The following is a 57,671-nucleotide window of genomic DNA, read 5'->3' on the forward strand; positions in this document are numbered from 1 at the left end:
CCCCCGAACATGCCCCCAACACCGCGAATCCAGCCAGCAGGACCCCCCCAAGCAGGTAGCGCGTGTGCTGCGCTAGCTGCCGCTCGTGTCCCACGTCCACCCGCCGATGGTCGCCGATCCGCCGGTCGGCGCCAAGCGGCGCTCGGGACCCCACGCAAACCCGGCGGCGTAGCGGCTCCCAGACGCCATGTCGCACACGCCCGCGCAGGTGTGCGCAGGAGTCGTTGCATCATCATCGCTTGATCGGACCAGGTGCGTTGTCCACACTGCCGTCATGCAGCCGCACGCCTCGCAGCACGACCCTCACGGTCAGCGCAACCCCTACGCCCAACCAGGTCCGCAGCACGCCCCCGGTGCGTACTCCGTCGACCCGCGGGCCCAGCTCGCCTCGGGCGTCGATCAGTTCATGACCCGGGTCAACGCGTGGATGGCGGCCGGCGTCGGGCTCACGGGGTTGGCGGCCTACGTGACCTCGCAGTCGACCGCGCTGCTCGAGCTGCTGTTCTCGGGTGGCATGGGCTGGGTCACGATCTTCGCCCCGCTGGTGTTCGTGATGATCTTTGCTTCGCGGCTGCACAAGATGAAGCCGAGCACCGCCGTCGCCGTGTTCTTGGCGTTCGCGGTGGTCATGGGCGTCTCGCTCGCGCCGATCTTCATCATCTATACCGGCGCCTCGATCACCTCGGTGTTTGCGATCACCGCAGTGACCTACACCGCCCTGGCGCTGTACGGCTACACGACCAAGCGAGACCTGTCGTCGTGGGGCAAGTTCTTGTTCATGGGCGTGGTCGGGTTGTTCGTGTCTGGCATCGCCATGATGGTCATGTCGTACGGCTTCAACATGACGATCAGCCCAGTGTTCTTCATGGTCCGGGCGATGATCGGCGTGTTGATCTTCGCGGCCCTGACCGCGTACGACACCCAGAAGATCAAGCAGATCTATCTCGTCAACGGCGGCGCCGGCAACCTGGCGATCGTCGGGGCGCTGACGCTGTATCTCGACTTCATCAACCTGTTCCTGTTCCTGCTCCGCCTGTTCGGCGGCCGGGACTAGAGCGGTGCCTCCCGCTCTGCGCGGAGGCACTACTCGCAAGCGGCGGTCAGGGTCGAGTTGGTGACCTGAGGCTCGCCGTTGGCGAGCACGAAGATGCCCGGGAACCCCTGGGTCTCGAACCCCGCGCTCGGGTTGTCGCACAGCGTGGAGTCCTGGATCCGCAGGCTCCCGCTCAGATCGTTGCTGACGAAGAACACGGCACCGCCACCCTCATTGGCGGTGTTGTGCTCGATCTTGGTCCCGCACAAGGTCAGCGTGAAGGTGTTGCCGTCGTTGTAGATCGCGCCACCGCTGCCGCCGCCGGGTGTGCCTGATTGAGCTGGGTTGGCGCCGTTGCCGATCGCTTCGTTGTACGAGAACAGGCTGTTGATCACGGTGTACGAGACCCCGATGCTGCTGAGCCCGCCGCCGTTCGAGCAGCGGTTGCCGAGCCCGGGCTCGCCGCCAAAGGTGCTGTTGACCACGTAGACCGGCAGGTCTTGGTGCTGATCGAACACCCGGACCGCCGCGCCGCCGACATCGGGGCCCGTGTCGTCGCACGCGTTGTTGAAGAAGCGCGTGTTGATCAGCTTGAAGCGACCGCCGCGGACGAAGATCGCCCCGCCGCCGTCGGGGTCATGTTGTCCGCTCGCGTTGCCGTCGATGAAGGTCAGGTTTTGGACGGTGAGCCGGGGATGATCCTGGTCGTTGCACATCGGCGTGGTCCACACCAGGCTCTCGTCGCAGGTGTTCATGTACAGGATCCGCCGCGCTCCGGCGCCGCTGAGCGTGACCAGGCCACCGCCGTCAATCACGATCTCGGGCCCGGTGTCGTTGTAGATCTTCGCGGTCTCGTCCAGCGTCACCACCACCGGATCCGGCCCACAGTCGAAGGTGATGACGCCCCCGCCCGCCACCGCCTGCACGAACGCGGCGCTCGTGCAGCTCGCCGGGGTTCCGTCACCGACGACCGTCGTCGGGTTCGAGACATCGGCCGGCCGGGCCTCGTCCGGGATCGCGCAGCTTCCGTCGGGGTTGCCAGCGGGCGGTCCCGTCTCGGGATCCGTCAGCGGGTTGGCGATCGGGTCGGCCGGCCCCTCGCCGCAAGCGAGCAGCAACAGCGCAGACGATACACAGACAAGCCGTTGGATGAGCATGAGTCTGGCAATGGTAGTGAGCGCGCCGATTAGATACTAGGAAAGTCGAGTGGCTGATCTCGCCGACCTCGCCCAGCGTTTCTTGCGAGCCTATCCTGGCCGCCGCGACGAGGCGTTGGCCGTCCTCAACGGGGCGATCGGCGACCGGCTGGCAGCGAGCGACTCCTCGCTGGCCGTGCGCATGCAGCTGTTTCACGGCGCCGAGCCGTGGCTGCTGGAGGATCCACCGCTGACCGTGCCCAACGCCCGACCGCAGGCGTGTCTGTTCGTGCATGGGCTGATGGGCTCCGAGCGAGCGTGGCGGTTTGGGGTCGGGCCCGACCCGGCCGCCGGGGCGGTCGCGAGCGAGGGTGCGCGGGTCGACTACGCCAGCGCGATCGCAGCCGAGCTCGAGCAGACGCCAGTCTACGCGCGCTACAACACCGGCCGGCATATCTCGGAGAACGGGCGCGAGCTGGCCAACAAGCTCGAGCAGCTGTACGCCGTGTGGCCGTTCGAGCAGCTGTCGATCGTCGCGCACAGCATGGGTGGGCTCGTCACCCGCAGCGCGTGTCACTATGGGCTCGCGGCCGGACATCGGTGGCTCGAGCGGCTCGCTCGGGTGTTTCTGCTCGGGGTCCCCTCGCGCGGGGCACCGCTCGAGCTGCTCGCCCACGTGACCGCGTTCACCCTCGACAGCATCTGGAACCCGTGGACCAAGCTGATCGGCAAGGCGATCAACCTGCGCAGCGCCGGGATCAAGGATCTGCGCCACGGGTTCGTGCTCGACGAAGACTGGCGGCACTACGATCTCGACCGCCTCGCGTTCCCGGTGGCCAAGCGTCCGCGTGATCCCGTCCACGTGCGCTGGTTCGTCGCCGTTGGGGCCCTCGGCGAGTCTGGATCTGCGCTCGCGACCACGCTCGGCGACGGCCTGGTTCGGCCCCGGAGCGCGCGAGGTGCCAGCGTCGATCCGCGCGAGCGCGAGCTGCTTCCGCCGGCCGAGATCCAGCACTTCGCCGCGACCAGTCACCTGGCGCTCATGAACGATCCAGCCGTGCTCGCGCAGATGCTCGAGTGGTGGCGCACGAGCGCCTGAGTGCTCACTCAACCAATATTCGCGGTAGTACCCGCAAATGTTCTGGTGGCCCGAAATTGGGACACGAACATTTTTTTGAACGTTGCTGCAAATTCATCTGGCGCGGTCCGAGAACCAGCGTGTGGCGACAGGGAAGCTTCACCAGGGAATCCTCGAACTGTTCCGGCACGACCCGTGGCTGGCGTTCGATCTACTCGGCATCGAACGTCCCGTGGTTGGCACACCGGTCGCTCACCGCGCGGAGGTCGAGCGCGACAAACCCGGTCGGCGAGGCGTCGTCGAATTACACTATCCAGACCTCGTCTTGGTTCATGAGGACAGCCCGGGCGTGGGGGTGGTCATCTGCGTCGAGGCCCAGGGCAAGCTCGCCTACGAAAAACGCTGGATGTTCCCCTACTACCAGGCTGCGGTGGCAAAGGACCATGAGCTGCCAACCTGGATGGTGGTGGTGTCGTTCTGCGATCGGATGTCTGCGGCCATGAAGACGTGGAAGGATGGCCCGCCGCCCATGGTCGACGCGCTGCGGCTCGACGTGGACAGCGTGTCACGATCGGTCGCGCTGGAGCGGGCACGAACATGGCCTACCGCAGGTGTGCTAGCTGCCGCCCTGCACGGACGCCGGGGCGATCTGGAGGCGGCGAGGGCTGGAATTCAGGGTACACTTGGGCTGCCGCCGAAGCGGCGCCACTCGTACATTGGGACCATTCTGGCCGCGGTGTCAGAGGAACATCGGGACATCCTGATTGGAGAGATGAAGATGGAAGACGCAAAAGGACTGTGGGAGATCGAGCGAAAGAGTATTTTTTATGCGTTCATGGAAGACCGCTTCCGTGAACACTATCGCAAACGGCACCTCCAAGAAGGTCGCCAAGAAGGTCGCCAAGAAGGTCGCCAAGAAGGTCGCCAAGAGGGTCGCCAAGAAGGTCGCCAAGAAGGTCGCCAAGAAGGTCGCCGAGAAGGTCGCCAAGAAGGTCGCCGCGTGACCCTTCTCGAGCTGATCTTTGCGCTGCTCGAAGTCCGCGGTGTTGCTGTCGATCCCGACAGCGAGGCGCGGGTCCGTCGCTGCCAAGATCTCGAGACGCTCGAGCGCTTGGCTCGGCGCGCGCGCGAGGTCGAAACCGCCGCGGAGCTCGTCGCTGAGATCTGACGGAACGAACGCGCGCCAGCTCCACCGCCGCGCATGTTGGATGCGCGGCGGCGCACCGGGCGGATGCCCCGGGGATCCATGCGAGGTAGACGACCGCAAGATCCGCGCCGCTCGCGTGAGTCGTGAGATTCCCCCACGGCCGCGAGCCCGCGAGCGGCCACCGAGTGGCGACGCACACCGTCGCACGCGATCACCCGGCGCGCGGCATGTCTGAGAGGTAGAGGGGAGCCGCTATACTCCGGCCTAGATGCAGCTGACCGGACGAATCTTGTGGCTCACCGACGACACCGCGCACCTCGAGCAGCAGCTCTCGGGCACGAATCCGCAGTTTGACCCGGCCGATCCACCCGCCCTGCACTTTGGCGTCAACACCGACGCGATGATCAACGGCGCCGCGTGCACGCTCGGCTACACGGGCGAGATCCTCGGTCCGTACTTCCTGCAGAACTTCAAGGACAGCGTCGAGGTCGACGCGGTCAAGCAGGGCGGATTTCAGGTCGTCGTTGGCGGCGACGCCTATGGCAGCGGTAGCAGCCGCGAGGTCGCGGTCGTCGCCCACCAGGGCGCCGGCATCGAGCTGGTGATCGCCCGCAGCTTCCAGCGGATCTTCCAGGAAAACATGGTCTACGCCGGGCTGCCGTTCACCACGGACTTCGGCGTGGTCGAGCGCCTGCGCGCCGGTGAGGACATCGATCTGCCCAGCCTCGGACAGGCGCTGCCACCCTTCTTCCGGGCGGTGAGCGAGGCCGGCGGCCTGATGCGCTACGGCACCCACGTCCTGGCCGGTCAGGTCGGACCCACCTACGAGGTCGAGCGCGCCCCTCGGCCCATGAACTGCATCGAGAAGATCGTCGCCGCCAAGGCCTGGCGCGGCAAGGACCAGCCGTTCGGGATCGCGGCGGTCGAGCCCGGTGACCAGATCCTGTGTGAGGCCGACTTCCGCGGCATGCACGAGTACACCGGTGGCATGGTCATGAACCTCTACGCGCAAGAGTGGGCCGACGCGCCGATCCACCAGCCCGAGCTCGCGGCTGCGTTCGAGGATCACTTCGTGCTCATCGACCGCGACACGGTCCCGATCTCGGTCAAGCGCAAGCGCCTGGCCCCGGCCAAGAGCCTCGCCGCGGAGATGATCGAGGCGTGCGAGCGCAACGGCATCCGGCTGCACGGGCCCGGCCGCCTCAAGCAGGGCGTGTGTCACCGGATCGTCGTCGAAGACTACGCGCGCCCCGGCGACATCATCGTCCTGACCGACAGCCACACCCCGACCGCCGGGGTCATGAACGCGTTCGCGTTTGGCGTCGGCTCCACGGCGATGGCGTTCGCGCTGCGCACGGGCATGATCCCGGTGACCGTGCCCAAGACCGTGCGGGTCTGGGTCGAGGGCGACGCCAAGGGCATCCTCTCGCCCAAGGATCTGGTCCTGCACTTGATCGGCGACCCGTTCTTCCGCGAAGAGCACTGGCGCGAGTCGCCAACGGACACCTGCGTGATCCAGCTGGGTGGCCCCGGCCTCGATCAGTGGAACGTCGACGAGCTGTCGGTGATCACCAACATGACCGTCGAGGGTGGCCTGATGACCGGCATCGTCGAGCCCTGCGCGCCGATCCGCGAGTTCCTGCAGGCCACCCGCGGGCAAGACTACGCCGCGCGCCTGGTCGAGCCCGACGAGGGCGCGACCTACGTCAAGACGATCCGCGTCAACCTCGACGAGGTCCCGCTGACGGTCGCGACCCCGGGCGACTCGCGCAACCGCAAGCCGCTGACCGAGGTCGGCGACGTCGCAATTCACAACGTCGTGATCGCCTCGTGCACCGGCGGCTCGCTCTCGGATCTACGCGCCGCCGCCGACGTTCTGCGTGGCCGCAAGCTCGCCGACAACGTCCGCGTGACGGTCACCCCCTCGAGCGCCGACGTGGCCGACGCCGCCCGCAGCGAGGGGCTGCTCTCGCTGTTCAGCGAGCTTGGGGCGGTCGTCACCGATCCCGGCTGCGGCTCGTGCATCGGCAACGGGCCCGGCATCCCCTACGAGGGCGAGACCACCGCCAGCACCACCAACCGCAACTTCGATCGCCGCATGGGCGCCCCGGGTCCCGTGTACCTGGTCTCGCCCGCGATCGCGGCCGCGTCTGCCGTCACCGGCAAGCTCACGGATCCGCGATCGCTATGAGCTCACCAGTCCCTCAGCCGATCGACGTCGACGCGCTCGCTCGCGAGCTCGCCGAGCTGTCGCCGCGACGGATCCTGCGCCGCGCGTTCGAGCTGTTCGATCTCGACGATGTAGCGATCAGCTTCAGCGGCGCCGAAGACGTGCTCCTGATCGAGTTCGCCTGCGACGCCCTCGGCGGTCCAAAGCCGCGGGTGTTCAGCCTCGACACCGGCCGCCTGCACCCCGAGACCTATCAGTTCATGGCCAAGGTCGAGCAGCACTACGGCCTGCGCATCGAGTACTGCTTCCCCGAGGCCGAGCCGGTCCAGGCGCTGGTCCGCCGCAAGGGGCTGTTCTCGTTCTACGAGGATGGCCACCACGAGTGCTGTGGGATCCGCAAGGTCGCGCCGCTGCGTCGCCAGCTCGCGGGCTTGCGCGCGTGGGTCACTGGCCAGCGCCGCGATCAGAGCCCGCGCACTCGCGGCGCGGTGCCGGCGTTCGAGCTCGATCAGGGCTTCGAAGGCCGCGACGGCGGGCCGCTGTACAAGCTCAACCCCATGGTCAGCATGGGCTCCGACGAGGTCTGGGACACGATCCGCGCGTTCGAGGTCCCCTACAACGCGCTGCACGAGCGGGGCCTGGTGAGCATCGGCTGCGAGCCCTGTACCCGCGCGGTGTTGCCCGGTGAGCACGAGCGCGCGGGGCGTTGGTGGTGGGAGGCGGCGACCAAGAAAGAGTGTGGTCTGCACATGCCCGACGTCGCCGACCTCCCCGACACCAGCGATGCCTGACGCGCTCGAGCTGGTCCACCGAGACCCCAGGCTCGTCGCGGTCAACAAGCCCAGCGGCATGCTCGTGCACCGCGGCTGGGCCAACGACGACGTCGTCGCCGTCGATCTCTTGCACGCGCAGCTCGGCCAGCGCGTGTGGCCGCTGCATCGACTCGATCGCGGCACCTCGGGCGTGTTGTTGTTCGCGCTGGATGTCGACACCGCCCGCCAGCTCAGCGGCGCGTTCGAGCGCGGCGAGATCCACAAGCGCTACCTCGCGCTGGTCCGCGGTCACGCCCCCGAGCACGCGCTGATCGACCACGGCCTGCGCGACGTCGATGACAAACAGAGCGAGCGAAAGCCAGCGCAGACCCGGATCCGCCGCCTCGCCGAGTTCGAGCGCTACTCACTCGTGGAGGCCGAGCCGCTGACCGGGCGGACGCACCAGATCCGCCGGCACCTCAAGCACATCGCTCACCCGATCATCGGCGACGTGCGGTATGGGAAGGGCGACCACAACCGCATGTTCCGTGAGCGGTTTGGCCTGCACCGCCTGGCGCTGCATGCAGCCGAGCTGCGGGTCGCGGATCCTTCGAGCACGCGTGAGCTGATGATCCGGGCGCCTGTGCCCGCAGACTTGTGTGAGCCGCTCGAGCGCATGGGCATCGCTGCTGCTGCGGTGGGTGTCTAGCCACCACCGGCGCACTGGCCTATGGTCACGCCCGACATGATCGTGATGAAATTCGGCGGCAGCTCCGTCGCCAACCGCGGCCAGATTGAGAAGGTCCTGAGCATCGTCGACAGCGCCCGCGAGCGCGCTCCGGTCGTCGTCAGCTCGGCCCACAAGGGCATCACCGACGCGCTGGTCAACGCGGCCAAGGCCGCGGCCGCGGGTGAGCTCGTGACCACGCCGATCGATCTCCAGCGCCAGCTGCTCGCCCAGCTCGAGTGCCCCGTGGATCTGCTCGACGACTGCTTTGGTGAGCTCAGCGATCTGCTGCGCGGCATCTCGCTGGTCAAGGAGCTGAGCCCGCGCAGCCTCGACTACGTGTCGAGCTTCGGCGAGCGCATGTCGGTCCGGGCGATCGCCGACTTCTTCACCCGCAACGGCCTCGCCGCGCGGGCTCACGACGTCTGGGATCTCGGGTTCATCACCGACGACGCGTTTGGTCGCGCCCGCCCGCTCGCCGGCTGGGAGGCCAACTGCCAGGCCGCGTTTGCCAGGCTCCCTGCCAACGAAGTCGCGGTCGTGACTGGGTTCGTCGGCAAGAACCGCGAGGGCGAGATCACCACGGTCGGCCGCAACGGCAGCGATCTGACCGCGAGCCTGCTCGGCGGCGCGCTCGCGGCCGAAGAGGTCCAGATCTGGACCGACACCGACGGGGTCATGACCGCGGATCCCAGCGTCGTCGATGGCGCCCGGAACATCCCGCAGATGCGCTTCGACGAGGCCGCCGAGCTGGCCTACTTCGGCAGCCGGGTGCTGCACCCGTCGACGCTGCTGCCGGCCATGAGCAGCGACATTCCGGTCCGGGTGCTCAACACCAACCGCCCCGCGCACCCCGGCACCGTGATCCAGAAGGTCGCCGCGCCCAGCCCCAACGCCGCGACCAGCATCGCCTACAAGGAGCGGCAGTCGGTGTTGGTGCTGCGAACCACTCGCATGTTTGGCCAGGCCGGGTTCTTGGCCCGGGTGTTCGAGATCCTGGGTCGGCGCGAGGTCGACGTCGACATGATCTCGACCTCCGAGGTCAGCATCTCGTTGACCTCGGCCGACCGCCCCGCGCTCGAGGCCGCCGCGGATCAGCTGGCCACAATCGGCAAGGTCGAGCTGCGCCACGGCAAGACCATCCTCGCGGTCGTCGGTCAGCACCTGCCCGCGCGCCCCGGGATCGGCGCCCAGGTGCTCGGCGCGGTCGCGGGGGCCGGCGTGAACGTCGAGATGATCAGCTACGGGATGGACAGCATCAACTTCACCATGCTGATCGACGACGCCGACATCGGCCGGGCCGTGAAGGTCCTCCACGAGATGCTGTTCGCGGCGGTCTAGAGCGCGTGGTATGGGGCCGCGGACATGGTCCGCACGATCCTCACGCATCCAGGTGGCGCCCACAAAGATGACCTCCTGGCCGTCTGCGTGCTCATCGCCAAGCACGGCGCTCCGGTCGTCCGCCGCGATCCCACCCCCGCAGAGCTCGACGACCCCAGCGTCGCGATCATCGACGTCGGCGGCGTTCACGATCCCGCGCGGATGAACTTCGACCACCACCACTTCCCGCGCGAGCACGCCCCGACCTGCGCGCTGAGCCTGGTCCTGGATCACCTGGGCATCTACCAGGACGCGCTGCACTTTTGTGACTGGCTCGAGCCGGCCGAGTGGTTCGACTCGCGCGGGCCCAACAAGACCGCGAAGTGGCTGGGCGTCCCCCGCAAGGCGATCTCACAGCTCAACTCGCCGATCGACATCACGCTGCTGCGGCGCTTCGCCAGGACGACGCAGCTCGCCGCTGGAGATCCGCTCTACGAGTTCATGCGCTACGTCGGCCAGGACTTGCTCGAGTACCTGCGCGTCGCCCGAGAGCGGATCGAGTTCGCGGAAGCGCACGCGCAGCGCTGGTCGATCCCGCGCGGCGACGAGCTCGTCGAGGCGATGTTCTTGCCGCGCACGGACCCGGCGTCCGATGAGCCCAGCATCGCCGTCGGTAACTACATTCGCGCGGCCGGGCTCGAGCAGACCATCGCCGCGATCGTCTATCCCGATCGGCGTGGCCCGGGCTACGGGATCGGCCGCTACGAAGATCATCCCAAGCTCGACTTCTCGCGGATCGAGGGCCAGCCAGACGTGCACTTCGCCCACAAGAGCGGGTTCATGTGCAAGACCTCGGCGACGGATCCAGCGCGGCTGCGCGAGCTGATCCTCGCCAGCTGGCTCGAGTAGGCCGCCCGAGCGCGCGCGGTTGTGCGCTCGATCAACAAATCATCTTGCGACTCACAACCGAGGTGGGCCACGATTGGTCAGATATGCGGTTGGCCAAACATGACGCAAGCAAGTGGATTGGCGTGATGTGTGGCTTGGCCATCGCCGCGTGTGACCCGGTCGCGGTCGACCCCGAGCCCCGCGCTGCCGAGCACGACGGCGCGACCACGCCAGCTGCGGCCGCGCCCCGGCTTCAGCAAGCTCCGGTGATTGGCGGCGAGCTGGTCGTCCGCGAGATCCAGTGGCCGAGCGCGAGTGAGGTCGACGCCGAGCTTCGCGATCGGCTCCCGCGCGACGCCCTCGATCGAGTCGACGCCGCGCCGCTGCCGGTCTTGATCCCGCCCGACCCGCTCGACGACATCGTGGTCGTCACCGGTGAGCACTGGTACAGCTTTCGTGGCGACCGCGACGGCATCACGATCGTCGTGCAGGGCAGCGGTCTCGCGCGGGTGTTTCCGGGCATGCGTGGGGCGACCGGCGAGCAGCTCGTGCGCGGTCGCCCAGCCTTCGTCTCGGTCAACGAGGGCATCCGCCACGCCGCGTGGATCGAGCATGGCGTCGCCTACTCGGTCGAGATCGAGTGCGCGGACCAACAGGCCCCGCAGTGCGCCGACTCGGCCGCGATCACGCAGTTGGCTGAGCAGCTCGAGCTCGTCGGCGGCGTCGCGCTCACGGAGGCAGCACGATGAGCACCCTTCGCATCCCCCCGCTCGTGGCCCCGATCGCCGCGCTCACCATCGGTCTGCTCGCGGTCAACGCCGACGCCGCCGAGCCCTTCACCTACGATCCGCCCGGGCAGCTGATCCCCGGCTCCGGCACGGGCTTGGCCACGGATCAAGTCTACGCCCCCGACATGGTGTTTCCGCTGCAGGACCGGGGATTCGCCAACTCGCAGGTCTACCGCTACGGCGGCTATCTGGGCCCGGCCGGGAGCCAGTGCCACGCGAGCAACTACGACTACCCGTGGCAAGACAACTACTGCGAGACCCGCCAGTGGGCGATGCCGCTGTGTCCGTCCGGGCAGGGCCACCAGGGCCAGGACATTCGGCCGGAGACCTGCACCGACCAGGCCTACTGGACCGTGGCCACCGACAACGCCACCGTCACCAACATCGGCTCGTACTCGGTCTACATCACCGACGCCAGCGGGCGCCGCTACGACTACCTGCACGGCCGCGGCCAGGTGGTGGGCAACGGCCAGGCCGTCGCCCAGGGCGCGCAGATCAACCGGGTGTCCAACAACATGGGCAACACGCCCACGTCGATCCACCTGCACTTCAACATCCGCCAGGACGTCGGTGGCTACGGGGTGGTCTACGTCTCGCCCTACAATTCCCTGATCAAGGCTTACGAGGAGAAGTTCGGGCTCACCAACATCGCGCCCACGGGCTACCTCGACGCCGCCACCTGTCAGCAGATCAGCGGCTGGGCGCAGGACCCCGACGACCCCGAGAGCCCCGTGTCCGTGCACGTGTACTTCAACGGGCCCGCGGGCGATCCGAACGCGGTCGGCGTGGCGCTCTCGGCCAACGAGTACCGCGAGGATCTGTGCGGGGCGATCGGCTCGTGCGACCACGCGTACAGCCTGGGAATTCCCATGAGCCTGCGCGACGCCCAGCCGCACCCGGTCCACGCCTACGGGATCGACAGCGAGGGCGGCGAGAACGCTCAGCTGACCGGCAGCCCCAAGACCATCACCTGCGGGGGCCCGCCGCTGCCCGACGGCGTGCGCCGCCACGTGTCGAGCCCCGAGATCCTGGCCGCCTGGGCGTTCTCCCCGTTCTGGCACCAGCTCACCCTCGATGACGCCACGCTCGGGTCGATCCCGACCTGGGATCCGATCGAGCCGACGCCGCTCATGATCCGCGCCGACGACCAGAGCCCCGAGGTCTGGATCCTCGACGGGATCGGCAAGCGCCACGTCCCCAGCCCCGAGGTCGCCGAAAACTGGAGCCTGGATCTGGGCACCGTGGAGACCCTGCCCGCGGCCGAGGTCGCCGCGATCCCAACCGGGACGCCGCTGTGGGACCGGCCGTTCTTGCTCAAAGGCACCGGGCCCGAGGTGTACCTGCTCGATGATCGGCAGTGCTATCCGGGCGACGACGACCCCGAGTGCGCCGACGGGGGTGACACGGGCGCGGGCGAGACCTCGGGCGGCGGCGAGGGCTCGGGTGGCGACGGCGAGGGCTCGGACGGCGACGGCCCCGGCGACGAGAGCGGGGGCGACTCCGGCTCGGATGACGACGGCCTGCCACCCGGGTACGGGTTTGATCGGGCGGACGACGGCTGCGGCTGCACGACCGACGGCTCGAACAGGTCGAACGGGGCGTGGGGGCTTTCGTTGCTCGGGCTCATCGCGCTCCGCCGACGGCGGCGCGAATGAGTCGACGAGCCGCCCGCCTCAGCCCCCGAGCACGCGCTGCGTGAACGCGTTGAGGAACTTCCCCCCGGGATCCTGGGCCGCCCGGACCGCCTGAAACTGCACAAACCGATCACCGTGGATCTCCAGCATGTCCTGGGCGCTCACGTTGGTCTTCTTGCCCAGGTGCGGCTGCCCCTCGTGCTCGCGCATGATCTCTTCAGCCTTGGCGAACACCCGCTCGTGGTCCTGCGACAGCGGCGTCGCTAGCTCGATATAGGCGCTGCGCCGCCCAGCCCCTGGCCCGATCAGCGACTGGGAGCGATCAGGCGTGAACCGGACCTCGACGACCGAGAAGAACTCTTCCACGCTGAGCAGCGCCAAGATCTGCGCGAGGCAGCTCTGGTAGCGCTCAAAGGGCACGCCAAACTCGATCTCGTCGTGGCGGTAGAACAGCTTGCGACCAAACCCCCGACTGCCGGGCATGACCAGGGTCGAGTCCGGGGCGACCAGGTCCGAGAGCCACGCGTCCTCGTCGATATCGGCGATCCGCTTGGCGAGGCCAGGCACGAACGCGCTGACCGCAAAGTCCGACAGCTCATTGCGGGTCTTGAGCTTCTCCCACTTTGGGGTCAGCGGCGCGCTCGTGCGATTCCACTGGTGCACGCGGACGGCCTCGGCCTCGTCGGCCCCGCCAATGTAATAAAAGCTGATGTGATCATTGGCGCGCAGCAGCCCGTCGATGCTGGACTCGGCGTGGGCGCGATCGACCATCTGCGTGACCTTCTCGAGGTGGAAGGCGTCGACGAGCTGCAGCTCGACCTCGCTCACGACCCCGCAGGTGCCGATCGCTCCGATCGCCGCGTGAAACAGCGGGTCGCCGGGGCGCACCGTCTGGGCCACGCCGTCGGCCGCGATCACGCGTAGCGACAAGATCTGCTCCGACAAGAACCCCGCGTCGCGACCGGTGCCGTGCAGATCCGTGGCGACCAGGCCACCGAGGCTCTGGCTGTCGGTCGAGCCCAGCACGGGCAAGCCCAAGCTCGCCTCCCACAGCGCCTTGTTGAGGTCCCGCAGACGGATCCCAGCCTGGACCCGCGCGATCTTGCGATTGGGATCGATGTCGAGGATCCGCCCGTAAGCGTCGAGCGAGATCATGTGGCCCGGACACAGCGGGCCGTCGTTGAAGCTGTGCCCGCCGCCCACGACCCGCAGCTCGGGCGCCTTTGCGATCGCGCCGCACAGCTCGTCCTCGTTGCTGGGGCACAGGTACGCGGCCGGCCGGGCCCGGTAGTTCGCCGTCCAGTTGGTCCACTCGCCGTGCTCGTAGTGGCCCTCGTGCTCGGCGTCGCCGGTTGCGAGGTACAGCCCGCCGTGCACGAGGTCGAACAGCTTGGTCGAGACCCGCGCGCCGACCCGCGACAGGAACCCCTGAACCCCGCGGGTCGAGCGGGTGTAGTCGACGAGCGCGTTGGCCAGCTCCTCGAGCTTGGCCACGCGCAAGATCGCGACGACGCTCTCATCTCGCCAGCGCGGCTCGACGCGCTCGAGCTTGTCGATCTGATCACACAGGGCGGCGAGCTGCTCATCGCGGACAAAGCCCTGCTCTCGGCGAGCGCTGTCCGCCACGACCAGCGCGCGGCTCATGTCACGCGCGAGCACGACCAGCTTGGGGCGCTCGCGGTGGTCGGCCAGCCCGGGGACGGCCGCGAGTAACCCCTCGAAGATCGCGGTGGCCTGCTCGGGCTGATCGCACAAGCTGATCATCGCCCATGGACGTCGGGCCGTGGATGCCAGCCAAAATCGCAGGTCGCTGACGTCGAGCTCGGCGACCCCACCGGTGGTCGCCGCCACCGCCGGTGCGTCGAGGTGCCAGCCCTCGAGGCGCTCGTCGATCGCCAGCTGTTCGTCAGGGCTCAGGGCCGCGTAGGCCGGATGGTGTCGCAGTTGCTCTCGCTTCATGCCCGTCCTGCGATGCTATCGCAGCTCACAAAGCTGCGGGGCCGGAGCCGAACGATCGCCGCGATGCCCTGCTACGATCGGGTCGGTGCGAATTCTGTTCCCCCTGCCCTCCCGCGACTTCGACCCGACCGAGTCGTCAGTCCCCTGGCGCGCGCTGGTCGACGCCGGCCACGAGGTCGTGTTCGCCACCCCCGACGGCCAGCCCGCGGCCGCCGATCCCAGGATCGTGACCGGTCGCGGGTTCGCGCTGTGGCGACCGTTCCTGCGCGCGGTCCCCCACGCTCGCACCGTCTACACGCAGATGGCCACCGGCGACGCGTTCCAACACCCGCTGACCTACGACCAGCTCGATCCCGACGCGTTCGACGGCGTGGTCCTGACCGGCGGCCACGCGCCCAACATGAAGCCGTACCTCGAGTCCTCGCAGGTCCAGGCGCTGGTCGCCCAGCACATGATCGAAGACAAGCCCGTCGGCGCGCTGTGTCATGGCGTATTGGTGGTCGCGCGCGCGCGCGATCCCGAGACTGGGCGCTCGGTCCTGCACGGCCGCAAGACGACGGCGCTGACCAGCATCCAAGAGCGCATGGCCTGGGCGATGACCGGGCTGTGGCTGGGCTCCTACTACCGCACCTACACGCAGACCGTCCAAGCGGAGGTCACGCAGGCGCTGGCCTCGGCAGACGACTTCGAGACCGGGCCGTTCTTGGTCCGCCGCGAGGGCCCCGAGCGACGCGACTACGGGTTCACGCTCCGCGATCGCAACTATCTGTCAGCCCGCTACTACACGGACGCCTACAAGTTCGCGGATGACTTTGTCGCGCTAGTTGCCGAGCATGCCGGGGACTGACGTCGTGAAGCTCGACTAGCCGATCGGCACGAAATTCTCGCAGGCCTCGCTGATCACCGACACCGACTCGAGGAAGAACGGGCTGTAGTCAGGCTCGCAGATCGACGCGCGGCTGCTGTTCTCGAACAGCTGCAAGAACTCGCTCATGCGTGGCGAGGGGACCGACTCGACCCCGCACAGCGGCATGCCGAGGTCCCCATCTGGCAGCAACCCCAGGACCACGACCGCCTCGGGTTGCCCGCCCTTGGCCGCGACCACGGCGTCGTACCACTCGCCGGGCTCGCCGAGCGAGTGCTCGTCGGGCTCGTCGGTGATGATCGTGACCACCAAGATCGCGTCGTCACGCACGAAGCCGTCGTTGCACTCGCCGGGATCGACGAGCTCGGGGCTGACCGCGCGGACCAGCGCGCCCATTGGCCGCTCGGTGTCGCTGCCGTCGACGCCGACCTTGGCCACGCACGAGAACGCCGAGAGCAGATCCGGCTCGCCGGCCTGCACGTAGCGGCTGTCGCCAGCCAGCGCGCAGTCCTGGTTGCTGGCGGCCTCGCCCATCGGCGCGATCACGCCGCCGCCCAAGGTGATGTCGCACAGGGTTGGCGGCGGCGTCTGGCAGTCGAACTCCGGCGCACCCGGGCAGCTGTTCAAGGTCATGCAGGCGTTGGCGCAGTCGGTCCCACCCCACTGGCCGTCGCTGTCGACGACCATCACGTGCCAGTCGTCGGCCGCGACGTTGTCCATCATGGCCGCGACCAGACCCGGGAAGCTCGCGATCAAGTTGGCCTGGTTGTCGGCCATCGAGCCCGACGAGTCGATCACGAACAGGAAGTCGATCTTCTCGCAGCCGCTCTGCGCCGCCGTGGGCACGTCCATGTCGCCCTGCAGATCGAGCTTGGCGCCGGTCGTGGACTCGTCGGTGTCGACGCCCACGCCCGTGTCCTCTTCGGTGCCGATCCCGTTCTCCGCCCCCGAGGTCTCGCTCGGGGTGCCCCCGCAGCCGCCCACGAGCACGGCGCCCAGGACATAGCCATAGACACGGCCAGTCAACCGACTCACGAGACACCTCCGCGGCGGCGCAGCAGACCCAAGCCGAGACCCGCGCCGAGCAGCCAGCCCAGCGGCGCAGGGTGTGTTGGCGGCGCGTCGGTGCGACAGCTGCACCCATCGCCGCCGGCCTCGGCCGCCCCGCTCCCGTCGCCCGTGCCCGCGTCGCCCGTGCCATCGTCGGCGGTCCCGCCCTGGTCACCGCCGTCACCGCCCGTCTCACCGGCCGAGCTGCCGCCATCGCCATCGCCCGCGGGATCACCATCACCATCTCCGGCGTCCCCGTCCGCGTCCCCATCTCCGTCACCGTCACCGTCACCTGGCGGCTCGTCACCGTAGAGCGTCTGGGCGACGTTGGAGGGCAGCGTGAAGTCGTTGAGCCCCACCCGATAGTCGAGCGCGGCGCTGCTGTCGTACAGCCCGTAGTCTGACAGCTCGATCTTGAAGCTGCGGTCACCGATCTCGTCGGCGCCAAGGTTGCCGAGCTCCCAGACGACCTCATCGCCGACCAAGGTGCCGCCGTCGGTCGCGGACACGAAGGTCGTGTTCGGCGGCAGCTGAGCGCGGAGCATCGCGTCGAGGGCCGTGGCCGCGCTCGCGTTGACGTAGGTGACGTCGACCTCGACGTCGGGGACCGGCGTGAACGCTGGCGCCGCGGTCGCGATGTTGAGGCTGGGAAGCCCGTCGACCGTCGCGCACGGGGCCTCGAACAGGGAATTGAGGAACAGCCGCGTCCCCTGCGTGTCGGCGTTGGCCGAGATCGGGAGAGCGGTGCTGTACTCGTGGCCGCCGAGGTAGCTGATCTTGCCGAGTGATCCGCACTCGGGCTCGCTCGGGGGGCAGGTCCCGTCGAGGTAGCCGGTCATCCACACGTCTTCGACCCCAACCGGTGTGCCCTCACCCGTGATCATCGTGATCCCGCCGGCCAGGTACTCGTCGCCGGGCGGCAGCGTATAAGAAGGTTCGCTGCCGCCAACGGTCTCGAACGGCCCGTCGAGCTGCGCGTAGGGTGAGCTGAAATTGAAGTGCTCGACGGCGTCGGGCCGGTCGCCAATGTCGAACCCGTGGGGGGTCAAGAAGAACCCGTGCGGGTCGAGGTTCTCGAACGCGTTGACGGCCTGACACTCGGCGAAGAAGTGGACCGGGTTGTTGAGGTACTCGCGGACCTCGGCGACGACCTCGGGGTCATCCTCGGCCGCGCCGACGCCCCAGTGCATCGACATCAGCTGACAGTAGACCGGGTCGCCGTCCTCATCGAACAGCGAGCCGTCGCGGTGGTTGGCTTCGGTTGGGCCGCTGAGCTCCTCGACATCGAGCATGTCGGGGCTGCTGTCGGGCCACGAGAGATCGCCAGTCGAGTCGGGGATCCCGGCGGCCGCCATGTAGCCCCGCGCGATCTTTTGGTTGCCGTCGGCGATCATCGCGATGGTGGGGGCCACCACCAGGTAGTGGCCGACGTCGGCCTCGAACGCGGCCGTCGTCTCGTGCACGGCCACGTTGGGATTGGCCTGCTGCCAGGCCATGATGATCGGCAGCGCCGCCGCGGCGTCGCTCGAGTCGATGATCCACGGACCGCCGCGGTAGTCGTGGATCGGGACCGGCTCTCCGCTGGCGACGTCCGTGGCCGAGGCGCTGAAGTCCGCCCCGTCTTGCAGCTTGTCTGGGTTGATCGCCCAGCGGACCGGGACGTCGTTGCTGAGCAGCTCGTAGACCAGGCCATAGGCACGCAGCATGCCCATGTCCTGGTAGTCCGTGTCCATGGGGATGATCAGCGTCCCCGCGTCGAACTGATCCTTGTCGGCGTCGCCACCAGCGCGGGCCTCCGGGGACATGACCAACAGACCCGCGAGCCCCGCCGCCCACGCCCACCCCTTGGTTTCTGCCGCTATCATCATCCTCGATTAGAGCATTCTGGCTCACGCAATTCCAAGCCATGACTACACAAATATTAACTATCAATACCAACATGCATTTGCTGTCGTCTCGATCACGGAAGTTGCGCCCGAGTGACGCCCCGACATCACAGGCGCATCCGATGCCGGCCCAGGTGCGCTGAGGTCGTGAACCCATCCACACACGGCGAGGCTCTGGCCCACTACCGGGGTGTCCTCATGAAGTGCGTGTTCCTCGTCAACGATGTCGCCGACATCGATCCCAGCATGACAACGGCGATGTTGCTCGAGAGCGCCCAAAACCGCGGCTTTGGGGTCTTCGTCGGGGACGTCGCCAAGCTCGGGGTTGGCGTTGACGACGCCGTGCGAGTTCGAGCGATTCGTCATCCTGACCAGAGCGAGCATGACCTGGTGCTGCACGCCGGGGACCTTGTCGTGATTCGAACGAACCCCGGTCGCGACACCCGCGTGGGCGTTCACCAAGCTGGCTTGGACTTGATGGCCCTCGCGCAGCACCAGGGTGTCGTGGTCCTCAATGAGCCTGCAGGGCTGCGGCGGGCGACCAGCAAGCTGTACTCGACGCGGATCCCCCCGGCGTTTCGGCCCCGCGCGCTGGTCAGCCGCGACCCCGCGGTGCTCCGAGCGTTTGTGGACAGAGGCGCCGCGGCCAGCGTGCTCAAGCCCCTGTCTGGCACCCGCGGGACCGACGTGTTCAAGGTCCATCCCGGCGACCCCAACCTCGGACAGATCATCGAGGTGCTCACGCGCGGCGGCATGGCGATCGCGCAGGAGTTCCTGCCCGAGGCCGCCGACGGCGACGTCCGCGTGATGGTCCTCGACGGCGAGCCGCTGCGCGTTGGCGACGCTGTCGCCGTCGTTCGCCGCAAGCCAACCGGCACCGACTTTCGCAGCAATGTCCACGTTGGCGGGGAGCCGGTCGCCGCCGAATTTACGCCGCGGCTGCGCGAGATCGTACAGGCCGTGGGTCCGCTGCTGATGAGCGACGGCTTGCGATTGTGTGGGCTCGACGTGATCGGCGACAAGATCATCGAGATCAACGTGTTCGCGCCGGGTGGACTGAGCGATGCCAATCGCTTCTATGGCGTTGACTTTACTGGAGCGATCATGGATTCCTTCGTGGCCAAGCGAAGCTGAGCATGTCGATGTCCACGTCAGCGCCGGCCACCGTCGTCGAGCGCTTCGAGCCCGAGGAACTGCCCGCGGGTCAGATCAGCCGGCTCCTGCTCCAGCTGGCCCACGACGGCCTCTCACGCCCGATCGAGCTGCCGGTGTTGGTCGCTCGCGGCGCCAAGCCTGGTCCAATTCTGGGCCTGACCGCCGCGCTGCACGGCAACGAGCTCAACGGGATTCCGGTGATCCAGCGCTTGTTCGAGCGCCTCGATCCCAAGACCCTGCGCGGCACGGTGGTCGGCGTGATCGTGGTCAACGTGCCGGGCTACCTCAATCACGAGCGGGGCTATGGGCAGTGGGACCTCAACCACATGTTCCCGGGCAACCCCAAGGGCAACGCGGCCGCGGTCTACGTCAGCCGCCTCGTCGATCGACTGATCCGTCGGCTCAACCTGCTCGTGGATCTGCACACGGCCAGCGTCGGTCGGGTCAATTCGCTGTATGTGCGGGCCGACATGACCAACCCGGAGGCAGCCCGCATCGCCTATCTGCAGCGACCGCAGATCATCGTGCACAATCCGCCGTCAGACATGACCCTGCGCGGCGCCGCGGCCGAGCTCGGGATCCCGGCTGTCACCATCGAGATCGGCAACCCCCAGCGATTTCACAGCGACTACATCAAGCGCACCCTCACCGGGCTGCGGGCCGTGCTCGCCGACCAACGCATGACCCGCCACCGCACGGTCAGCCTGGGCCCGGCGCCAGTTTTGTGCGAGCGCTCGCACTGGATCTACACCGATCACGGCGGCCTGCTCGAGGTGTTCCCCGAGGTCACCGAGCACGTCGAGGCGGGGCAGACGATCGCGCGGCTGACCACGCCGTTTGGGGATCTGATCGGCGAGTACGCCACGCGCGAGTCGGGCGTGGTGGTCGGGCACAGCGTCAACCCGGTCGCCGAGACCGGCGCTCGGATCCTCCACGTGGGGGTGCCCGCATCCGAAGGGGATCCGCGGTTTTATCCGCGCGATCCACTTCCAGCGTCCGAGTCTGGCTCGGACGAGGCTGAGTAGCGCTCCGGGCTCAGGCGATCGACACGAGCTCGAGCCGCTGGGTGGCGAGCGCCGAGCGGAGACCGTCTTGCAGCGCCCGGCAGGTCACGATCCCATCGAGATCGACCCCGAGCTCGACGATCGTCCGGGCGTTGTGCGGCGACATTCCCACGAGGATGACCTGGGCGCCGAGCAGCCGGACCGACCGGGCGAGGCGAACGATGAGCTGAGCCGCGTCAGTGTCGAACACCGGCACCCCCGAGATGTCGAGGATCGCCACCCGGGCCCGGGTCTTTGCGATCTCGTCGAGCAGCCGCTCGGTCAGGAGCCCGGCGCGGAACCGGTCGAAGGTCCCGACCAGCGGGACCACGAGGATCCCCGGGACGACCGGCGCGATCGGGGTCGAGGCCTCGCGGATCAGCTCGAGCAGCTGGGTCTTCTCGTCGAGCGCGACCCGGAGCTCGGCCAGCTGCGACTCGTAGCGCTCGATGTCTCGCTTCGCCGCCTGGCGCTGCAGCGCGTCGTCGCGCTGGACCATGAAGTGGGTCGTGCTGACCGCCAGGTGTTCGTAGCACCACTGCTCGATCGCCCCGCGCTGGTCTTCACGCCCGAGCTCGAGGGCCCGCTCGCGCAGCAGTCGGGTGAAGAAGCACAGGTCCGAGTAGCCCAGACTCTCGGGCAGGAAGGTGGTCACCATCGCGACCGCCGCCGCGCGCATCGCTTCGGCCTTGCCGGTCACGCTGTCGCGCTCGAGCGCATCGACGGCGGCCTCGACGTGCACCCGGCAGACGTCTTCGCCCAACAGGCTAAACGCGCTCATCCGGCGCTTGGCCAGGCGCGCCGTGAGGGACGAGAGCAGCTCGGTGCGGGCGGTTGGCTCGAACAGGGGCATGCAGCGCTACCAACTGACCCGATAGACGCACATGGGCCCGGTCTGTTGCTGAATGCATGAGCCGGGGCCGTGCTCGACCAGGGGCGAGATGCCGTAGCGCATGCAGGCCCCTTCGAGGATGCCGATCACCAGGGTGCAGCGCGCTCGGTAGGCCGTGCACTCGATCACCGCGTGGTGCTCGTCCTCCCACTCGCAGGTCATCGTGCCAATGTCGGGGCCACGGGCGTTGAGCGCCCACCAGTAGCCGACGCTCGACAGGATCTTCTGGGCGCTGTCGATCTCGGGCGGGTACACGGCGGTCTCGACCATGCTCCGCCCAACCTTGATGACCGCCGCGCGACCGAGCTCGCGCTCGATCTTGTCGAACAAGTCGAACGCCCACTCGAGCTCGTACCAGGCCTCGGGGTCGATGCGGTCGACTCCACTCTCAGCGAGGAGCTTGTCGACGACCGCCTGATGTTCGGAGAGCCCGACGACAAAGCTGCTCAGCGCGGCCCCGCTGTACTCACGCATCTCGCCGGGCTCGGTCATCATGTGACCATATCCCCATGCGACACCCAGGGTCGAGATGCGTGACATGCGTAAACTCGCGGACCACGACTCGGGGCATGTCCAATGGATCATATCGATCAGCGGACGACTGGCCCCGAGTCGGGCTCGACCGAGCGTCAGCGTTGAAGACCACGCAGCAGCGTTCCCGTGCGCTGCACCTTCACCGTCACCGGCTCGGCCGCTTCGACGATCGTCTCGAACAGCGTGTAGCCAGGCCGGGTGGGATCGAGCCCACGCTTGCGCAGCTCGTCGCGGGCCGCGGCGCTCAGCTCGTGGGTGTAGACGCGACGTTGGAGGCGAAGGTAGGGCTGCTGCGCCACCGCGACGCCGTCGATCGACAGCCCCGCCGCGCTGCGCTGCTCGAGCAGCGTCCACGTCCAGGGGTCGGCCGCCACGTCGGTGTCGTGGCGAACCCCGAGCTCGTAGGCGAGACACGCCCGGCCCGACAGCGGGGCCCGGAGCGCTCGTTCCCCATGCAGGCGCCCACGCAGCCGCGCTCGCGTGCGGCCCCGCGGGCGAGGCTCGTGCCGCCACGAGTTGGCAAACCGGGCCCGCCGACCCGACGCGTACTCGACATAGGCGGCGTGGAGCATGACCCAGGCCGTACCTGCCATGATCGGCAGCAAGATCCACCCACCGATGTCTTTGATCGTGAGGGCTCCGAGCAGACCCCACACGAGCAGGCCCGCCACCTTCACCAGTCCGCTGCGCCGGGCGCCCGAGGTCGAGCGCCGCGTCTCGTCTTGGGTGATCAGCGCCTCGACGACGGCGCCCGCTCGCAGGTTGGCCCAGGTGTTTGACGCTCCGCAGCCCTCACACGGGTGCTGGGGACGTCGGTCGGCCGGGCGATCCTCGGCGAGCGCTCGGTAGGCGTGTCGGTCAATCTCGACCGGATGAGGCGGAACCTGAAAGCCACATTCGGCGCACTGCCAGTGACAGTCGAAGTTGGCCGATTCCGTGAATGTGCGGCTCGTGGTCGGCGCCATTGCGCGCGGCCGTCCACCACCTGCCATTCCACGTCCGAGTCTTGCGATAGCTTGTCCAGCGGCGAGTGCGGCTCCAGGCATGCGGCGAGCTACTGCCGCTGCGAGGCGGTATTCCGCTAGCGAGATGCGCTCTGCGGTTCACAGCTCGACGCTGACCAGCCCCGCGTTGCGCTGCGGCGCGCGGCTCAGCCCGGCTTCGACCAGCGCCTCGGCCGACATCCATCGGGCCTGCTCGCCATATTGCACAATGAACTCGAGCACCCCGCCCAGCGCCAACAACAATCGATCTCCGCCGCGCCGATCAATCGCCACAATCGTCGGGTTGACCTCCAGCGCCGGGCCCAGCAGCAGGGCCTGACCGCAGGCCAGCGCGCGCGGCCCCTCGCCCGCGTGCGCGAGGAAGCCGACACAATCGCCGACGATCCCCACGACCGCGCGGCGATACCCGAGCGCGAGCACGGCCAAGCTGCTCGACATGCCGCCGTACGCGTGCTGCTGTGAGCGCAGGCTGTGCAGCTCCAGCGCCGCGGCCTCGAACAGCTCTTGGATCCCCGCCGCGTCAGTCCGCCAGCTCGGCGCGGTCGAGCGCGCCCGGATCACGGCCCGCAGCGTCGCGGCGGCGGCGACCTCGGCGGCCGGACCCTGCCCGTGACCCTCGGCCAGCGCGTAGAGCCGCAGCTCGTCGTCCGCGAACGCTTGGCAGCACGAGCCGGGCCCGATCCGAGCGCGAACGAGCGCGGCGCTGGGCCCCTCGCTTCGCCTCGAGTTTTCGCCGACGTAGTCCATCGAGTCTTGGCTTTGAGCCACGCAGACACGTGAAGGGTTCAGCGCGCTATCATCGGCCCGAATGCTGTTCCGACTGCTGGTCGCCGCCGACCGACGGCCCCTCGCCAAGCGCCTGAGCGCGCTCGTGGGGATGCAAGACGTGCTGGTCCGCAGCATCGAGCTCGACAAGGGGCTCGTCGAGGTCGTGCGCAAGAACCGCTACGACGCCGTGGTCGTGGGCACCCGCTCGTTCGCGGGCGTCGCCGGGTTGGTCGCCGCGCTCCGGGCCTCGAGCGCCCCTCCCGAGGTCGTGATCGTCACCGAGACTCACGATGTTCAGAGCAGCGCCGCGGTGCTCGCCGCGGGCGGCCTCGGGGTGCTCACGACCGACTTTGGTGACGACGAGCTGCGCACCGCGTTCGAGACCCTGATCGAGCGGGCCCGGACCTTGCGCGGGGCCGCCACGGCGCTGGAGCAGAGCAACGCGCGGCTCGGTCAGCCCGGGGAGCTGGCCGACGACCCGGCCGCGGACCTGGTCGCGGATCTCGTCGCGGCCAGCCCGGCCATGCGACGGGCGATCGAGGTAGCCAAGCGCGCCGCGGTGGCCGAGAGCACCGTGCTCCTGCTCGGCGAGACCGGCGTCGGCAAGGAGCGGATCGCCCAGCTCGTCCACGTTCAGAGCCCTCGGTCCAGCGCGCCCTTCATCGCCATCAACTGCGCGGCGATCCCCGCCGAGCTGGTCGAGAGCGAGCTGTTCGGGCACGAGCGCGGCGCGTTCACGGGCGCCCACCAGGCCCGGCGCGGCCACTTCGAGCGAGCCCATGGCGGCACCTTGTTTTTGGACGAGGTCGCCGAGCTCCCGGTCGCCGCCCAGGCCAAGCTGCTGCGCGTGCTCGAGGATCGCCAGCTGCGACCGCTCGGCTCGGACAAGCTGATCCCCGTCGATGTCCGCCTGATCGCCGCGACCAACCGCGACCTCGGGATCGAGATCGACGCGGGCCGGTTTCGCTCGGATCTCTACTACCGCTTGGGCGTGATCGAGCTCGAGCTCCCGCCGCTGCGCCAGCGCATCGAGGATCTCAATTGCCTGCTCGACCTTCAGCTCGCGCGCTTCAACCTCGCGCTGGGCCGCCGGCTCCGCGGGTTCACGCCGCCCGCCCGGCGTGCGCTCGAGCGCTACGCCTGGCCCGGCAACGTCCGCGAGCTGATCAACGTGATCGAGCGGGCGGTCCTGCTGTGCCTGGGCGACGAGATCAGCCTCGAAGACCTGCCCCGCTCGATCGCCCGCTCCCAGGATCCACGCCCAGACCCAGCGCCGCAGCAACCGCCGCCAGCGCCGCCACGCGAGCAGCTCGAGCTACCCGAGGCCTGGCTCCACCTCCCCTGGCGAGAGGTCCGGGACGCGCTCCTGCGTGACGGTGAGCGGGTCTACCTGAGCAACCTGCTCGCGCGGACCCACGGGCGGATCGGTCTGACGGCCCAGCACGCCGGGCTGGCCGAGCGCTCGCTGTTCGAGAAGATGCGGCGTCACGGCCTGCGCAAAGAGGACTTTCGCCGCGCCACCGAGGCCGACCCCAAGCCGCCCGGCGAGCCACCGACCGAGGACTGAGTCGGACTCGCAGCCTCCGATCGGAGCTTCGCGCGTCCCCGACTCGGAGCTTGCAGATCCGATTATGGCCAGCGCTAGCCGCTGATCCACCCAGCGTGCCACCAGGTTTGGTTCGGCATGAGCCGTGCAGTGCGACGCAGCGATGCACACGGCCGCCGCCTCCATGGGTTCACTCCCGGAGCTGCTTCGCAACCATCAGCCGCGGCTACGAGCGATCTGTCGGCGCATGTGCGGCCCAGATGACGACCCCGACGACGTCCTGCAGGACACCTACGTCGAGATCGTCCGCCACCTCTCTGGGTTCCGCGGCGACTCGTCGTTCATGACCTGGGCGACCGCCGTCGCGCGCAGCCAGCTCAACCGCCACCGCCGTCGGCATCGCCGGCACGCGCTGCGCGACGACGCGATCGACACGGCCTCGCGCAGCTACCCGGCCTTGCTCGGTCGGGGCGAGCGCGAGCCCGAGCTGCAGGCCTGCACCGACTCGCTGCGAGCCTCGCTGCTCACCGCCCTCGCCGAGCTCACCGAGCTCGACCGCGAGGTGTTCGTGCTGCGCGAGCTCGAGGGCATGACCGCCCCCGAGGTCGCCAGCGCCCTCGAGCTCTCGGTCCCGGCGGTCAAGTCTCGCTTGCACCGCGCGCGTCGATGCCTGCGCGCAAATTTGGACGGCGACCCCCGGGTGGTCGAATTACGTTGACTCTGATCGCTCGCTTGGATGTGCTCCCTTTCAGACACGCGGGGGCTCGGATCCCCACAGAGGTCCACGATGCCACAAGACAACATCAACCCAGTCGCAGAACGGTCACTCGGTGGCGGACCCGCTTCGGTGGGTCACGATAGGCAAGAAGCGCTTCGTGCTTTGCTGGCGCGCTTCTCTGAGCACCACGGCCGGAACCTCCTCGCTCGCAAGCGGCGTCAGCTCGACGAACTCATGGCCATGCTGTTCGAGCACTTCGAGGATTACGGTGTCGAGTCCGTCTCACCGGGACCGGGCTCCCGGTTCACGCGGGGCGCAGTATCCGCTGGCTGGCTCGTCGATCGTCTCGAGGCGTTCGAAGACGGTGAGCTCGCGGACACGGTCGGTGATGACAAGGACATGTTACGCTTCGCCGAGACCACACTACGAGCGCTCGCTCGCTGGCTCCCGCGCGCGGTCGCGTGAGCCGAGCCGAGTCCGGCGGTGCTCGACGCCCCGGGACGAGTCGCCCAGGCATGTGGCGCGAGCCAACCAGCGCTGCACTGCGAACAGGCGTCCGCAAGCGGGTCACGAGCCTGGCCCGACCTGAAACCAGTCATGAAGTTCATCCTGCTCTCTCAAAACCCGCGCCTGTACTCCACCAATCGCATGCTCGAGGCCGCGCAGGCGCTCGGTCATGAGATTGAGCTGGTCGACTTCCGACGCTGCTGCGCCAGCCTCGAGCCCGAGAACCCGCGCGTGCTGCTGGGCGACCACGCGCTCACGGGGATCGACGCCGTGATCGGCCGGATCGGCGCTTCGTCCAGCATGTACGGGGCCGCGATCGTTCGCCAGTTCGAGATGCAGGACATCTTGTGCGTCAATGGCTCGCAGGCGATCGCCCGCTCGCGCGACAAGCTGCGCGCGCTGCAGATCCTGACGCGCAAAGGCCTCGGCCTGCCGCGCACCGCCGCCGCCGCGCACCCCGACGACGTCGACCGACTGCTCAAGGCCGTCGGCGAGCCGCCCTACGTCATCAAGCTCGTCGAGGGCACCCAGGGGCTGGGCGTGATCAAGGTCGACACATTCCTCGCAGCCCGCTCGGTCGTCGAGGCCTTTCACGGCTTGTCGGCCAATATCTTGGTCCAAGAATTCATCGCCGAGGCCGCCGGTTCAGATCTCCGCTGCTTTGTCGTGGGTGACAAGGTCATCGCGGCCATGCGTCGACAGGGCGCCCCCGGCGAATTCCGCTCCAACCTCCATCGTGGCGGCCACGCCTCATCGGCCGAGCTCTCGCCGGTCGAGCGCAAGACCGCCATCGCGGCGGCCAAGGCGATGGGACTGCGGGTCGCTGGCGTCGACATGCTGCAGTCCAAGCGCGGGCCGCTGATCATGGAGGTCAACTCGTCGCCGGGGCTCGAGGGGATCGAGACGGCGACGGGGATCGATGTGGCGGGGGAGATTATTCGCTACATTGAGAAGCATGCGCCCAAGGGGCACCGCGGCGACCGATCTACCGCTCACTAGAGCGGCGACCAATTTTAATTCACGACGCCACGTGCCGGCGAACTCGCTCGCTACCGAGCGACCGTTTAAGCCGTTCAACGGGGACGAGCGCGAGCTCGTGGGATGCAGGTGCGCGACGTGGCCGTCAGGAGGGATCACGAAGTGCGTGGTGTCTTGGCGGTAGCGCTGCAGATCGTTGCCGCGCGACAACCCATCACCCCGAAGGCGTGCCGACGTTGCTGAGCGCGTAGCCAGTCATGTCTTCTCGAGCATCGGCACGTGCCAGGCGACGCACTCTTCCGTGCCCAGGGCAGGAACTGGTTGTTGTTCGAGGTCTGGATGCCAGGCATCCCGTTGCTCTCCTGGCGAAACTGCTGATCGGCGTAGATCTTGGTGACACCGCCGCTGCGCTTGGCGACCGCGACGTGGCCCGAGAGCGCGACGGAGGTGCGGGAGGGCGAGCCGTTGTTGTCGGGCCGAACGATGTAGCGCCCGACCTCGGTCACGGTCTTGGTGTCGATCTTGGAAATCGTCCCTTGCGAGCTGTTGGCGGCCCACAGAAACGAGAATTCGAAGTCGTCGTTGCCGCCGCCGCACTGCTCGCTGCCGTCGGGGACGGCGAGCGTGTCCCACTTGGGCTTGTTGCCGTCTTCACCGCTGTCGCCGTCGCCGTCGCCGGGGGTCGTGTCCGCGTCGCCGTCGCCCGGATCCGTGTCGCCGTCGCCGTCGCCGTCGCCGTTTTGGTCGGCCGACGCCGAGTTGCCTTCGGCGCTGTTGTTGCTGTCGCTGGTCTCCGCGACGGTCCCGGCTCCCGGCGGCCTCGCGGCGAAATACACGCACTCCTCATGCTCCCCCATGGGTTGGGGGGTACGTGTATTCGACGCACCGCGAGCCGCGGCTACTCGACCGTGAACGAGCTCGCGACCTGCTCCATCCACGGGCGAAGCGCGTCGAGGTTGGGGATCGGGCCGACGTCGCGGACCTGCAAGGTCACGCGCACGACCTTCTGCGTGGTTGCCGAGGTCCGCCAGACTCGAACGCTGACAAATTGCTTGGAGGTCTCGATGAACGACAGCAGCATCCCGCCGTCCTCGAGCTGCTCCTGCCGGGTGATCTCGGCCGGCTGGGGGTGGGTCTTGATCTTGCGAGCGAGGGCCTCCAGGTCGGCCGGTGGAAAGCTGTCGATCTGCACGGTGAACGACGGGTCCATCAGCGGGTTGCGGCCGTTCCAGGTGACGTACCCGGGGAACGTGCCGTCGCTCTTCTTCACCTCGCGCGGCAGCAGCAGCTCGGCCGGCGGGAGCTCGATCGAGAACGCGATCCCGTCGACTTCGTCCTCGACCTTGGTCAGCGCGACGGTTGGCCAGTCGGAGCTGGGCTTGCTGGGGTCGAGATCGTCCCCGCTGGCCTTGTCTTCGGCTGGGGGGGCCGCCTCGGGCTTGGCGGCGGCGGCCTTGTCGTTGTCGTTTGCTGGCTTTGGCTGGCTGTCGCACGCGGCGACGCTGGCGACGGCCAGCGCGAGGATGACGACCTGGAAACGGACAATTCGGAGATGGCGCTGCACGTCGCGGAGCTTCCTCGTGAAGCACCCGAGTGTCAACCTGCCCGCTCGTGCTCGAGATCGGTCAAAAAATTGTCGAGGATCTCGCGAGTGGCGTGGGGCATGACGATCACATGAGCGTGAGGCTCACGCTTGCCTTCATGGGCGATGGTCATGGTCGCCAGCGTGTACGCGTCCACGATCTCCTCGCTGGGCTGCCGAAAGTAGATGGTGTTCGAGAGCGGGCTGGCCCGGACCGGGCTCAGCTCCGGGAAGTGGGTCTGCATCTGGTCGTACACATAGCTGGTGTCTCGCAGGATCTGCTCGGCGTCGTCTCGCTGCCTGGCGAACGCGCGATCCGTGCTGAAGAACACAAACTCCGCGGGCTTGACCGCGTCCCGCGAGCAGGTGATCGTGCCGGGGACTTGCTGCAAATATTCAGGATCGTGAACCTGGCTGAATAGCTCGTGAAATTGCGCAAATGCGGCGTGTGTCGAGATGAACAATCCCGCGGGCGACGGGAAGCCGAAGAACTTGTGACAGGACACCGCGATCGAGTCATAGCGTGGGGCGCCACTCGACGACCCATCCTTGCGTTGCCACAGACGCGCGGCGAACGGGGTGTGCGGCAAATAGCCGCCAAACAGCGCCGCGTCCACGTGCACGTAGGCCGTGCGACCAACGAGGGCCGCCTGGATCTCGTCGAGCGAGTCGACCGCCCCCTTGAAGGTCGTGCCGATCGTCGCCACGACCAGCGCCGGTTGATTGGGGTATTCGGACAAGCGCTGCGCGAGCGATTCGGCGCTCATCCGACCGTCGGAGTGAGTGCCAACGTCGATCCGCTGGAGCCCGAGCAGGTCGGCGAGGATCTGGATTGAATAGTGCGCTTCTTTGGTAAAGTAGATGTTGGGCTCAATGCCCGCGTGCCCCGATAGGATCGTCCGGCCCATGTACAGCCCATGCATGTTGCTGTCGGTGCCGCTGTTCGACAGGAACCCCCACGTGTCGTGGGCGGCAAACCGGTACAGCGCGCCAAATCGCCGGACCAGCTCGCGCTCGAACATGTGGGTGTTGAACGCGATGTGACTGTGCTGGTAGGGATCACCGACGTTGTTGAACGCAAACTGACCCAGACCCACCGCCTCGAGCTCGCGCCGCCACGCGAAGAACTCTGGAGGTGGCGTCGCCATGTTGACGGGGTAGCCCAACATCAGCTGCTTTTGCTGAGGCAGCCCGGCCATCGCCCGGAGCCGCGGATCTGCGAGGTCCGGCGCAGCAGGGCTGCGACCCGCGGGACCGTTCCCATGCCGGGGGTAGCACCCTGCGCCCGCGAGCGCGGCCGCGGTCGCGGTGAGACCCAGAAACCCACGCCGATGAAACGCGTCCATCCCTATCTGTATGCATTGGACGCTGGGCTCGCTCGCGCAAAAATGTCGACCACACCGGAGCGCGGCGCGGCCGGCGAAGATCAGGGCTCGACGATGCAGCCCATGGGGATCTGCGGCGACAGGTTGGGGAAGCCGTACTCATAGATCTCGAGGTATTCCCCCTGTAGCTCGACCCACTCGGGCCCGATCGGCGCCAGCGCCTGCCCCTGGGCGCTGGTGACCGGGACGGCGCCGGGCGAGTAGTGTGGGAACAGCCCGGCGCGCGCCTCGTACTCGGGCAGCTGATTCACGTTTTCGAACTCCTGCTGCATGTACGCCGCGTTCGTGCACACGGCTGGCTCGATCGGGACGCCGAATTTCACGAAGAGATCCGTGGGCTGGGAACCCGGGGTGATGGCGATCGCGTTGGCGGGGGCGCTGTAGGCGAAATAGACGTTGGGCTCCACGTACCTCGAATTCTCGTACTTTGGCGCGTACCCATAGTAGTCGTACGAAAAGGTCATTCCAAAGCTGATACGAAAGTCCGCCGGGTCGACCCCGGTCGGATCCGCCATCGGCTCGGAGAAGCGTAGCAGCAAGAACGCGCCGGTCTTGTCCGTCCACGCCGTCAGCAGCTCGGGCGGTACGCCGTCCCCATCACCGTCGCCCGCGTCTCCGGACCCCGATCCCGATGCAGAGCCCGATCCAGAGCCAGAACCGGAGCTCCCCGTCTCGTCGTCGCCACCGGCCTCGAGCGTCGGCGCCCCCGGAGGGCCACAGCCGAAGCTCGCTACCGCGATCGCCGGCCACAAGAGGTCCCCCAACCGCGGGCGGTCTGTTTCCATCGGCCGAGCGTCCCACCGCTCTCGCGCGCCGGCAAGCGAATTGCCACGCATGCGCTGTGGCAAAGTCTCGCTCACACCCGTGAGCTCGTCTTGCTCGTTCGAGCGGGCCTGAAGAAGTCACGGCCCTGGCGTGCTGGCAGAGCGTCTCGCGCGTGTTCCCGACGGGCGCGCCGGGGCAGACGCTCAGTCTGGATCCCCCTTCCGCCCCCGGATCAAGCGCTCGGCATGACCGGCAGCCGCCGCTGAGTCTGCTGGGTCTCGCGCTCCGCCAGATACTCCTCCCACTTGCGAATCGTCAACCTCTGAAACTCGTGCACAGCCGGGCTCAATTCGGCGACTGGCGCATCATAGTGCCGCTCATACCCAACCTGCTCAGCCTCGACAGCCGACCCATCCTCCTCGAGCAGTGGCCGCATCAACAACCGATTCGCAATCCCCAAAATCGGCACCATCAACCGACGCGGAATCCCAACCGGCAAGAACGGAATCTTGAGCTGCTTGTAGTAAAACAAGAAAAACGCCCGAGTCGTACGCTCATCAATCGGCAGCACACAGCACCAATGCTTGATCCAATCATCAGTATTCGACCACTGATGCGGATACTCATAGCAAAGCTTCATATGACTGGTATTCGCAGACCCCCGCGGCACAAAGCTACTATAAAGCTTCCCAGCCGCGACCTCAGTGTCATATTCGACAAACACCTTATCCCCCTCGACCGCGAGATGAGTCAATCGCGGATTCTTGAACGGCTCATACTTCCGATGCAGATACTCGTGCGTAAAATCCGACACATTGTCGATAATCATCGAGTGGTGAGCCTTCCACGTAAAATCCACCGGCACACAAGCCCACGCGTTCGGCCCCTCGAGCTCGGGGATCTCCGGCATCGGCACACTGGCAGCCCGCTCACGATCCCCCGGAAACAGCCAGATCAACCCATAGCGCTCGCGCACCTCGAAGTCCGGCAAGCGAATATTCGGCATGTTCTTGTCAAACAGCTCATGCGGAATGTCGACCAGGCGCCCGTCGCCATCGAAGGTCCACCCGTGATACGGGCACACCACCTGGCAGCCACGAACCTCGCCGCCGGTCAGCTTGAGCTGACGGTGCGCGCAGCGGTTCTCGATCGCCCGCAGCTGCCCATCCTGCCCGCGGAACAGCGCGAACTCCTTCCCCCAGAACGTCACCTCGATAATCTCACCGGGCTTGACGGCGCCGACGTACTCGACCGGGTACCAAAAATTGGGGTTCATGCCGGCCGCGCGGACCTTCTGGCGCCGGTTCTTGGCCTCGGTAAAGCTGGGGATGCGAAGTTTGGTGGACATAATCAGTAGCTCTGGGTGAAGTTCAGCGTACCGGAGCAGCGTCGGCAGCAGGCACGGACACGCGGGCGTCACGCTTGATCATGCCCTCGCGCAGGAAGAACTCGTAGGCGTCGCTCATGGCCTCCCGCATGCTGGTCGGGCGATACCCGAGCTCGCGGCGGGCCTTGCTGGTGTCGACGTGACGGCGGGCCTTGAGCACCGCGATCGAGCCAGGCGTGAGCCGCTGCGACGCCTTGGGAAAGAAGCGCGCGAGCGTCCCGGAGTAGACGGTCGCCACGGCCCCGACCAGGTCGATCGGAACCTCGATCAGCTCGCGCTTGACCCCGGCAATCTCACGGAACGTGCCAAACAGCTGGCTGATCGTGAGGAACTCCGTGGCAAACAGATACTTTTGCCCCTTGCGCCCATACTCCATCGCGCGCAGGTGGCCGTCCGCAATGTCGACACCGCGGACCCAGGTAAAGCCACCTTCCACGTAGGCGCGCAGCTTGCCATTGGCGAGATCACACAGCGTCCCGCCCATTCGCGAAGGCAGGTAGTCCCAGGCGCCCACGCAGCCACACGACGTCGCGATCACGGCGTCGAGCCCCTCGGCCACGGCCTTGAGCACTTCGTGCTCGGCCAGCGCCTTGGTGTGCGCGTAGGGCATGGTGTGCCCAAACGGATAGAACGGGAGGGTCTCGTCGCTGGCCTGACTGGGATCGTCGAGGTCGAAGCCGGTCGCCGAGAATGACCCGGTCATCACCACGCGCCCAACCCCCGCGTCGAGGCACGCGCGCAGGATGTCGCGGGTGCCGATCACGTTGATATCGTAGAGCGAGCGCTGCTCGGCCGGGGTCGCCGTGGCCGTCGAGATCTTGGCGGCGATGTGGAACACCCGATCGACGCCCTCGACCGCGCGACGCAGCGACTCGAGGTCACGCAGATCACCCTCGACCCGCTCGATCGGCAGCCCGTCGATGCTGCGGTTGTCGGCGCGCGCCTGCACGAGCGCGCGCACGTCGTGGCCGTCGGCGAGCAGGCGACGGACCACGTTGGATCCGAGGTGACCGGTCGCGCCAGTGACGAGCACCTTGCCGGCGGCGATGCCCGCAGGCGGGTTGCGTTGCTGATCGGTTGGTTCGACGTCGCTCATGAGCCCTCGCGCGGTGGTCGCCTGGCTATCACAGGCGCGCGAGCTTGCTGCGTGCGGCGCAGCACACTCGATGCCGCGAGCGGATAGAGCGCCGAGTCGACAGCGGCAGGAGCCGGTCCAGATGTGCCTGGGGCCGTGAATCCAAGCCAAGCGCGGCTCTGGGCTGGCCACCTGGTCGCCCGATCCTCGCGCCGCCTTTCTCACGCTGGCGGTGCTTCGTCTGTCTCCCCGGCTCGCGCGCGCCGCTCGGAGCTTCGGTGAGCGTCAGCGCCCCACGCTCGACGCCGTCGGTGAGCGCGAGCTCGAGACGACCGGACGACCGGTCGTTGGGTCGGTGGAGGTGGTCGTGCAACATCGCGATCGCCTTGCGCTGCCAATCCGTGAAGCTGACGCGCAGCGACGACAATTGCCCCACATGAGTATGGCGAGTCCAACGCCACGCGGCGCAGGCGACGACGCTCTGCGGGGTGCGACTCCTCGGCACAATTGAACATCGCCACATAGCCGTGATGACCACAATGGCCACGCTCACGAGCATGAGCACGATTCACTCGATTCGGCGTGTTCCTGCGCCGCCCGGACGCCTGCCACGCGGGCGGCTGTTCGAGCGCAAGCGAAAGCTCTGCGCATGCCTGCGCGGCCTGGTTGCGGGTCAGGGCTTGTCGGCCCGCGGGAACCAGCCCACGAAAGAGCATGACTCTCGACGAGTTCGCCCAGCTACAAGCAAATGATTTGGTCGAGTGCGCGGGGATCGAGCGGCGGGTCGTGCGAAACTACGGCCACGAGGTCGACCTGACCGACGCCGAGGGCGTCCTGACAGTCCGGCGCGAGTACGCGGGGCGGATCTGTTTGCTGCATCGTGCCAACCCGGACGCGCCGTTGTTCCGCGATCCGTGGGTTGCCGTGGCGCCGCACCTGCAGCTCGTCAACCTGGTGCGAGCGCGGATCGGGCAGCGGCCGATCGACCGGAACTCCAACTACTCGCCCGCCGACATCGAAGCCGACGCGAGGTTCTACGCGGCGACTCAGAGCTGGGCCCGCGCCCGCGCTCGCGAGCTCGGCATCGCCTCGTGAAGCCGCGCTCGTCGCAGTCCCGGACCCAGAGCTGGGCCCCGCGCCCGCGCGCTCGACATCGCCTCGCCAAGCCGCGCTCGTCGCAGTCGAGACGAGCCCGGTTCGAGAACCGCCCCGACACGGACCGCTGACGGGCCCGGGCAGCGCGGCCAGCCGGAGCCCGCGTGGCACGCGCGCCCAATTTTGAGCGACCGAGCGACCGAAATTTGGGCTCCGCCACGGGCACCTGACCCGCCGCGTCCGTGCGCAGCCCGACGGGCGCCGCGAGCGAGCGGTGCGGAGCAATTCCCGCTATACTGCCGCGCCCGAAACGACCCGGGCGAGCCTGCTCTTTGCCCCTCGGCCGCACACGAGACCCCGGCGTCGCCGCGGTCGCGCGACCCGAGCTCGCGCCCTCCCCTGATGACCAGCGACGATCCGCCCGCGAACGAGCCGGACGAGCGCGACCGCGACGACGCGGGTCGAGGCTCCGACGTCGCTGGCATGGAGGTCGGCCCGGGCGTCGGCAACGTGCTGGGGTTTTCGTTGCTGTTTCGCGAACGTCGCGCCCTGCTCGCGCTCAACCGGCGCAGCCTCGCGGCGGGCGTGCGCCTGCGCGAGTACGAGGCCGTGATCCCCGGGGTTCGGTTTCCGCTGCGGGGGCCGCTCAACGCGACGACGTTCCGCAACCGTCGCCCTCGCATGGTCGGTGTCACGCTCGCCGTCGAAGATCGGGCGCTGCGTCCGTGGCTGCGCGATCGCCTGGTTGGTCAGCAGCTGCTCGGGGTCGAGATCCAGCACGTCGATCTGGATCTGCGCCGCGAGCTGCCCGAGGCCGAGCTTCCGCGGCCATGCCTGATGCTGCAGGGCAAGGCCAGCGACGGCGGCGGCGTCTGGCTGCTCGTCGGGTTCGACGCCGAGCCGCACCACCGGCTGTTGGTGCTGCGTCCGTGTCGGCTGTGGCTGGTCGGCCACCTGCCCCAGCGCCCGCTCGACGCCCGCAGCCCAGCGTTCGTGGGCGCCGACGCTTCAGTGGATCGAACCGGCCGCGACACCTCGGCGCAGCGGCTGTGGCGAGCGATCGCCACCCGGCTGGCAGCAGGAACGATCGGTGGGGTCCACACGGGCGTGCTCAGCAGCGACGACGGCGTGCTGACGATCGACGCCGCGCGCTTGGCCCTGACCCGGCCGTTCGCCAGCGTCGGGTGGAAGGCGCCCAACCTCGAGGGCTGCGCGATCCAGGATCTGGCGCTGAGCCGCCGCGGGATCACGATCGAGCTGCGCGGACCGCTGACGGAGGCCGAGGCCGGCGATCACCACGATCCCGATGGCGACGATAGTCCCGACGCGTCCAGCTACCCGCCGATCGAGCCGCGCGCCAGCGAGGCAGCCGCTCGAGCCGTGGCCCGGCTCGACGGTGAGCCGGGCCTGCTCGACGAGCCGATCGGGCGGGGCCTCGACCGCGCGCGCGCGCTGCTGCGGGCCAACCCAGTCGAGCCTGCGCAGGACCAGGACGACGTCGGCCCGGCGCTCGATCAGCTGGCGGCGCTCAGCCGCGAGCTCCACGAATTCCCGGCGGCCCAGGTCGCGGTGGTGCGCTGGCGGGTTGCGATCTCGCGGTTTCTGGATCGCGGCGCGTGCCTCGAGGCCGTGCACGAGTGGCTGGATCTTCAGCCGAGCGCGGCCAAGCCCCGGCAGCTGGTCGGCGTGCTGCTCGCGGCCCAGGGTGAAGCCCAGGATCTCGCCCGGCTGCTGGCCGCCGAGTGTCGTCAGCCCCACCCGCCGCTGACCCAGGCGCGGCTCGAGCTCGCGGTGGCGAGCTTGCTGATCGACCACCTCGATGACCCCCGCAGCGCGCTGGCTCTGGCCGGGCCGCTGACCCAGCGGCTGCGCGAGCAGATCGAGGGCGCCCGCGATCGTCGACGCGGCAGCCGTCGCCCCGAGCCACACGATCCCGAGCCACACGCGCAAGCCGGACTGAGCGAGATCGTCGCCGAGCTCGAGGCGATCCTGCCCGAGGCGCTGGTCGTGCTCGCGCGGGCCCGAGTGGCCGAGGTCGCCCGCGAGGGCCGGTCGCTGGCCACGGTGCCGCACGTGCTCGAGGCGCTCGAGGAGGCCCTGCAAGCGACCCGCAACCCGCGACGCCGCGCTGATCTGCGCGCCCGCGTGGCCGCGAGCTTCACCCGCTACGGTGCAGAGCACGGCGATGATCGGCGCGGGGATCTGCAGGCGCTCGCGCTGATCGAAGCCGCGATCCAGGACGACCCCGAAGACGAGAGCCTGCTCGATCGCGCGATCGAGCTGGCCCTGCGAACCGACGCCCGCGGGACCGCGGCGACGCTGCTGCGCACGCGGCTGGCTGCGGCCGCGGCCCACGAGCGGGCGAGCCTGCGCAAGCGGCTGATCGCGGTGGCGGCCGAGCTCGACGATCGCGACCACCAAGAGCTGGCCCGCCGCGAGCTGGGCCTGGCGTTGGAGCAAGAGCCCGACAACGCCGCCCTGCTGCGCCGCGCGGCCACGCTCGAGCGCAAGCTCGGCGACGCGCGGGCCGCCGCAGACTTTCTGGCCCGGCTACTCGAGCTCGATGAGCACGGCGAGGTCGAGCTCGACGATCGCGACGTGCTGGTCTTGGAGCGCGCCCGGCTGCTGCGGCGCGCCGGGCAGATCGACGCGGCGTGGGACAGCCTTCGCCCCGCGCTGGGCTTGATCCCCGAACAGCCGGAGCGGGTCGCCGAAGATCCGGTCGCGCAGCGCTGGGTGCTCGACGTGCTCGAGCTGGCGCTGGAGCTGGCGCCACCGACTGATCGCCCGCGGATCCTCGATCTGCTGATCACCCACGCGCACGGGCAGCGACGCGGCGAGGCCCTGGTCGAGCGCGCAGCCCAGGCGCTGCGGGTCGACGATCGCCTGGCGGATCTGTGGGCGGCGACCGACGAGCTCGAGCAGCCACAGAAGATCCTCGCGCAGATCGAGCAGCTGCTCGACGATCGTGACTACGAGGGCCTCGCGCGGCTGGCCAACCTCGCGGCGCGCGAGCGTGAGCGCACCACCGAGCTGCATGCCCGCGCCCGCCTGGGTCGCTCGCTGCTCGACGAGGGCGATCCCGACAGCGCCGTCCGCCAGCTCGAGCGCGCGGTCGAGCTGGCGCCTGATCGCCTCGCGCTGCGGCTCGCGCTGGCCGACGCCTACGAGGCCAGCGCCCAGCTCGAGGACGCGATCCCGCTGCTGCACGATGTCCTGCGCGGCGATCGTGAAGCCAGCCCCAACGAGCGCGCGCGCCTGAGCCTGCGCCTGGCCGAGCTGCTGCGGGCGATCGGGCAGCCGGAGGCCGCCGCGGAACAGCTCGCGAGCTGCGAGCGCGAGCTCAGCCGCGCCAACCCAGAGCTGGTCGCCGAGGAGCTGCGCGAGGCCGTCGCGGATCAGTCGTTCGAGGCCCTGCGTGAGCTCGCCCGTGACCGCCGCGCGCTGGCGGTGGCGCTCGAGCAGGCCGCGCTGCTGTGGCCCCGCGCCAGCGAGCCAGCGACCGCCGAGCCAGCGGCGGCCCGGCGGCTCGGCGCGTGGTTGGCCCGCGCGGCGCGGGTCCTGGATCTGGCGGGGGTCGAAGAGCTCGATCAGCTCGATCAGCTCGACCAGCTCGAGCTGCCAGCGATCGAGGCGCTGCCGCGCTCGCGCGTGGGCTTGCTCGAGGCCGCCGTCGACCTGCGTCCGGCCGACCACGAGCTGGCCGACGTGCTCGAGCAGGTGCTGCGCGAGCTCGATGATCCACACGCGGTCGCGCTGCATCTGCGCCGGCAGCTCGATCGCAACACCGATCCGGATCTGCGCGCAGCCCTGCTCGAGCGCCTGATCACCACGCTGGAGTCCGCTGACGGCGACGACACCCGCGAGCCGTCCGACAATCTGGCCCGCGATCTGTCTAGCGATCTGTCTAGCGATCTGGCTAGCGATCTGGCCGAGCTCCTCGAGGATCTGCTGGCCCTGCGTCCGCAGCACACCCAGGCGTTGCTCACGCTCGGGCGGCTGCGCTTCGCGGCCGGCGATCTCGCGGAGGCCCGGCAGCTGTGGGCGGTCGTCGACGCGCTGCTCGAGCCGGATGACCCACGCTTTCACCGACCCGCGCTGGAGCTGGCCCGCGACGCGCTCGACACCGGTGAGCCTCGCCAAGCCCGGCAGCTGGCCGAGCGGGCCCGCGCGCTGCGACCCGACGATCCCGAGGCGCTGGTGCTGCTCGGTGAGATCGCCCGCGAGCTCGATGATCCAAACCTGGCCGCCGAGGTGCTCGGCCAGCGCCTGGCGCTCGACGACGCGGGGCTGGACCAGGAGCGGGCCGAGCTCGAGCTCGCGCGGGCGGCTGCGCTCGAGCAGCTGTTCGAGCGCGACGGCGATCCCAGCTCGGCTACGCAGGCGATCGAGCACTACGCCGCCGCCGAGCTGCTGGTGCCCAGCGCACAGCGGCCCCAAGATCGCAGCTCGGCCACCCGGCGGTGGCTGGCCCTGGCGGTCGCGCTCGCGGACCACGAGCACGAGGCGCGGGCCCGCGCGGTGCTGCGCGAGACGATCGGCGACGACCTCGGGATCACCGAGCTGATCGCCGAGATCGAGCTTCTGGATCAGCGGCTCGATCGCCCGCTCGCGGCGCTCGAGCGGCTGGAGTGGGCGCTGAGCCGCCACGAGGCCGCGCCCGAGCTGCTCGCCCGACTCGGGGCGCTGCTCGCCGCGCGCGAGCATGACTTCGAGCTGGCCCAGCGCGGCCAACGGATCTTGCGGGGCGTGCTCAAGGAGCTGCTCGCTGGTCCGGGCCGCACCCGCGCGGCCGAGCTGCTGGTCGAGGTCGGGGCCAACCTCAATGATCCGGCCAGCGTCGCGTTCGCGCTCGATCAGCTCGAGCCCGAGCGGGTCGAGCAGGGCGAGCTGGCCCGGCTGCGCGAGTGGGCGATCCGCAAGCTCGGCCGCGTGCAAGAAGAGATCGGCAGCGTCGAGTCGCGGCTGGCCAGCGGCGGGCTCACGGCCGAGCGCCGCGCGGGTCTGGTCGAGCGGCTGCTGGCGCTGCTCGACGGCGAGATCGAGCGGACGGCGGCGCGGCTGCTCGAGCTGGCCGAGCAGGCCGAGCGCGACGTCGCGGCGGCGCTGGCCGACGCCGCGGTCGCGCTGCTCGAGCCGCGCTTGCGAGATGAACACGCCCGCGGCGGTCGCGACCTGCTCGAGCTCGGTATCGAGGCCCTGCGCTGCCTGGCCCGCCACGCTGGCGCCGAGCGGGTCGTCGAGCGCTGGCCACTGGTCGAGCTCGCCGTGCGCGAGGGCGTGGAGCTGGGCGCGGGGCTGCGGCCGCTCGCGAGCTTGGTCGAGCTCGCTACCGACACCAACCACCCCAAGCTCGGGGCCCTCGCCGACGCGCTGCTGGCCGAGCAGCTGCCCGTGCACCCCGACGACACCCGGCTGCTGCGCGGGGTCTGGGCGCGGACCTCGGGCGAGGTGCTGTTGCGCGAGGGCGAGCGCGGGCGGGCGACGATCGTCACGCTGTGCGCCGAGTGGCTCGAGCAGCTGATCACGGCGCGAGAGCTCGACGCCGAGACCGCGGCGACGCTGCTCGATGGCCTCGCGACGCTGGTCGTGACCGAGCTCGATGATCAGGCCGCGGCGGCGATGCTGCGCGAGCGCGCCGAGGCCCAGATCGACGATCACCCCCGGTTCGCCGCGTTGCTGCGCAAGCTCGAGTCCCGCCGTCGCTGGCCCGAGCTGGTCAGCCTGCTGGCGAAGGCGGCCGAGCGCGGGCAACCGCCAGGCGACGACCCCGACGCCTGGCTGGCGCTGGCCGAGGCGGCGGCCGCCGACGCGGATCTGCCGAGCGAGGTCAAGGCCCGCGAGCGCGCGGGCGAGCTGCTTGGACGCGCGGCCAAGCTGTTGACCGACCCCCCCGTGGGCCTGGCCGAGATCGACGCGCAGCTGGCTGATCGTGCGGTCGCGCAGCTGCGTCGGGCGCTCGAGCTCGAGCCCGACCACGCGAGCTTGCGCTGGCGACTTGGGCTCGCGCTCACGCGCCTGGGCCAGACCCGCGCTGCGTTCGACAGCCTGGTGATCTTGTGGGAGCGCGAGCAGTGGTCGGCGACCGGAGTCGAGCTTGGCGAGCTCGCGCTGCGCTGCGGCGAGCTGGCCAGCGATCTCGGCGAGTACGAGCGCGCGGTCGAGCTGCTCAACGTGGCCCACACCCGCGCGAGCGACGAGTGGCGCGAGTACGCGACCGAGTCGCTGTACACGGTGCTGCTCGCCACCAATGATCGTGACGCGGCCGTTGCCCTGGCCAGCGCGCGCGCGTCGGAGCTCGAGGATCGCCAGTCGAGCGTCCGCTGGCTGCGGCGCGCGGCGAGCCTGGCCGACGGCGGCCGCAAGGTCGAGCTGCTCAACCGCGCCCGCGAGCTCGCGCCCAACGACGACGCGCTGGTCGACGCGCTCGAGACCCAGCTCCGGGCGACCGCGGATCACGGCGCGCTCGAGCAGCTGTTGCGCGAGCGGCTCGGTCGCTACATGGCCGCGGCGTCGGGCGATCCCGCCTCGCTCGACCCCGAGCTGCGAGCCGCGTGGACCGGCGCGATCACGGCGCTGCTCGAGCTTCTGAAGATCGATCCAAGCGCCGAGATCGATCCCAGCGCCGAGCTCGACGACAGCGAGCGCACGATCGTACCCGCGACGCCGCGCCGTCACGGGGAGATCGTCGCGCTCTACGAGGAGCTGCTGACCCTCGATCCCGAGCACGTCACCGCGCTGATGAGCGTCGCGGCCGATCACCACCGAAGCAAGCGCAGCGGCGAGGCGCTGTCGCTGTGGGCCCGGGCCGAGCCGCTGTTGGCCGACGAGGATCCGCGCCTGTTCGAGGTCGCGCGACACCTCGCCGAGCCGCGCGTGGCCGCGCGTGAATTCGACGAGGCCCACCGCTTGCTCGAGCGCGCGCTGGTCGTGCGCCCCAACGATCTCGACACCCTCGAGCGCCGTCATGAGGTCGCCTGCGCCCTCGATGCGCCAGCGTTGGTGTTGGCGGCCGCGCGCGCGCTGCTCGGCCCCGAGGGCCGCAAGCTCCCGAGCCAGCGCCAGGCAGAGCTCCACGCCGACGTCGCCCGCGCCCAAGCCCTGCTCGACGCACCCGCCGACGCGATCGCGGCGATCGAGGCCGCTGTCGGCTTGGTCGAAGCACGCAGCGAGCTGCACCGCGAGCTGGTCGAGCGCTGGCTCGCGCTGCTCGATCACCCGGCGCTGGGCGATGACGATGACGCGGACCCGCTCGCGGCGACCCGGCGCGAGCTCGCGGCCCGGTCGGAGCTGCGACGGGCGTTGGGCGCGGAGCTCGAGCTCGACCAGTCGCTGCGTGAGCTCGACCTGCTGCTTGGCCTGGGTGAGCTCGACGCCGCCGCGGAGCTGATCGAGCGCCTGCTGATCGCCACGCCGGCCCAGGCCCAGCTGCGCGAACGCCTGATCGACCTCGATCCTGGCGGCCGGTCGAAGGGGCAGGGTCTGCTGGCCAAGGGGCAGGGGCTGCTGGGCGAGCGGGGGCTTCGCAGCCTGCGTCGCGTGGTCGAGAGCATTGACGCGGGCCCGACCCGCGACGAGCTCGGCCGCGAGCTCGCGCTGGCCGGGCGCGCAGCCGAGGCCGCGCGCACGACCCTCGACGCGATCGAGCGGCTCTCGGGTCACGCCGCCGCCGAGCCACAGCTGCTCGACCTGCGGGTCTGGGCGCTGCGCAAGCTCGATCGGATCGAGGACGAGCTCGCCGAGCTCGACGCGCGGCTGCGGACCGCGGGCGACGAGGGCACGGGCGACCCGGTCGTGCTCGAGCGCTTGCTGCGAGTGCTCGAGCGCGACGCGGAAGCCTGCGCGACCCGGCTGCTCGACCTCGCGAACGACGCGAGCGACACCGGCCCGGGCCCACGCACGCGGGTGTGGCTGCTCGAGTCGGCGCTCGACTTGCTGCTCGAGCACGCACCCGATCGCGTCGCGCTGGGGGTGCGGGCGATCGCCCCGCTGATCGAGCTCATCAAAGACTCGGAGCTGCTCGTCGAGCTGGTCCCCGACGAGCAGTCGGCCCGCGCCCGGATCGGCGCGGTCCGACGCGGCTGGCAGCAGCTGGCCGCCGCAGCGCTGACCCACGCCGGCCGCGACCGCCGGGTCCTCGACCAGCTGATCGAGCTGATCCATGTGGCCGACGCCGCGACCGAGGCCGCGCTGCCCGGGTTCGCCGAGCTCGGCGAGATGCTGCTCGACCGCGCGACCGTCGACTTCCCGGATCACGTCAAGCTGCACGAGCTCGCGCGCGAGCGAAGCGGTGGTGATCCCGGGGTCGCGCTCGAGCGAGTCGAGCGACTCGCCGAGGGGCACCGCATGGATCCACGTGGACGCGCGCGCCTGTACCTGGGGCTCGCGGCCACGCTCTCGGACAACCCCGACGATCTGGGCGCGGGCGACTCGGGCGTTTACAAGGAGATCGGCTTTGGGGGCTCGCCCCGCACCCCTCGCCGCAAGTTCCTGCGCGACCTGGCCGGGTACCACGCGGGCGAGTCGGCGATCTACGCCCCGCTGCGCGAAGCGCTGCGCAAGTTGGGGGCGTTCACCGAGCTGCTCGCGCTGCTCGCCAGCGTCGACGCCGACGCCGAGCAGTGGCTCGAGCTGGCCGAGGACGCGGGCGCGGGCGAAGACCGAATGGCCGAGGCCGCCGCGCGACGCCGGGCTGGGCTCGCGCTGTTTGGTCGGGTGCTGGCGGGCGAGCGCGAGGGCGGCGGACTGGCCGACGACACCGCGCTCGAGCGCGCGTGCGTGCAGCTGGGTCGCGCGCTCGCGCTCGACGGTGACGACCCCGCGACGCAGTACCACTACGGCCGCGCGCTCGAGCGGGCTGGCCACACCCTGGCCGCGTTCGAGCAGCTCGTGGTGCTGGTCGAGCGCGAGCAACATCGCCGCGCGGGCGTCGAGTTCGGCCCGCTCGCGCGTCGCTGCGGCCTGCTGGCGGTCGAGCTCGAGGCCCACGAGCAGGCCGCCGGGCTGCTGCGCCTGGCCTACGACTCGCTGACCAAGATCCGCGCCCGCGTGGGCGTGGCCGAGCGGCTGTTCGAGCTGTTGTTGGTGCTCGGCGCGGGCGAAGACGGCGACCCGCAGTGGACCACGCAGGCCGCGACGCTGGCCCGCGAGGTCGCGGCGCTGATCGAGGCGGATCTGGCCGCGGCCGCGAGCAGCGAGCCCACGGATCCAAGCCAGGCGGGCGAGCCCGCGGCCGACGCGACCGCGACCGACGAGCCGGGTCCAGCCAAGCCGGCCCTCGATCCCCTGCCCTGGCTCGAGCGCGCCGCCCGACTGGCCGCCGACGAGGCTGAGCGCGCGCGCCTCTACGCCCACGCCCACACGCTCGCGCCCGACGACGCTCGGCTCGCGGATCTCTACGAGGCCAGCTTGCGCGCGCTGACCGACGCCGGCGAGTCGCGGTCGAGCGCGCTCGAGCAGCTGCTGCGCCACCGGATCGCCAGCGGCCTGCGCAGCGGCGATCGAGCCAAGACCGTCGCCCTGCTCGAGCGGCTGTTGCTGCTGCTGCGCGAGCACGCCCAGGCCGACCCGAGCAGCGACAGCCGCGAGCAGATCCGCGATCGCGCCGAGCTGCTCGAGCAGCTGCTGCGGCTCGCTCCCGATCGGCTCGAGGCTCGGTTGGAGCTGGCCGAGCTGCGGATCCTCGAGGGTGATCACGAGGCCGCCGCCGTGCACTGGCGCGCGCTCGCCCAGCGCCTGCCAACGGAGGATCACCGGTTCCTCGCGCCCGCCCGCGCGCTCGCCCGGATCGCGATCGACGCGGGCGAGCTCGACCAGGCCCGCGGGTGGCTGCAGCGGGCGCTGGTGATCGAGCCCAGGCACCCGCACAGCCTCGCGCTGCTGCTCGAGGTCGGCCGCGGCCTCGACCTGCCCGAGCTCGTGCTCTCGACCAGCGAGACCCTGCTCGCGCTCGAGTCCACGTCGCCAGCTGCTCAGCCCGACCACGATCACGCCCCGGGCGAGGCCGGGATCGTTCACAGCCGCGCGGCGCTGCTGCGCGAGCGAGCCCGCGCGTACGAACGACTCGAGCAACCCGAGCGCGCGCTGGCCCAGGTCCGCGCCGCCGCCGAGGCGTCCGAGCCGGGCTCGGAAGATCACGTCGAGGCTGCGCGCCAGTGGCTGCGGCTCGCCACTCGCAACGCCACCCGTGTGCTGCTGCGCGAAGGCGAGGCCAAGGTCCAGGCCACGGGTGAGGCCGAAGCGCGCGCGCAGCTGCGGCTCGCGCTCGGAGATCGTCTGCCCGCGCGCGCCTACACGGCCGAGGCCGAGCTGCTCGCCGAGCGGCTCGAGCTGCGCGGCGAGGCGATCGAGCTGCTGCGCCTGGGCCTGCGCCATCACCCCAGCGAGGCCGACTTGCTCGCGACCTTCGAGGAGCTGTGCGCGGTCGCGGGCGAGCAGGCTCGCTTCGTTCGCTCGCTCGCGGAGCTGCTCGACGGCGTCGCGCGTGACGATGAGCCCACCCGCGTGCGGCTCGGCGAGAAGCTGGCCCGCGCGGCCCGGGCGATCGACGATCCCCACACCTGCATCGCCGCGCTCGAGTCGCTGCCCGGCGAGGTCTCGGAGCGGCCCGAGCTGCTCGAGCTGCGCGACTGGGCGGTCCGCGGGCTGGGCAACGTCGACGATGAGCTCGCGCGTCTCGATCAACGGATCTTGGCGCTGCCGGTCGGCGCCCCGTCGGAGCGGCTGCAGGGGATCGTCACTCGGATCCTGCGGCTGCACGGCGACGCGGGCGAGCCCACCGCGCTGCGCTTGCTGGCGCTCGGCTCGCGACCGGAGGCCGAGCCGGAGCTGTCGCGTGCGCTCGCCCGCACGGCCCTGCGGGTGGCTCGCGAGTACGCACCCGAGCAGCTCGGCGTCGCGCTCCGAGCCTTGCGCGCGACCCTCGAGCACGACTCGGTCAAGGCCGTCGCCGCGTGGTGGGCCGGCGTCGAGACGCTCGCGCTCGAGACCCGCGAGCTCGACCCGATCCTCGAGCTTCTGCGCATTGCGATCTCGGCCGAGCGCGACGGGGGCGTGGCCTATGGCAACCGCGCCGATCGCCTGGCCGCGGCGGCGGCTCGGATCGCGCCTGGTGATCCCGAGCTGCACACCCAGCTGCTGCGTCGGGCCCGGCTGGCGGCGCTGGGGTTGGTCGCGTCGGAACCCCCAATTGATCGGGAGATTGATCGAGAGATTGACCGGGACGCCGCCCTCGAGTTCCACGGCCTGCGACCCGATCCCCCGCTCAGCGTACCGACCAGCGACGAGCTCGAGCGGATCCTCGAGTGCGAGTTTGCCGGCCTCGACGCGCTCGCGCGGGACCTCGAGCTGGGCGGCGCGGCGCTGGCCGAGCTGTGGTCGAGCGCCGTGACCTCGATCGAGGTCGAGCTCGCCAGCGAGCACGCGCCAATGCTGCCCACCCTCATCGCGCTCGCGCTGCGCGAGCGGATCGAGGCCCAGGTCGACGCGCCCGCCACCTACGCGGCCTTGCTGTCGCTGCTGCGGGCGCGCGCGTGCTGGGCCGACCTCGTGGACTTGCTGTTGTGGGCCGACGAGCGCCACCACAATTTGAACCTCGACGAGCTCGACGAGCTCGCCGCTGAAGCCGGCGCCGCGGGAGACGACGTCACGCGCCGACGCGCCCGCATCGAGATCGGCGTGCGACGGGCCAACGTCCGCGAGTTTCAGGCCGCCGCCGAGGCGTTCGCCGACGCGCTCGAGGTCGCGGGCGAGGGCTGGCTGCGCGACGTCTTGCAGTATCGCTACGGCGAGATGCTGGCCCGCGCGGATCGGCCCGACGCCGCGCTCGAGCAGCTCCTGCCCCTGGTCAACCGGCCCCAGCTCGACGCCTTGATGCAGGTGATCGCCGAGCACCTCGGCGTGGATCAGCGCGCGTGGAACCAGCGCCTGGACGAGGTCGCGCTGGCTCGGCGCTGCGCGGAGCTGCTGGTCAGCGTCGACTCGCGCACGCGCGCGGCCGAGCTGTATCGGCGCGCGTACGAGACGAGCCGGACCGACGATCCGCGCCGAGTCGAGATCGCCGAGCAGCGCTTCGAGCTGCTGGTCGGGCTTGGCGAGCGAGATCTGGCCGCCGAGCTGGCCGCGACCGTGGCCGCCGAGTCGCGCGAGCACCCCGAGCGCCGCGTCGCCTGGCTGCTGCGGCTGGCCGAGCACGGCGACGAGCGCCGCAAGATCGAGGCCCTGGCCGACGCCCACGCGCTGCGCCCGAGCGACGAGCTCGCCAACCGACTCGAGCGCGCGCTCGAGGCGTTCGGCGCAGACGAGCGGCTCGAGGCGTTGCTGCGCACGCGCATCGAGCAGACCCGGATCGCGCTGGCCAGTCAGCACGCGAACCCGACCATGCGCGCGCAGGCGCGGCTGCGCGGGGCCGAGGCGCTGCGCAAGCTGATCGATCTGCGCCGGGCCACCCTCGATGGTCATGAAGATCATGATGACCCCGACGCCCTCGCCCCGCTGTGGACCGAGCTGCTGGCGTTCGTGCCCGACGATCTCGACGCCATGCTCGCGCTCGCGGCCGCCCACGATCGTGCCGGTCGCGACGCGCAGGCCAGCGAGCTGTGGAGCCGCGCGGGCGAGCTGCTGCCGGCCGAGGACGATCGCTTCTTCATGCCTGCGACCCGGCTCGCGAGCTTGGCGATCATGGCGGGCGAGTTCGAGCGAGCCGGGGCGCTGCTCGAGCGCGCGCTCGCGACCCGACTCGGCGATCACCACGCGCTCGAGCTGCTGCGTGATCTCGCGGTAGCGAGCGACGACCCGGCCCTGCACGTGCGCGCGCTCGAGGCCCTGATCGAGCAGCCCGAGCGCGTGAGCCAGCGGGCCGCGCTCGAGCTCGAGGCCGCCCGCGCGCACGCCCTGCTCGCGACCCGACGCGGCTCCGACGAGGGCCTCGAGCCCGAGTCGCTCGCCGCAGCGATCGCCGCGTTCGAGCGCGCCGCGTTGGCGGTCGAGCCGGGCTCGGCGCTGCACCGCGACATCGGCGGGGCCTGGCTGGCCATGGTTGCGACCGACTCGGCCGAGCTGATCGGCACCGACCGAACCAGCGAAGCCCAGCGCTACTCACCCCAGCAGCGCGAGGCTCTGACCCAGGCCCGCGAGCGCGAGGCCCAGGCCCGCGCCGAGCTCCGGGCCGCCCACGGCAGCGCGCTCGCGGCCGGCGATCTGCGAACCGAGGCCAGCCTGCTCGCGCTCGGTCTCGGTCGCACCGACGAGGGGCTGAGCCTGGTCGAGACCGCGCTGCTCGCCGATCCCGACGACCCCTTGTTGCTGTCCGCGCTCAAGGATCTGTGCCTCGCGACCGGCGCCCAGGCCCGCTACGCCGACGCGCTCGACGCTGCGATCGCGGCGCTGCCCGAAGGTCCCCGGGTCGAGGAGACCCGCGATCGCCTTGCGACCGAGCTCGCGTTCACGGCCGTCGAGCTCGAGGACGCGACCCGACTGCTGACCCAGCTCGACCGCATGTCGCCGCTGCGCGCCAGCTCGCCCGAGCTGCTCGACCTGCGCGAGTGGGCGATCCGCAAGCTCGGCCGGGTCGAGGACGAGCTGACCGAGATCGACGAGGAGCTGCTCGACAGTCGCTCGGGCGAGCACGCCGCGGTGCTCGTCGAGCGGCTGCTGCGAATGCTCGATCTGGATCACGACGAGACCGGTCGGCGCCTGGCCATGCTCGCGGCGCGGGCCGAGCCAGACGTGGCCGCCCGGCTGCGCGGCGCGACCCTCGAGCTGGCTCGCAGCGCCACGCCCAGCTACTTCGACGTGCTGCTCGGAACCCTCGAGTCGATGCTTGGCGACGGCCCGACCGATGCGCCCCTGCCCGCGACCGTGACGACCCACTGGCCGGCGATCGAGAAGCTCGCGCTCGACCGCGATGACCCGGGGCTGCTCGCTATGCTGATCGAGCTTGGCCAGCGCGCCGCCACGCTCGGCGCCGACGAGCTCGGCTCCCGGGCGGATCAGCTGCGCGACCTCGCGCTGGTCCGCCACCCCGACAGCGCCGAGCTCCACGCCCTGGTGCTCGGCCCGCTCGAGGTCGAGCTCTCGACCCTCGATCGCCAGACCCGGCTCGCGCGGGCCGACGCGGCCGTCGACGAGCTCGCCACGCACCTGCGTGACCGGCTCAGCGACGACCGCCACCGCGCGCGCTTGTGGGTCGGGTTCGCCAAGCTGTTCGACCGACGCGACGGCGCGGCGCTGCTCAGCCACCGCGCGCGGGTCGAGGTCGGCAACAACGAGCTGTTCCTGGCGCTGCTCGGCGCCCTCGAAGAGAACAACCACTGGACCCGCGCGCTCGAGCTGCTCGAGTACCGGGTCGCGCGCGACGACGACCCCAACCGCCAGGTCGCGGATCTCAAGCACCTCGCCCACCTGTGCGCGGACATTCTCGGTGACCCTGACGCCGCGATCGGCCACCTCGAGCGCGCGCTCGAGCACGCCCCCGAAGATCCCGACTTGATGCTGCCGCTGCTCGACCACTACTACGCGCAGCCGCAGCTCGATCGCGCGATCGATCTCAGCGCGCGGGTGCTCGAGCACGTGCCGATGGGCGCCGTCGCGTTCGCGGCCCTGGGCCACCGAGCCGCCGACGCGGCGCTGGCCACCGGTGAGCACCCCCTCGCCGAGCGGCTGCTCCGCAAGATCCTCGGTCGGGTGCCCGACGACGCCCGAACCCGCGATCGCCTGCGCGAGCTCGAGCAGCTCGCCGGTGACCCCGAGCACCGCGTGCGCATGCTCGCCGCGATCGCCAACCGCACGGCCGGCAGCGCGCGGATCGAGGCGCTCGAGGAGCGCGCGCGGCTGCTCATCGACTCGCTCGGTCGGCTCGAAGAGGCGATCGGGGATCTCGAGGCCGTGACCAGCGAGGCGCCCGGTCGGCACCGCACCGTCGGTGTGCTCGCCGAGCTCTACGAGCAGCGCCAGCGCTGGCAGCCCCTGGTCACCCTGCTCGAGCGCGAGTACCCCCGCCGTCAGGGCCTCGAGCGGGTCCTGACCCTCGAGCGCATCGCGACGATCCAGCGCGAGCGCCTCGACGATCCCTCGCGCGCCGAGAAGGCCCTGCGGCTGGCGCTCGAGAACCTCGACAGCCTCGGCGTCGATCGCCTCGCCAAGCAGCTCGACGACAACGCGGCGCTGCGCGCCGAGCTGACCACCTTCGCCAGCGCTCGCGCTGCGCTCGACGACCTCATTGAAGATCCCTACGACGACGCGGGGGTCGACCTCGACGCCGACGCGATCTTCGACCGGATCGTGCTGCCCGAGGCGCTCGCCCGCAGCCCGGCCGCGGCCAACGACGACTCGGCCGCGGCCGACGATCGCCCCCTGCCCGTCAGGCCCCGGGTCGCCCCGCTGCGCCCAGCCGACGACGCGGATGGACCCGTGACGCTGGCCGTCGCGCGGCGGGCGTGGGCCCGGCTCGGCGATCGCCTGCACCTGCAGATCGTCAGCTGCCTCGAGCTCCAGGGCCGGTACTCCGAGCTGATCGCCCACCTCGAGCAGGAGCTGCGCAGCGAGCTGGCGGGCGACGTCGATCCCCGCCAGCGGTTCCCCAGCGCCCCGGTCAGCGCCAACCCGCGGCTCGCGTTGATCCAGCGCCTCGCTCGCGCGCTCCGTGATCACGTCGACGACGGCGAGCGCACGGCCGCGGTCTACGTGCGCCTCGAGCAGCTCGACGCGCTGCCCGACGAGGGCCTGGCCACGCTGGCCCGCTGGTATCGCGCCCAGCAGCGCTACGACGATCTGGTCCGGATCCTCACCGTTCGCTCGCGCAAGCTCGCGCAGCTCGGCGACTGGGATCGCAAGGCCGAGGCCGACTTTCGGATCGGCGAGCTGCTCGAGGGTCCGCTTCGGCGTCCGCACGAGGCCGCTCGGTTCTTCCTCGACGCGTACCTGGCCAACCCCTTCGACAACCCCGCGGCGGGTGCCCGCGCGCGCGTGCTGCTGGGCGGCACCGACTCGGTCGTCAACGTCCGCAACCGCCTGCTGATGCGCCTGCCCGAGCTGCGCGAGGAGTACCGGCCCGCGCTGTTGGCCCTGCTCGCGGATCTGCTCGCGCCCCACGACGATCACGAGGCCGAGGCCGAGCGGCGCTATCGCGAGGCCCTCGGCCAGGTGCCCAACCTCGCCAGCGCGCTCGAGGGGCTCGGCCGGCTATTGTCTCGCCAGGGTCGGCTCGAAGAGGCGATCGAGCCGCTGACCCAAGCTGCGCTCAGCGCTGACATTGCCCACGATCGCGCGGCCGACGACGCAGCCGCGGCCGCGCGCGCGTTGATCGAGCTCGACCGGGCCGACGAGGCCGAGCTCACCCTCAAGCGGGCGCTCGAGCGCGCGCCGCAGTCCCAGCGCGCGCTGCTCGAGCTCGCGCGCCTGTACGACCGCGTCGATCGCAAGCTCGACGAGGCGCTGGTGCTCGAGCGCCTCGCCAGCCTCTCGCTGTCCAGCATGCTCCGCGCCGAGGTCGGCTACCGCCAGGCGATGCTGCTGGCTCGCGAGTTTCGCGACGACCCCATGTCCGAGGCCGGCGAGAAGGCCCGCGCGCTGCTGCTGGAGGCCGTCGGCGCCGACGCGATGCACGCCCAGGCCCGCCAGATCCTGCTCGAGCTGGCCAGCGCCCGCAGCGAGTGGTCGATCGTCGCGCACATGCACTTCCTGGCGATCCGCGAGCTGCCGCCCGGCCCGCGCCGGGCCCTGACCCACCTGGATCTGGCCGAGACCTACCTCGATCGGCTCAGCGACGCGCAGAGCTCGGTCCGCAACCTCGGCGCCGCCTTGCAGCAAGCCCCGACCGACGTCGTGGTCAGCAAGCGGGCCAGCGCCCTCGCCGCGAGGCTGCCGGATCCAGGCGACGCCGCGGCGCGGCTCGAGCAGTTCTCGCGCAGCCCCGGTCGGCCCGAGCTCGGCGAGGTGTTCGACGACGCCGCGCGGGCTCGGCTGTTGATCGTCGCCAGCGAGCTGCACCTGCGCAACGACACGCTCGAGCCGGCCGAGGCCGCGGCCCGGGCCGCGACCGAGCTGCCCAACCTCAGCGACGATCTGCGCAAGCTGGTCACCCGCGCGCTCGAGCAGATCGTCCAGATCGATCAGGGTGAGTTCGATCTTCGCAAGCGTCGCAAGTCGCTGCACAACCGGCTCGACGCCAGCACCGATCCGATCGAGCGGCTCCACGTGTACTCGCGGCTGCGCGAGACGGCGCGCGCCCTCGATGATCGTGCGGATCTCGAAGAGGTCACCCGCGGTCAGCTCGAGCTCGCCCACACCCTGCTCGACGGCGAGCGCGGTCCGGCCCGGGAGGCCGCGCTCGAGGCCCTGCGCGACGTGTTCGCCGAGTCCGGTGACTACGCCAAGGTCGTGCGGCTCTACGAAGATCTGGCCAGCCGCAGCGGCGACGCGAGCGAGGCCGCGACCTTGCTCAGCTCGGCCGCCCGGTTCGCGTGGTCGGGCCTGCGCGATCCCAAGCTGGCCGTGGCGATCGTCCGCCGGGCCCTCGATCGCGCGCCGACCCACGCACCCGCGACCGAGCTGCTCGGGGAGATCGCCGGGGCCTCGGACGAGCGTGAGGTCGACGCGACGATCTGCGATGAGCTGTCCCAGCTCGCGCCGCGCCAGCGCCCGCCGCTGCTGACCCTGCGCCTGGCCGAGGCCGCGCTGCGACTCGAGCGGCGCGAGCAAGCCCAGAGCGTGCTCCGCCAGCTGCTCGCGGGCGAGGCGTCGGTCGAGCTGCGCCTGCAGGCGCTGAGCCTGCTCGACGGGCTGCTCGACAGCGCCGCCCGGACCCACGATCGGATCCCGCTGCTCGAGGAGCGGCTCGAGCTGTGTCGCCGCCACTGGCCCGACCGCGCCGCAGACGTCGCGCTCGAGCTCGCCCGCGCCCAGCGAGCGATCGGCAACCTCCAAGACGCCCGCGCGACCTGCCGCACCGCCCTGCTCGACAAGCCCTCGGACCAGCCCCTGACCAAGCTCTACGCCGAGCTGCTCGAGCAGGCCGAAGACTGGACCGCGCTGGCCCGGGCGCTCGAGCAGCTCGCCAACTTGACGATCGAGACCCGCGAGCAGGCCCACTGGCTGACCCGCGCCGCCCAGGTCCACCTCGATCACGGCGCCGAGGGCCGCGAGTCGCTGACCGCCGCCCGGCGGCTGCTCGAGCGCGCGCGGGCCGTCTCGCTCGAGAGCACCGAAGCCCGCGCGGTGCTCATGCCCCTCGCGTTTCACCAGGGCGACTGGGAGCGGGTGCTCGAGCTCGCGATCGAGCTGCGCGCGAGCGCGGGCGACGAGCACGAAGCGCTGATCTACGCGGCGCTGACCGAGGCCTTCGCCCGCGGCAAGCGGACCTTGGCCCGCTCGATCGCCGACCGGCACGATCGCGGCGTTCGTCAGCGGATCTTGTGGCCGGTGTCGGCCCGGATGCTCGATCAGATCGCCACCGAGGGGCCGCTGCCGCGGCTCGACGCGCTGCTCTCGGCCGCCGCCGCGCTGTGTGGGGGCACCGAAGAATTGCTCGACGAGCTCGGCGCGTGGGCGGCCGGGCAGCCGCTCCAAGCTGGGCTCGCGCTCGGCCTCGCCCGGCTCAACGAGGCGTTCCGGCGGATGGAGCTGGCCCGGCACCTGTATCAGATCGCCGCGTTCATGGCCCCGGGCGGTCCGGTCCCGGTCCTGACCACGCGCCTGCCCCAGGCCGACCTCCCGCGCGCCCCGGCCCAAGAAGACAGCTGGGTCCCCCTCGAGTGGCGGGGGGCCCTGCGCGAGGTGTTGCTGACCCTGCGCGAGCCGCTGGCCGGCGTGCGCGGCAAGCTTGGCGGCACCCGAGCCGCGCGCACGCCGAAGGAGCGGCTCGCCGTACGCCACGCCGATCGCATCATCAATCCTTGGCGCGCGGCCCTGGGCGTCGACTTCACGATCGCCGTGACCGAGCAAAATCCCGCGGCCGGGATCGGGCTGCGCAACCTGAGCAGGCCGACGATCGTCGTGACCGAGACCCTCGTCGACGTGCCCGAAGCCGAGCGCAAGTACCGACTCGCCTACGCCGCGGCCGCGCTCGCAACGGGCATGGCGATCGTGTTCGACGATGATCCGATCGGCGTGCCCGATCTGCTCGACGCGCTCACCAGCCTGGTCAAGCCGCGCCACGAGCCGACCACCGACGCCGCCCGCGGCCTCGTCGACACCCTGGCCGCGCGCGGGCTGACAGCCTCGAAGCTCGACGTGGATCTGCGCCGCTCACTCGCCCGCGAGCTCGAGCACTGGCGCGGGGCCCCGGCCAAGCTCGAGCGGGTCCAGCATCGCGCGTGCCTGCTGATCGCCACGCGGCTGTCGGGCACCGTCGACGGCGCGTTGTTTGCCATGGCCCGTGATCGCGGGCTGCTGACCGAGGTCGGGCGGCCTGGCGATCCGGCCGTGCTCGAGACCACCGACGCGGCATGGTTGCTGCGGGCGCTGGGGATCTTTGGAGGCAACGGATGAGCGCGCGCGCACCCCATCAAATTCGTGTGTTCACCTGGAAGGAAGGGCTCTTGTCGCGGGTCGCCCACGATCTGCGCCTGCGGGTCGAGCGATTCACGATCGCGGGGCCTGGCGACAACGCGGGCGGCGACCTCACCGTCGAGGTCGACGCAGGATCGATCGTCGTCGACGGGGTCATGAATGGGTCGCGCTGTGATCCGGACCAGCTCGGGGCCCGCGACCGGGCGAAGATCGCCGAGACGATTCGCGCCGAGATCTTGAAGACCCGCGCCTACCCGAAGGTCGTGTTTCGCGGGTCGGTGAGCGCTGGCACAGGTGTCGGCGCACGGGTTCGTGTCGACGGAACGCTGGAGCTCGTCGGGGTGCGACGATCGCTGTCGTTGGTGGCCGTGCGCGAGGGCGAGCGGCTGCGCGGGAGCGTGACCCTGGTGCCCAGTGAATTCGGAATCCGCCCGTACAAGGCGCTGGCCGGGGCGATCCGGCTGCGGGATCGGGTCCGGGTCGACTTCGACCTCGACGCCGTCGCGCTCGCGCTCTAGCTGTTCATGACCGGCGTCGGCGTCGAACCACGAACAACGCCCAGACCAGCATCCCCGCCGCGACTGGACTCGGCCGCGCGCCGATCCGACAGCCACCGCCTGTCTCGGCCGGGGGTTCGCTCTCGGGGCTCTCGGGATGGGTGTATGGAGCACCGCCGGGCCAGGTCATGCATGCGGCTGGATCCCACGCAATGTTGTCCGACTCGCACACGTACGCACCGCCGCTGCACTCGGCCGCGAGCTCAGCGGTGGGATCGAGCTCGAGCGTCCCGAGCTGGTCCGCCACCGCGTCCCCGTGGCACGAGTCGTAGACGGTCCGCTCGCCGGTCACGAGGTCGAGCAGCTCGAACTGCAGGCACTCTGGCTGCGTGAGCTTGATCGACATGGCCGCATCGCCCGTGGCCGACGTGCTGGCGTGGGTGAGCTCCCGCAGCGTGTAGTCGGGCGGGGCAGGTTGGTCATCGATGAGCAGCTCGGCGTGCAGGTCGAGCCATCCCGTGCCCACGCGCTCGCTACAGTGACCAGCGCCGATCTGCAGATCCCGATCTGGATAGCCAGGACACAGGACCCCGGGCGCCGAGGCCAGATACGGCAGCGCGCCGTCACAGCAGACCAGCGACTCGAGGCCGCGCGAAGGAGTCACGCCGAGGGTCTCGGTCACCGACAGCGCCTGCGTGCCCACGACGTGGCGCGGCTCCTCGACGACCACGATCTCGGCTTGATGGCTGAACGGCGGGCAATCCTGCGGTCCGGGATCGGCGGGGAACGACGGCAGGTCGACCGTGACGGTGACCTGGTAGGTCCCGGGCACCCAGGGGTTGGCCGGGCGCCAGGCCGCGGGCGTGAAGCCCGGGTGGGTCTCGAGCGCGCCCTCGATCGGCGCGCCTTCGGAGTCGGCGACGGTCACCGTCGTGATGTCCCACGACGTCTGCTCGAGGACGCGAGCGCGCTCGTCCTCGAGCACGATCACGATCACACCGTCGATCCCGATCTCGGGCGAGTCGATCACGACGGAGGTGGGCAATCCGTCGTTGCAGTACGAGCAGTGGCCCGCGCTCGCGGTCTGCGTAGGCGCCCACGTCAGCGCTGCCAGCACGACGAACCAACCGGACCCGCGCGTCGAGGCCATCACGAGATGGTACATGCCCCACGCGACTCGCGCTGCGGTCATGCGACTCCAGGCTCGAGAGCGGCTCTCGACCGGACCCCGAGCCGAAAAAATCTGGTCCGAGCTGCACAAAGTCTGCAAACCCCGAGTTCGCGGGCCGACGACTTGGGCATGACCGACAATCGCTCATCCATCCTTCGCAATGGCCTCGTCTCGCTGTTCCACGATGACCCCCGGCTCGCCTTCGACCTGTGCGCCCAGTCCGGTGGACCCGTCATCAGCCCCAAGCTGAAGATCCGCAGCGAACGCACGGATTTCGTCGATCCCGCGGATCCCACCAAGATCCACCGAACCGACATCGTGTTCGTGGCCTACACCAAGCGCGCCGGGCTGCGGGTCGCCGTCGCCGGGCTGGCGCTGGAGGTCCTGGTCGAAATTGATCCCGCGCGCCCGCTCGGCTGGGAGGTCTACCCCGAGGGCATCCAGCGACGCCACGGCTGCCTGGGGCGGGTGGTGATCATCAGTCCCGATCCCGCGGTCCGCAGCTGGGCTCACGAGCAACAACAGCTCCACAAGGACCTGCGCCTCGGCAGCCTGCCGCCCTCCTGAGGGCTGTTTTCAGCTCGGGCCAGGCTTCTGGCCCGCTTGCGAACGCCTCTTCACGACTGGCGAGGGCGCTCTTCAACGCTCTGCGCGTACTTCGACGCGCCAGATCTTCGAGTTTGACTGGTCGACCACCAGCAGGCTCGTGCCATCCAGCGCGATCCGGGCGGTGAAGCCCAGGGTCGACTGGGTCGCCGGGCCTGGCTGCCCGGGGCCCTGCACGCCCGTCCCCGCGATCGTCGTGATGATGCCATCGGGGTCGACCCGGCGGACTCGAAAGTTGCTGCGATCACCAACGTAGAGCGTGCCGTCCTCGTCCCGGGCCAGGCCGAACGGCTCGTTGAGCTGGGCCTGCGTCGCGGGGCCGCCGTCGCCGCCGCTGCCTTCGACGCCGCTGCCGACCACGGTGCTGATGCTGCCGTCCGGCGCGAGCCGTCGGATCGCATGATTGAAGGTGTCGACAATATAGAGGTTGCCGTCCGGGTCGAGCTCGAGCGCGGTCGGCCAGTGCAGCGCCGCCTCAGCACCCGGGCCACCGTCGCCGCTGTAGGCCGGCTCACCAGTGCCCGCGACGGTCGTGATGACGCCGGCTTCGATCTTGCGCACGCGGTTGGCCAGGCTGTCGGACACGTAGATCGTGTCGTCAGGCGTGACCGCGATGCCGTCGAGCTGGATGAACAGCGCGTCGACGGCCGGACCACCGTCGCCCTCGTCACCGACCGTGCCGACGACCCCATCCGCGGCCCCCGCGATCGCGTCCAAGGTGCCGTCATCCGCGAGCACCAGCACGCGCGGGTCGTGATAGGACACGAACACCGGGCGGTCATCCGACAAGAACGCGAAGTCGATCGGGTTCTCGAGCGGCGTGTCGCTGGCTGGCAGATCGACCGAGGCGATCGCATGAAAGCCGCTGCCAACCACGGTCTCGAATCGGCCGTCCTCGCCGATCCGTCGAAACCGCTGGTTGTTGAAGTCCATCACGTAGATCAACCCGTCGGGCCCGCGCCGCACCGCCGAGGGCAAGAAGAAGTCCGTTTCCTTTGGCAGCAGCCCGTCGCGGTTGAAGCCG

At 69.9% G+C, this 57,671-nt stretch carries 39 protein-coding genes (1 of these 39 running past the window's edge); 22 read left to right on the plus strand and 17 right to left on the minus strand.

Annotated features, from left to right (window positions below; all coding sequences use genetic code 11):
* Window positions 1-274 precede the first annotated feature (274 nt).
* Window positions 275-1,054: a Bax inhibitor-1/YccA family protein gene (locus ENSA7_RS12175; protein ID WP_106089433.1), complete on the plus strand. Its 780-nt coding sequence runs from the start codon at window positions 275-277 to the stop codon at window positions 1,052-1,054.
* A 29-nt stretch (window positions 1,055-1,083) separates the two neighbouring features.
* On the opposite strand, the gene ENSA7_RS12180 is transcribed toward ENSA7_RS12175, so the two are convergent.
* Window positions 1,084-2,151: a hypothetical protein gene (locus ENSA7_RS12180; protein WP_244923778.1), complete on the minus strand. Its 1,068-nt coding sequence runs from the start codon at window positions 2,149-2,151 to the stop codon at window positions 1,084-1,086.
* 88 nt (window positions 2,152-2,239) lie between these two features.
* Here ENSA7_RS12180 and ENSA7_RS12185 point away from each other — a divergent pair, with 88 nt between their 5' ends.
* From ENSA7_RS12185 to ENSA7_RS12220, 10 genes are all read left to right on the plus strand, one after another.
* Entirely contained in the window at window positions 2,240-3,268 is a 1,029-nt protein-coding gene (locus ENSA7_RS12185) for an esterase/lipase family protein (protein ID WP_106089434.1), read from the plus strand.
* Between the two features lie 830 nt (window positions 3,269-4,098).
* Window positions 4,099-4,251 (plus strand): hypothetical protein, encoded by a 153-nt coding sequence (locus tag ENSA7_RS43555; RefSeq protein ID WP_181233672.1) that lies wholly within the window; start codon window positions 4,099-4,101, stop codon window positions 4,249-4,251.
* Window positions 4,248-4,415 (plus strand): hypothetical protein, encoded by a 168-nt coding sequence (locus tag ENSA7_RS43560; RefSeq protein WP_181233673.1) that lies wholly within the window; start codon window positions 4,248-4,250, stop codon window positions 4,413-4,415. Before ENSA7_RS43555 ends, ENSA7_RS43560 begins: the two co-directional genes overlap by 4 nt.
* A 247-nt stretch (window positions 4,416-4,662) precedes the next feature.
* A complete protein-coding gene (locus tag ENSA7_RS12190) occupies window positions 4,663-6,585 on the plus strand; it encodes an aconitase family protein (RefSeq protein WP_106089435.1) in 1,923 nt (640 codons plus the stop codon).
* Complete coding sequence (locus ENSA7_RS12195; RefSeq protein ID WP_106089436.1) at window positions 6,582-7,355, plus strand: phosphoadenylyl-sulfate reductase; 774 nt, start codon at window positions 6,582-6,584, stop codon at window positions 7,353-7,355. Before ENSA7_RS12190 ends, ENSA7_RS12195 begins: the two co-directional genes overlap by 4 nt.
* Complete coding sequence (locus tag ENSA7_RS12200; RefSeq protein WP_106089437.1) at window positions 7,348-8,025, plus strand: pseudouridine synthase; 678 nt, start codon at window positions 7,348-7,350, stop codon at window positions 8,023-8,025. Before ENSA7_RS12195 ends, ENSA7_RS12200 begins: the two co-directional genes overlap by 8 nt.
* 36 nt (window positions 8,026-8,061) lie before the next feature.
* Window positions 8,062-9,384 (plus strand): aspartate kinase, encoded by a 1,323-nt coding sequence (locus ENSA7_RS12205; RefSeq protein ID WP_106089473.1) that lies wholly within the window; start codon window positions 8,062-8,064, stop codon window positions 9,382-9,384.
* A 24-nt stretch (window positions 9,385-9,408) separates the two neighbouring features.
* Window positions 9,409-10,272, plus strand: coding sequence for an MYG1 family protein (locus tag ENSA7_RS12210; protein WP_106089438.1), 864 nt, complete (start codon window positions 9,409-9,411; stop codon window positions 10,270-10,272).
* Between the two features lie 125 nt (window positions 10,273-10,397).
* Complete coding sequence (locus tag ENSA7_RS12215; protein WP_146157612.1) at window positions 10,398-11,000, plus strand: hypothetical protein; 603 nt, start codon at window positions 10,398-10,400, stop codon at window positions 10,998-11,000.
* Window positions 10,997-12,694 carry an MYXO-CTERM sorting domain-containing protein gene (locus ENSA7_RS12220; RefSeq protein ID WP_106089440.1) on the plus strand — a complete coding sequence of 566 codons (1,698 nt, stop codon included), beginning with the start codon at window positions 10,997-10,999 and terminating at the stop codon, window positions 12,692-12,694. Before ENSA7_RS12215 ends, ENSA7_RS12220 begins: the two co-directional genes overlap by 4 nt.
* Window positions 12,695-12,712: 18 nt before the next feature.
* Here ENSA7_RS12220 and ENSA7_RS12225 read toward each other — a convergent pair whose 3' ends face one another.
* Window positions 12,713-14,632, minus strand: a complete 1,920-nt coding sequence (locus ENSA7_RS12225; RefSeq protein ID WP_106089441.1) for a D-arabinono-1,4-lactone oxidase — start codon at window positions 14,630-14,632, stop codon at window positions 12,713-12,715.
* 85 nt (window positions 14,633-14,717) lie between these two features.
* Here ENSA7_RS12225 and ENSA7_RS12230 point away from each other — a divergent pair, with 85 nt between their 5' ends.
* Window positions 14,718-15,479 carry a type 1 glutamine amidotransferase domain-containing protein gene (locus ENSA7_RS12230; protein WP_244923779.1) on the plus strand — a complete coding sequence of 254 codons (762 nt, stop codon included), beginning with the start codon at window positions 14,718-14,720 and terminating at the stop codon, window positions 15,477-15,479.
* A 15-nt stretch (window positions 15,480-15,494) separates the two neighbouring features.
* On the opposite strand, the gene ENSA7_RS12235 is transcribed toward ENSA7_RS12230, so the two are convergent.
* Both ENSA7_RS12235 and ENSA7_RS12240 read right to left on the minus strand, forming a co-directional pair.
* Window positions 15,495-16,532 carry a hypothetical protein gene (locus ENSA7_RS12235; RefSeq protein ID WP_146157613.1) on the minus strand — a complete coding sequence of 346 codons (1,038 nt, stop codon included), beginning with the start codon at window positions 16,530-16,532 and terminating at the stop codon, window positions 15,495-15,497.
* Window positions 16,529-18,412 carry a DUF11 domain-containing protein gene (locus ENSA7_RS12240; protein ID WP_146157614.1) on the minus strand — a complete coding sequence of 628 codons (1,884 nt, stop codon included), beginning with the start codon at window positions 18,410-18,412 and terminating at the stop codon, window positions 16,529-16,531. The genes ENSA7_RS12235 and ENSA7_RS12240 overlap by 4 nt, the downstream gene beginning before the upstream one ends.
* Window positions 18,413-18,580: 168 nt before the next feature.
* Here ENSA7_RS12240 and ENSA7_RS12245 point away from each other — a divergent pair, with 168 nt between their 5' ends.
* Together ENSA7_RS12245 and ENSA7_RS12250 are read left to right on the plus strand one after the other, a co-directional pair.
* A complete protein-coding gene (locus ENSA7_RS12245) occupies window positions 18,581-19,567 on the plus strand; it encodes an ATP-grasp domain-containing protein (protein ID WP_146157615.1) in 987 nt (328 codons plus the stop codon).
* An 8-nt stretch (window positions 19,568-19,575) separates the two neighbouring features.
* Window positions 19,576-20,613 (plus strand): succinylglutamate desuccinylase/aspartoacylase family protein, encoded by a 1,038-nt coding sequence (locus ENSA7_RS12250; RefSeq protein ID WP_106089474.1) that lies wholly within the window; start codon window positions 19,576-19,578, stop codon window positions 20,611-20,613.
* Between the two features lie 10 nt (window positions 20,614-20,623).
* Here ENSA7_RS12250 and ENSA7_RS12255 read toward each other — a convergent pair whose 3' ends face one another.
* From ENSA7_RS12255 to ENSA7_RS12270, 4 genes are all read right to left on the minus strand, one after another.
* Window positions 20,624-21,484, minus strand: a complete 861-nt coding sequence (locus tag ENSA7_RS12255; RefSeq protein ID WP_106089446.1) for an STAS domain-containing protein — start codon at window positions 21,482-21,484, stop codon at window positions 20,624-20,626.
* Window positions 21,485-21,490: 6 nt separating this feature from the next.
* Window positions 21,491-22,015 carry a hypothetical protein gene (locus ENSA7_RS12260; RefSeq protein ID WP_146157616.1) on the minus strand — a complete coding sequence of 175 codons (525 nt, stop codon included), beginning with the start codon at window positions 22,013-22,015 and terminating at the stop codon, window positions 21,491-21,493.
* A gap of 137 nt (window positions 22,016-22,152) precedes the next feature.
* Window positions 22,153-23,022 (minus strand): hypothetical protein, encoded by an 870-nt coding sequence (locus ENSA7_RS12265; protein WP_106089448.1) that lies wholly within the window; start codon window positions 23,020-23,022, stop codon window positions 22,153-22,155.
* 138 nt (window positions 23,023-23,160) lie between these two features.
* Window positions 23,161-23,829, minus strand: a complete 669-nt coding sequence (locus ENSA7_RS12270) for a hypothetical protein (protein ID WP_181233674.1) — start codon at window positions 23,827-23,829, stop codon at window positions 23,161-23,163.
* A gap of 40 nt (window positions 23,830-23,869) precedes the next feature.
* On the opposite strand from ENSA7_RS12270, the gene ENSA7_RS12275 reads away from it, so the two are divergent.
* The 4 genes from ENSA7_RS12275 (at window position 23,870) to rimK (ending at window position 27,599) form a co-directional block, all read left to right on the plus strand.
* Window positions 23,870-25,396, plus strand: coding sequence for a sigma-54 dependent transcriptional regulator (locus ENSA7_RS12275; RefSeq protein ID WP_106089450.1), 1,527 nt, complete (start codon window positions 23,870-23,872; stop codon window positions 25,394-25,396).
* A gap of 142 nt (window positions 25,397-25,538) precedes the next feature.
* Entirely contained in the window at window positions 25,539-26,093 is a 555-nt protein-coding gene (locus ENSA7_RS12280; RefSeq protein WP_106089451.1) for an RNA polymerase sigma factor, read from the plus strand.
* A 234-nt stretch (window positions 26,094-26,327) separates the two neighbouring features.
* Window positions 26,328-26,558 carry a hypothetical protein gene (locus tag ENSA7_RS12285; RefSeq protein WP_146157618.1) on the plus strand — a complete coding sequence of 77 codons (231 nt, stop codon included), beginning with the start codon at window positions 26,328-26,330 and terminating at the stop codon, window positions 26,556-26,558.
* A 132-nt stretch (window positions 26,559-26,690) separates the two neighbouring features.
* Window positions 26,691-27,599 (plus strand): 30S ribosomal protein S6--L-glutamate ligase, encoded by a 909-nt coding sequence (gene rimK, locus ENSA7_RS12290; RefSeq protein ID WP_106089453.1) that lies wholly within the window; start codon window positions 26,691-26,693, stop codon window positions 27,597-27,599.
* 134 nt (window positions 27,600-27,733) lie between these two features.
* Here rimK and ENSA7_RS43565 read toward each other — a convergent pair whose 3' ends face one another.
* The 7 genes from ENSA7_RS43565 to ENSA7_RS12330 all read right to left on the minus strand — a co-directional run bounded on the left by ENSA7_RS43565 (window position 27,734) and on the right by ENSA7_RS12330 (window position 34,319).
* A complete protein-coding gene (locus tag ENSA7_RS43565) occupies window positions 27,734-28,435 on the minus strand; it encodes a hypothetical protein (protein WP_181233675.1) in 702 nt (233 codons plus the stop codon).
* Between the two features lie 41 nt (window positions 28,436-28,476).
* Complete coding sequence (locus tag ENSA7_RS12305; protein WP_146157619.1) at window positions 28,477-29,142, minus strand: hypothetical protein; 666 nt, start codon at window positions 29,140-29,142, stop codon at window positions 28,477-28,479.
* 32 nt (window positions 29,143-29,174) lie between these two features.
* A complete protein-coding gene (locus ENSA7_RS12310) occupies window positions 29,175-30,506 on the minus strand; it encodes a pyridoxal-dependent decarboxylase (protein WP_219907954.1) in 1,332 nt (443 codons plus the stop codon).
* A gap of 80 nt (window positions 30,507-30,586) precedes the next feature.
* The gene (locus ENSA7_RS43570; protein WP_181233676.1) at window positions 30,587-31,330 is read right to left on the minus strand and encodes a hypothetical protein; all 744 of its coding nucleotides are present in this window, start codon (window positions 31,328-31,330) and stop codon (window positions 30,587-30,589) included.
* A gap of 212 nt (window positions 31,331-31,542) precedes the next feature.
* On the minus strand, window positions 31,543-32,658 hold the full coding sequence (locus ENSA7_RS12320; protein ID WP_106089476.1) for a Rieske 2Fe-2S domain-containing protein: 1,116 nt from the start codon (window positions 32,656-32,658) through the stop codon (window positions 31,543-31,545).
* Between the two features lie 22 nt (window positions 32,659-32,680).
* Window positions 32,681-33,793 carry an NAD-dependent epimerase/dehydratase family protein gene (locus tag ENSA7_RS12325; protein ID WP_106089458.1) on the minus strand — a complete coding sequence of 371 codons (1,113 nt, stop codon included), beginning with the start codon at window positions 33,791-33,793 and terminating at the stop codon, window positions 32,681-32,683.
* 28 nt (window positions 33,794-33,821) lie between these two features.
* Window positions 33,822-34,319 (minus strand): hypothetical protein, encoded by a 498-nt coding sequence (locus tag ENSA7_RS12330; protein ID WP_146157620.1) that lies wholly within the window; start codon window positions 34,317-34,319, stop codon window positions 33,822-33,824.
* Window positions 34,320-34,486: 167 nt separating this feature from the next.
* Between ENSA7_RS12330 and ENSA7_RS12335 the strand changes: the two genes are divergently transcribed.
* The 3 genes from ENSA7_RS12335 to ENSA7_RS12345 all read left to right on the plus strand — a co-directional run bounded on the left by ENSA7_RS12335 (window position 34,487) and on the right by ENSA7_RS12345 (window position 54,891).
* Window positions 34,487-34,867, plus strand: coding sequence for a hypothetical protein (locus tag ENSA7_RS12335; RefSeq protein ID WP_146157621.1), 381 nt, complete (start codon window positions 34,487-34,489; stop codon window positions 34,865-34,867).
* 402 nt (window positions 34,868-35,269) lie between these two features.
* Window positions 35,270-54,352, plus strand: a complete 19,083-nt coding sequence (locus ENSA7_RS12340) for a tetratricopeptide repeat protein (RefSeq protein ID WP_106089461.1) — start codon at window positions 35,270-35,272, stop codon at window positions 54,350-54,352.
* Window positions 54,349-54,891 (plus strand): YceI family protein, encoded by a 543-nt coding sequence (locus ENSA7_RS12345; protein WP_181233677.1) that lies wholly within the window; start codon window positions 54,349-54,351, stop codon window positions 54,889-54,891. The genes ENSA7_RS12340 and ENSA7_RS12345 overlap by 4 nt, the downstream gene beginning before the upstream one ends.
* A 4-nt stretch (window positions 54,892-54,895) precedes the next feature.
* Here ENSA7_RS12345 and ENSA7_RS12350 read toward each other — a convergent pair whose 3' ends face one another.
* Window positions 54,896-56,062 (minus strand): hypothetical protein, encoded by a 1,167-nt coding sequence (locus tag ENSA7_RS12350; RefSeq protein WP_106089463.1) that lies wholly within the window; start codon window positions 56,060-56,062, stop codon window positions 54,896-54,898.
* A 108-nt stretch (window positions 56,063-56,170) separates the two neighbouring features.
* On the opposite strand from ENSA7_RS12350, the gene ENSA7_RS12355 reads away from it, so the two are divergent.
* A complete protein-coding gene (locus tag ENSA7_RS12355; RefSeq protein ID WP_106089464.1) occupies window positions 56,171-56,608 on the plus strand; it encodes a hypothetical protein in 438 nt (145 codons plus the stop codon).
* Window positions 56,609-56,680: 72 nt separating this feature from the next.
* Here ENSA7_RS12355 and ENSA7_RS12360 read toward each other — a convergent pair whose 3' ends face one another.
* A protein-coding gene (locus tag ENSA7_RS12360; RefSeq protein WP_146157622.1) for an NHL domain-containing protein crosses the window boundary here: on the minus strand, window positions 56,681-57,671 show its 3' portion. It continues 146 nt past the right edge of the window; the window shows 991 of its 1,137 coding nt (coding positions 147-1,137); its start codon lies off the right edge, out of view; it ends in the stop codon at window positions 56,681-56,683.

Origin of the sequence: Enhygromyxa salina, assembly GCF_002994635.1 — a bacterium.
GTDB lineage: Bacteria > Myxococcota_A > Polyangia > Nannocystales > Nannocystaceae > Plesiocystis > Plesiocystis salina_B.

What these genes read in the sequence shown, in the direction of transcription:
- ENSA7_RS12175 (WP_106089433.1), top strand. Translation starts at nt 275, where the DNA reads ATGCAGCCGCACGCCTCGCAGCACGACCCTCACGGTCAGCGCAACCCC.
- ENSA7_RS12190 (WP_106089435.1), top strand. Translation starts at nt 4,663, where the DNA reads ATGCAGCTGACCGGACGAATCTTGTGGCTCACCGACGACACCGCGCAC.
- ENSA7_RS12195 (WP_106089436.1), top strand. Translation starts at nt 6,582, where the DNA reads ATGAGCTCACCAGTCCCTCAGCCGATCGACGTCGACGCGCTCGCTCGC.
- ENSA7_RS12200 (WP_106089437.1), top strand. Translation starts at nt 7,348, where the DNA reads ATGCCTGACGCGCTCGAGCTGGTCCACCGAGACCCCAGGCTCGTCGCG.
- ENSA7_RS12205 (WP_106089473.1), top strand. Translation starts at nt 8,062, where the DNA reads ATGATCGTGATGAAATTCGGCGGCAGCTCCGTCGCCAACCGCGGCCAG.
- ENSA7_RS12210 (WP_106089438.1), top strand. Translation starts at nt 9,409, where the DNA reads ATGGTCCGCACGATCCTCACGCATCCAGGTGGCGCCCACAAAGATGAC.
- ENSA7_RS12215 (WP_146157612.1), top strand. Translation starts at nt 10,398, where the DNA reads ATGTGTGGCTTGGCCATCGCCGCGTGTGACCCGGTCGCGGTCGACCCC.
- ENSA7_RS12220 (WP_106089440.1), top strand. Translation starts at nt 10,997, where the DNA reads ATGAGCACCCTTCGCATCCCCCCGCTCGTGGCCCCGATCGCCGCGCTC.
- ENSA7_RS12225 (WP_106089441.1), bottom strand. Translation starts at nt 14,632, where the DNA reads ATGAAGCGAGAGCAACTGCGACACCATCCGGCCTACGCGGCCCTGAGC.
- ENSA7_RS12240 (WP_146157614.1), bottom strand. Translation starts at nt 18,412, where the DNA reads ATGATAGCGGCAGAAACCAAGGGGTGGGCGTGGGCGGCGGGGCTCGCG.
- ENSA7_RS12250 (WP_106089474.1), top strand. Translation starts at nt 19,576, where the DNA reads ATGTCCACGTCAGCGCCGGCCACCGTCGTCGAGCGCTTCGAGCCCGAG.
- ENSA7_RS12255 (WP_106089446.1), bottom strand. Translation starts at nt 21,484, where the DNA reads ATGCCCCTGTTCGAGCCAACCGCCCGCACCGAGCTGCTCTCGTCCCTC.
- ENSA7_RS12260 (WP_146157616.1), bottom strand. Translation starts at nt 22,015, where the DNA reads ATGACCGAGCCCGGCGAGATGCGTGAGTACAGCGGGGCCGCGCTGAGC.
- ENSA7_RS12265 (WP_106089448.1), bottom strand. Translation starts at nt 23,022, where the DNA reads ATGGCGCCGACCACGAGCCGCACATTCACGGAATCGGCCAACTTCGAC.
- ENSA7_RS12275 (WP_106089450.1), top strand. Translation starts at nt 23,870, where the DNA reads ATGCTGTTCCGACTGCTGGTCGCCGCCGACCGACGGCCCCTCGCCAAG.
- ENSA7_RS12280 (WP_106089451.1), top strand. Translation starts at nt 25,539, where the DNA reads ATGCACACGGCCGCCGCCTCCATGGGTTCACTCCCGGAGCTGCTTCGC.
- ENSA7_RS12285 (WP_146157618.1), top strand. Translation starts at nt 26,328, where the DNA reads ATGGCCATGCTGTTCGAGCACTTCGAGGATTACGGTGTCGAGTCCGTC.
- rimK (WP_106089453.1), top strand. Translation starts at nt 26,691, where the DNA reads ATGAAGTTCATCCTGCTCTCTCAAAACCCGCGCCTGTACTCCACCAAT.
- ENSA7_RS43565 (WP_181233675.1), bottom strand. Translation starts at nt 28,435, where the DNA reads ATGGGGGAGCATGAGGAGTGCGTGTATTTCGCCGCGAGGCCGCCGGGA.
- ENSA7_RS12310 (WP_219907954.1), bottom strand. Translation starts at nt 30,506, where the DNA reads ATGGACGCGTTTCATCGGCGTGGGTTTCTGGGTCTCACCGCGACCGCG.
- ENSA7_RS43570 (WP_181233676.1), bottom strand. Translation starts at nt 31,330, where the DNA reads ATGGAAACAGACCGCCCGCGGTTGGGGGACCTCTTGTGGCCGGCGATC.
- ENSA7_RS12320 (WP_106089476.1), bottom strand. Translation starts at nt 32,658, where the DNA reads ATGTCCACCAAACTTCGCATCCCCAGCTTTACCGAGGCCAAGAACCGG.
- ENSA7_RS12325 (WP_106089458.1), bottom strand. Translation starts at nt 33,793, where the DNA reads ATGAGCGACGTCGAACCAACCGATCAGCAACGCAACCCGCCTGCGGGC.
- ENSA7_RS12335 (WP_146157621.1), top strand. Translation starts at nt 34,487, where the DNA reads ATGACTCTCGACGAGTTCGCCCAGCTACAAGCAAATGATTTGGTCGAG.
- ENSA7_RS12340 (WP_106089461.1), top strand. Translation starts at nt 35,270, where the DNA reads ATGACCAGCGACGATCCGCCCGCGAACGAGCCGGACGAGCGCGACCGC.
- ENSA7_RS12345 (WP_181233677.1), top strand. Translation starts at nt 54,349, where the DNA reads ATGAGCGCGCGCGCACCCCATCAAATTCGTGTGTTCACCTGGAAGGAA.
- ENSA7_RS12350 (WP_106089463.1), bottom strand. Translation starts at nt 56,062, where the DNA reads ATGACCGCAGCGCGAGTCGCGTGGGGCATGTACCATCTCGTGATGGCC.
- ENSA7_RS12355 (WP_106089464.1), top strand. Translation starts at nt 56,171, where the DNA reads ATGACCGACAATCGCTCATCCATCCTTCGCAATGGCCTCGTCTCGCTG.